Raw genomic sequence first — 57,671 nt, 5'->3', positions numbered from 1 at the left:
AAAAAAGTGATTCTCAGAACGGTTTCGTTAACGGCTATAACAACCGTGGCGGCCGTTTCCATTCTTGCCGGATGCAGCAATACAACAACAGGAGGAAGCACTTCAACGGCAGGTAGCACGGGAGCGGGAGGCGCGGCGGCAAAGCAAGCGGATTGGGCCGAGCAGAACGGCCTGAACAAGACGGAGACGGTGGAGGAGCTGTACGCCAAGGCCAAGCAGGAAGGCAAGGTAGTCGTCTATTCGCAGTCCAGCCGGATTAAGGACGTCAAGGCAACCTTCGAAGCCAAATATCCCGGCGTCGTTGTGGAAGCGTACAACATGACGACCAACGATATCGTCGAGAAATTGATCCGTGAGCAGGGCGCAGGCGTATACAATGCCGATGTCGTGTTTGTGAAAGATGCGGGCGGCACGGTTTCGTCGGAGCTTGTGAAGAAAAACATCGTGTATAAGTATTTGCCGTCGGATTTGGCCGCCAAGATGATTGAGCCGTACAAAAGCCAAAGCCCCGGACTTGTCCCTTATTTCTCGCTGCGTTCGATTTTTTACAACACGGACGCCAACAAGACGACGCCGATTACGAACTGGTGGGACCTTACGACACCGGAATGGAAAGGCAAAGTCATGTTCGACGAGCCGCTGCAGTCGGCCGATACGATGGACTTATTCCTGGCTATGGTTCAGAACGCCGAAGAAATGAAGCAGGCGTATAAAGAAAAGTTCGGCAAAGACATCGTGCTGAACGGCACGGAAAACGCAGGTTACGAATTCATCAAGCAGCTCGTGAAAAACGATGCCGTGTTGATGAAATCCAGCGACGACGTGGTCGAAGGCATCGGCAAATCGACCCAGGCCAAACCGCCGATCGGTTTCTCGGCGTCAAGCAAAATGAGAGACGTCGTGGAGAAGAAGTTGAAAGTAAACACCACGTATGATGTCAAGCCGAGAATTTCCGTCGTAGGCCCATCCTATCTGTACATCGCCAATAAGGCGAAAAATGTAAGCGCAGCCAAGCTGCTGATCCGTTGGATGGCGGGTGAAGCGGACGGCCAGGGAGAAGGTTTTAAGCCGTTTAACGTGCAGGGCTCCTGGTCGACGAGAACGGACAATGGCCGAACCGATCAGCCGGCTATCGATAAGCTCAACGTTTGGAAATACGACCCTGAATTTTTTTACAACAACGCTGCCAAACTTCGTGAGTTTTGGTTGAAGCTTCAATAAGCTTGTAAGTGCGGGTTCAAAGATCACGTTTTGAACAACCTCTTGTCGTGTGAAAAATAATATGGGAGCGTGTTTGGGCTATGAAAAAATTAGCGATGGCGGCTACTCTGGTAACGGCTTCACTTGTTGTATTGGCAGCTTGCAGCAACTACGAGAACATCGAGAAGGGGGGATCCGCAGCCCCCAAGACGGAAGCGAAAAGCGGTGCGGCCGCCCAGGCGCCTGCAGCCGAACCGAAAAAGGATCCATGGGCGGAAAGCGCCGGTTTGTATAAGACGGAGAAAGCCGATGAACTGTACGCAAAAGCGAAAGGGGAGGGCAAAGTATCGGTTTATTCCACCTCCGGCCGGATCAACGACGTCAAGAAATCGTTCGAGAAGCAATATCCGGGCGTCACGCTGGAAATCTTCGATTTAAAGTCAAATGTAATTATGGATAAGCTGATTCGCGAACAAGGCGCTAACATTTTTAATGCCGACGTAGTGCTGACCAAGGAAGTTGGCGGCGGCTTTAAAGAGGAACTGGTCGACAAAGGCATGTTGTTTAAATATTTGCCTCAAGATATCGCCGACCATGTTTTCGAGCCGTGGAAATCCAAGGGGCTGGCATACGTTCCGTATCTTGAGTTCAGAACGCTCTTCTACAATACGGAGCAGAATAAAACGTCGCCGGTCACCAATTGGTGGGATTTGACCACGCCGGAATGGAAAGGCCGCGTCTTGATTGCCGATCCGATGCAATCGTCCGACCAGATGGATTTCTTCGCCGCGTTTGTGGTACATGCGGACGAAATGGCGCAGGCGTACAAAGAGAAGTTCGGTAAAGATATCGTATTAAATGGAACGAAAAATGCAGGGTATGAATTTATCCAGCAGTTTGTCAAAAATATCGTGCTTGTCAAATCGGCGGGCGACGGTGAAGATGCCGTCGGCAAAGCGGCGCCGGGCAAACCGGCTCCGGTCGCGCTGGGCGTCTCCGGGGACATCCGCAAGATGGAAGACAAAAAGCTGAAAGCGGATATCGCTTGGGATATTAAACCAAAGACGTCCGTCGTTAACGAAGCGTTTGCGTTTGTCGCCAAAAAAGCTCCGCATCCGAACGCGGCGAAGCTGCTGATCCGCTGGATGGCCGGAGAAACGGACGGTAAAGGCGAAGGTACGCTGCCATTCGTCGAGGAAGGTTCCTTTATGACCCGGTCCGACGCGCCGAACAAAAATAAAACGACGATCGACAAAATCAACGTGTGGCAATACGACAGCGCGGAATTTTACAACGTTGGCAAAGATGTTATTAATTTCTGGCTGAAAAACCAATAGAAAATTTTCATATTCGGATAGGAGTGAACGGCATGAAGCTGGGATTTTCCATACAAAGCCCTGTGTTTCTTGGTAAAACGAGCAGGGAGACCACCAATGATTTGATTGCACATTACGACAAGGTAGAACAACTGCTGGACGCGCTCAAAACTGCCGGGGTCAGTTCGATTGAAGTTCGCATTCTTCCGCGAGGGGCTGACCCCGCCTCTTATCAAGATGTTATTCAGGCGATTTGGGATGCCGGTTTATCATTATCCGTCCATGGTCATGTGGCCGGCGAACATCCGGGAAGCGGATTTGTCGAGGTCTATCCTTCAATGGCATACATTCTCAAGCATTTCCACAAGTACCAAAACGATATCAATATGACGCTCCATGCATTCGAAGCGAAAACCGGCTCCGAAGACGAGCTTCACCGCGAGACGGTCCGATTGCTTCGCAGTTGGGCGGCCATCGTCGATGCCGAGCAGCTGCCGCTTCAATTCGCACTGGAGAACAACCGGAAAAAGTCGAGCAAAGTCGACCCGGGCGACTCCATCGGCGGCGTCGTTCGGATGGTGGAGGAAACGGATCATCCGAGGGTAGGCATCTGTTTTGATATGGGCCACTACTATTCCAATTTGTTAAACGAGCACGGTATGAAACTTCCGCCCGAGCAGATCATGGAAGACCTTCCCATGGAGCGGTTTTTAAACAGAGCGTTCCATACTCATATTCACGGGCTCGGGGCGACAGGGACGCATAACCCGTTAACCTTGCCGAAGAGCTTGCCGCTTGAGCATTACGTAAATGCCTTGAAACAAGCGGGATACCGTGGCATCTACAATTTGGAACTGACGTTGGATAAATTCGACAAGGAATTGTCGTTAAGCGAGCATGTTTTGGCTTCTGTCCGGAGACTGAAGGAAGCCGTAGAGTGATGGTATGAACATACTTATCATCACAGTCGATCAGCTCAGATGGGATGCGCTCTCTTGTGCCGGAAACAAAGAGATCCGGACGCCAAACATGGATCGGCTGTGCCGGAACGGTACCCGGTTTGTGAATGCGTTTACGAATGCGCCGGCCTGTATGCCGGCCAGATCGTCCATGTTGACGGGGAGATTTCCACACGCTCACGGAGTCAGGGGGGGCGGAGTCAAGTTGTCCGAAGCCGAGATCACGTTCCCCCAAATCGTAAGCCAAAACGGCTACCATACAGCACATATCGGCAAGCTGCATGTGCAGAATCATACGTACCGCGACCATACCGTGCCACACCCGTCCTACGGTTACCGGACCTTGCAGGTGACCGATGAACGAGGAACGTACCGCGATCCCTACTTGCAGTGGGTGGAGCGGAATTATCCGGAATATGCGGAAGCGGTGCGGGTAGAACCCGGGGCGGTGCGGGTCAGCAAAGCGACTGATCAGTTGTCCGCGGTCGGCCAGTTTCCGGCCAAAGCTTCGCACAGCCGGTGGGTCAGCGAAACGTCAATCGACTTCCTACGGAAGCACGGCCAATCGCCGTTTATGCTCTGGACCAGCTTCTTTGACCCGCATTCGCCGTATACGATCCCTAACGATTTGCAGGAGCGGTACGATCCTTACGCCTTGTCCTTGCCGTTTCAATCCGGCGCAACGCCGGAGAACGAAAACGAGATCCGGCGCAAGAAGGCCAATTATTACACGTTGGTGTCGCATGTGGATGATTGTATCGGCGATGTGCTTGACTATCTGGAAGCATCCGGGTTATCCGAGACCACGGCGGTGATTTTATCCAGCGACCATGGCGATTTTGTCGGCGATTACGGCAGGTGGGGCAAGGGCAAACCCGAAGACCCGAGCGTGCGCATTCCGATGATCGTCAAGGTGCCGGGGATCGGCGGCGGGCCGGAGGAAGTCGACGATATCGTCCAACTGTTCGATATCGCGCCGACCGTATGTGACCTAACAGGCTGCATGAAGCCGGCTTCGATGCAGGCGAGGAGTTTGCTTCCCCTCATCAGGCACGGCAAAGATCCGCAGCGCGCGCCGTTTGCTTTAATCGAGTTTAATTTCGAGGTTTCACGGATCAACGCCGCCGAAGTGTTTGAGAAAACGCTGCGCAGCAGCGAGTATCGCCTGACCGTCTGGAGTGACGGCAGGGAAGGGGCGCTTTTCGATTTGCGCAAAGACCCTTATCAGCTCAACAACATATGGAATGATCCCGATTACAAGGCCACTCGCGACGAATTGATTTTACAACTGCTGTACCGACTTATTGAAACTGAAAATACGCTGCCCGCCAGAACCAATCCGTTCTAAAAAACAATCCGTTCTATAACTAATCCGTTCTAGGAACGAGTTCATTCTAAATCCGGCCGCGTACGAAGGGGTGTATTGCTTGTGAATTCGGTTGAATATTCCAAGCCGAACAGTAAATCCGTCAAATCCAAATTCAGCATGATCCGTCTGTTGAACATTTTGAAGAACATTTTAACGAATCCGCTGCATCTGATCAGTATCATTGCCTTCATATTTCTATGCTACACCATTGTTATTCCACTGTGGGAAATCATCTCCCACACGTTGACCTGGCAGCCGGAAGATGCGCGGGTAGCGCGTGGCGTAGTGCCCGGCGAGTTTACGCTGTACCATTGGTGGCACGTGCTGGTCAGCGACATCAGCCAGTCGATTTTTTACAAGCCGCTGCTGAACTCGTTTAATATCGCCGTGGCCGTTTCCTTTATGTCGATGATCCTGGGCGGAGCGTTGGCTTGGCTTGTGACCCGGACCGACATTCCGTTCAAAAAGTCGATTGCCTTCATGGCGATCATTCCTTACATGTTGCCCTCGTGGATCAAATCGTTCGCATGGCTGGTCGTGTTTAAGAACGACCGGATCGGCGGTTCGCAAGGGATGCTGCAGTATTTGTTCCATATCAATCCGCCCGACTGGATTTCATACGGCTTTTTCCCGATTACGATGAACCTGACAGCGCATTACTATACGTTTTTTTACCTGCTGATTGCAGTAGCATTAAGCTCGATCAACAGCAGTCTGGAAGAGATGGCGGACATTCTCGGCGCAAGCCGGTTGACGATTCTCCGCAAAATCACGTTCCCGCTGGTGCTGCCGGCGATTTTGTCGGCGTTTATCCTGACCTTCTCCAAGACGATGGGCACCTTCGGCGTGGCGGCGTTTCTCGGACTTCCGGTCAAATATTACACGATCGCTACAATGCTGTACGGCAGCATGAAAAACCGGCTGATCTCCGATGCCTACGTGCTCAGCTTGATTCTGATTATCATCTCTTCCGTGACGATCTATATCAACCAACGCGCCATCGGCAGACGTAAAAGTTATGCTACGATCGGGGGCAAAGATTCCCGCAAGACCTTGACCCCGCTTGGCAAATGGAAGGTTCCGGCGATCGCCGGCGTGATGCTCTTTATGATTTCGGCAGGCGTGTTCCCGCTGCTGCTGCTGCTCTGGCAATCGTTTATGCTGCATGACGGCGATTACAGCTTGGGCAATTTGACCACCCATTTCTGGGTCGGCGACTCCGACTTCAATATCAATTCGGGCGAGGTCGGCGTGCTGAAGAACGACGGTATTTTCATGGGCTTCAAAAACTCGCTGCGCATCGCGCTGATTGCCGCCGTATCCGCTTCGGTTATCGGTCTGATTCTCGGTTATGTTATCAGTAAAGCGAGAAAAACGCTGTCCGGCAAAGTGGTTGAGCAGTTGTCCTTCTTACCGTATCTGATTCCGGGCATTTCCTTCTCGGCCATCTATTTGTCGATGTTCGCCAAACCGCAGCTACTCATTCCGGCCTTATACGGAACCTTGACGATCGTCATCTTGATTACGATTGTCAAAGAGCTGCCGTTCGCCACCCGCTCGGGAACAAGCACGATGTTCCAGATCAGCGGGGAGCTGGAGGAAGCGGCCAAAATTCAAGGCGCCTCCTGGTTCCACCGGTTCCGCAAAATCATGCTTCCGCTCAGCCGCAAAGGTTTGTTCAGCAGCTTCCTGCTGCTCTTTATAAGCGCGATGAAGGAACTCGATTTGATCGTGCTGCTCGTAACGCCCAATACGGGCACATTGACGACGCTGACCTTCCGGTATGCGGAAAAAGGCTATCAGCAGTATGCCGACGCGATTATTATCTTAATTATCGCCATCATCATGATCACATACTTCTTGGCAACAAAGATAGGCAAAGCCGATCTCTCTAAAGGCATAGGAGGATAATAGGATATGAGTACAATTGAGCTGAAGAAGGTTAACAAATATTTCGACAACAACCATATACTGAAGGATCTCGATCTCTTGATCGAGGAAGGCGACTTTATGACGCTGCTGGGCCCTTCGGGCTGCGGCAAAACAACGACGCTGCGGGTCATTACCGGCCTGGAAAATCCCGAGCAAGGCATCATTACGATCGGCGGCAAAGAAATCGTCAACGGGCAGGTCAGCCATTTCACCCCGCCTTCCAAGCGCGGTCTCAATTTGGTGTTCCAGAGTTATGCGCTGTGGCCGCATATGACCGTTTTCGACAACGTTGCCTTTGGCCTGAATTTGCAGAAAACGAGTAAAGCGGAAACCAAAGAACGGGTGGAGAACGCATTGGAAAAAATGCGCATCTTTAACCTGAAGGACCGTTATCCGTCCGAATTGTCCGGCGGTCAGCAGCAGCGTGTCGCGATCGCCCGGGCGATTGTCACCGAACCGAAAATACTGCTGCTCGACGAGCCGCTTTCCAACCTGGACGCCAAGCTGCGGCTGGAGATGCGGGCCGAGCTGAAGCGGCTGCACAAGGAACTGGGGACAACGATTATTTACGTCACCCACGACCAGGTAGAGGCGCTTACGTTGTCGACGAAAATCGCCGTCTTCTTCGAAGGCAATCTGGTGCAGGTTGACACGCCGCGCAACATCTACCGTCATCCGGCGGATATCCGGGTGGCCGACTTTATCGGCAACCCGAAAATCAATTTCGTCGACGCCAAATGCCGTTATAACGCAGGCAGCATTCAGACCGAGTCGGAGCTGGGCAAGCTGGATGTTCCATGCGCTCAGCCGCCAAGTGACCAAGTGGTGCTGGCCATTTATCCGGAAGACATCGAGGTATCCAACGAACCGATTGAAGACGGGATCGTATGCAGCGTGTATTCGATTTTGCCGGCAGGCTCGGAAACGCTTGTCCAGCTGTCGGTGCAGGGAGATTTGATGATTCTGGCCAAGGTGATCGGCGAGATGGAATACACGATGGGCAAAATGGTTTGGGTGAAATTCCCCGTTTCCAAGGTGAACGTTTACGACAAAGGCACGGGCAAGCTCGTTTCCCGCGAACCGTAAGTTATGGCGCATAACATCTGGCAAATCACCCATTGGGAGCTTGTCATCCGCATGGTCGTTGCCGCCGTGCTCGGCGGCTTGATCGGCATTGAAAGGGAATGGAGCAATCATGCCGCCGGATTCCGCACGCACATTCTCGTGTGCCTTGGTTCGACGACGATCATGCTGCTGTCGATTTACGGATTCTCCGAATTCGTCAATGAAACAAACGTTCGTGTCGATCCGGCCCGTCTGGCGGCACAAGTCATCAGCGGCATCGGTTTCCTCGGAGCCGGAGCGATTCTCCGCAACGGCAACGTGATCAAAGGGCTGACGACGGCGGCGTCCGTTTGGGTTGTGGCCGCGATTGGCTTATGCGTAGGGGCCGGTTTTTTCACCGGGGCGCTCGTATGCACCCTGATGGTGCTGATTAGCTTATACCTTCTGAATAAATGGGAGAAGGTGCTGCTGAAGGACCGCAGAAACCGCGAGGTTGAAATTAAAATATTCGACCAGCCCGGCGCGCTTGGCACGATTGCCTCGATATTCGGCGAGCAGGACGTGCAAATCGCCAATCTGAAAATGATTCAGGGAGAACCGCTGAGCCAAGACGGCTGCGACACGGCGACCATGCTGATCGTTTTTGCGCTGAAGGTGACGAAACCGGAGAAGTTTACTGCGGCGCTGGAGCGGATTTCTGCGTTGGACGTGGTCATCGGCATGGAAGTGTCCGGGCTGCCCGGGTTTAAACAAAGCGGAGCCAAAGAGCGAACAGTTTTTTTATAAAAGATGAATAAATACGACGGCTTGCTTTCGCCGGATAGACCTAAAGAGATATGGAACAGGCAGGTGGAACCAGTGAACAACATACTGATTATAAGCGACCTTGACGGGACGCTGCTGAACAAATCGCACCAAATTAGTCCGGAGAACGAAGACGCCATTCGCCGGTTTACGGATATGGGCGGGCTTTTTACACTCGCCACGGGGCGCATCGAGCAATCGGTGGAGCCGTTTGTGCGCCAGCTTGGCATCGATTTGCCGCTGATTTTGTATAATGGAGCGAAAATCGTTCATCCTGCAAGCGGTAAGGTGCTTTTCGAGAAATACGTCCATATTCCGCGCAAGCTGTGGGATGACATGCTGGCATTAGTTTCCGACAATATCGCCTTGCTGTTCTATAAGGACGGCAAAGTATTCACAACCCGGCGGTGCGAGATATTGGAGCGTCATGAACGCAAGGACGGGGTGAACTGCATCCTTATAGACAAAGATGAAGTACCGTCCGAGGTCACGAAAATATTGCTCATCGGTTCTCCTCCATCGCTGCTGAAGGCATATGAAGAGTTGCTCGTGAAGCATGCGCTTCCTTGCGAAACGGTGTATTCCGAATCGAATTATTTGGAAATATTGCCGGAAGGAGTATCCAAAGGCACAACCTTGGAGGAATTGACCCGAATGCTGCAGCGGGAAACGCTGTATACGATCGCCGTCGGGGACAATTTGAACGATTTGACGATGATTCAAAGCGCCGATCGCGGTTACGCGGTGGAAAATGCCCATCCACAGCTCAAGGAAGCTGCCGACGCAATTACAGTCCATCATGAGGATCATGCCATTGCTTCCATAATCGAGCATATTTTGGAACAACGGAAGGAATTGGCCTAACTTATGCTGAAATTTAGAGATGATGGAAGTTTCACTATCGTTCAATTTACAGACATTCATTGGAAGCTGGGCGAGGAATCCGACCGGAGAACGGTGGAGTTCATGCGGTGGACGATCGCGGCCGAGCAGCCGGATCTGATTGTCGTAACCGGAGACGTCATCGATAAAAAAGGGTGTCCAGAACCGCTTTCGGCTTTTGCCGAAGCGGTTTCGGCGCTTTGCGACAGCGGCTTGCCGTGGGCTTTTGTTTTTGGCAATCACGAGCATGAATGTCCGGAGCCGATCGAACGTTTCGCCGAGATGCTGCAAAATATGCCGGGCAGCTTGTTCCGCTGCGGACCGGAGCACATCAAAGGCGTATCCAATTATATGCTGCGTATTGAAGCCAGCCGTTCCGACCAGACTGCGGCTGCGCTGTACATGCTGGATTCGGGAGCGAAGACGAGCCGGGAATTTGGCGGCACCGAGTGGCTGGATCGCAGCCAGATCGGCTGGTATGACGAGCAATCGGCTGCGCTTGCCGCGGAGAACGGGAATGAGCCGCTTCCGTCGCTCGCTTTTTTTCATATTCCGCTGCCCGAATACAACGAGGTGTGGGATTTTCACACGTGTTACGGCGAAAAAAACAAGCACATCGACAGTCCGCGCATCAACTCCGGCATGTTTGCCGTGATGGCGGAGCGAGGCGATGTGATGGGCACTTTTGTCGGCCATTGCCATCTCAATGACTTCTACGGCGATTTGCACGGCATTCGTCTTAGCTATTGCCGCTTGACCGGATTTGGCGCCAAAGGGCCGGAAGAATACGCAAGGGGGGCGAGAGTGATTCGCCTTCACGAAGGGAGGAAGGGATTCGACACTTGGCAGCGGCTCGCCGACGGCAGTACGGTAACGGATCCCCTGGCTCATCCTCCGATGTATATCGACCCATTTGGTAAACGCAATTCAAATACGCATATCGCGGAATAAAGGAGACTTATCATGAGTTTGAGTTATTTGGACGTTGCAGTGGATATTGCGCGCGAAGCGGGCAAGATGATTAAGAGCAAGCTGGACACCGATTTTGTGACGGAAGAAAAGAGCTCCAGCTTCGACGTGGTGACGGAGATCGATAAGGCTTCGGAGAAGCTGATCCGCGACCGCCTGCGTGAGGCGTTCCCCGATCATAAGTTTCTTGGCGAGGAAGAATCGTTCCAGCACGAAACGAGTTTAGCGGACCGATTGGCGGCGGCAGCCGAAGACGATTTTGTATGGATCGTCGATCCGATTGACGGGACGAGCAATTTTGTGCAGCGCATTCCGGGATTTACCGTATCGATCGCTTTAGCCTGCAAGGGCGAATTGACTGTGGGCGTCATTTATGATCCTTGCCGGGACGATATGTATTATGCGGAAAAAGGCAAAGGCGCGTTCCTGAACGGCAAGCCGATTCGTGTAGCTGAGACCGAAGGGCTTTCCCGCAGCGTGGTGTCGACCGGATTTCCGTCCGATCCGCAAATGCGCGAAGCCGTGTTTGACAGCCTGCGCGAAATCGGCTCGCAAAGCCGGACCGTCCGCGCTTTAGGTTCGGCTGCCTGCCATCTGGCATACGTTGCCGCCGGCAAACTTCACGCTTTCTGGGAGTACGGACTGAACGCCTGGGATATCGCCGCCGGCGTGCTGCTTATCCAGGAAGCGGGAGGGACGGTATCGGACGCGCAGGGCAATCCGTACAGTTTGGCGACAAGGCATATCGTCGGGAGCAATAAGGGGATTCACGAATCGCTCATTGCGGTTCTGAAGCCGCTTGGTTATTAACTGTGCAACCGCAGTGACTGGGCCCGCTTCTGCGAATCTCTAATGCACAGCACTTGCCTCTTATTTATGCTGCGCTGGCGTCGGAGGCATTTTTCCGTATAAAGGTCTTTCGCCCGCGGCTGACATCGCATATAATGGGTAAAAGCATTTACGCTGAACACAAGGAAAGGAGGCATATCGTGAACGATATATGGCATATCAGCTTATCGGGAGTCGTATTGAGGTTGCTGCTCGCCGCCGCTCTGGCCGGAGCCATCGGCTTCGAACGCGGCTGGAAGCAGCATGCCGCCGGCTTTCGGACACATATCCTCGTGGCGATAGGGACTGCCTCGCTTATGCTGCTTTCGATCTACGGATTCTCCGATCTATACCTTGATTCTTCAAATCACCCAGCGGATCCGAACGCGGAGCCTAATTTGCTGGCCGACCCGGCCCGCTTGGCTGCGCAGGTCATCAGCGGGATTGGTTTTCTTGGGGCCGGAGCGATCCTGCAGAAGAAAGAAACGGTCATCGGCTTAACGACGGCGGCATCCGTATGGATTGTGGCCGTAGTTGGGCTTTGCGTTGGCGCGGGTTTTTACTTTTGCGCGATTGTATTTACTGCGCTTGTTTTGGCCATACAGATCGGTCTCAGCAGGTTTGAAAGCTTCCTGATGGCAAGAAGAAAGCCACATAAGGAAAGTGAAGCGCATAAAGCTTAATGCCGCGGAGTGGTATAAAAGACGCGGTATATAAAGAGCTGCAGTATATAAAAAGACGAGGTTTTAGACCGGGGAACCGGCCAAAGCCTCGTCTTTTTATTATAATCATGCTAGTGGATTGATCCTGAATGAACGTTGCTTGCAGGTAGCTGACGGGCGGATACGCCTAATTTACTTTAACGGATCTCGGAGACTGTCGATTCATTGTGCATATCCCAACATGGATCATCCACCCCCCGCTAACGGATGTGAGCGCTGCAATTTAAACAATATCAGAGGTTTACAAAGTGCAGCGGACACCAGCGTCGTTATTTTGCCTATCACCGTGGTTTCCCTGGCTTTTTGAGCAAATAAGTGCGTCCCTGTCCGTAAAAAAACAAACCTCGACTTTTTTGCCCAAATAAGTGCGCTGCTGACCATTAGCGTTGGAGCCTGCCATTCGCATGCATAGTGCTGATCGTTAGCGTTGGGCCGAGACGATTCGCAGGTCAAGTGATGCTTACGGGCGAAAGCTATCCATCCCTCCACACAGGCAAAGAGCGGCTCACCGCACGAAAAAGGACCTAGCGGCGATTTTTTCCGCTAGGTTATTATTATCCGACTAGCGCTCAGCCCTTTCCGGCAGTTCTTTGGCGCATCAAGCAATGTCTAGCATAATAAGCCCCTTACGCGTTCCGAACCGTCCACAGCTCCAACTGCGGCCGTCCCAGCACGGGATGCTGTTTGCGGCTTACAGCAAACCGGCAATACGGCTCTTGCGCTCCGGAACGCGGCAGCGAGCGGGCAATCGCGGTGGCGGTGCCTCCCCCGTTCTCGGACAGCAGGTATGAAGCGTACTGCGTTAAATCAATATAATAGACCTTGCCGTTCAGCAGCGCGACGGCAGAATTGTCGTCAAGCAGCACCAAATCGGCGTCTAGAGTGCTTTCGTTAAGCGCCGAAATCTCAGATTCCGGGAGAGGAACGATGACAGCTTCGGTTTGCCCGCTCCGGTGTACATGCACGCTCCATGTCCCTTGCTCGCAGGTTATTCCCGCCCAGCTGCCGTCTTGCGCATCAAAGGCGGCAAGCCGTTCGGCTGTCTGCATAGCTTCGTCGCTCGTCCCATCCCAGCGCCACAAACGGCCGTCCCGGCCCAAAATCCACACGTCCTCTTGGCTTGCGACGAGCTTCGACGGCTCGGCGCTTAAGTTGAGGACAGCGGAATTCGAATCGCCCTGCACGTTAGCGATCCGCCGGACGGCACCGGAGGATGCGGCCCATACCCCGCCGGACGGATGAGCTGTCAGGCGTTCGACAGGAGCTTCCGCTAGCCATTTCCGGGCAGGCCATTCCTGCTCGGGTTTGCGTACGAATCGCCACAAACTGTCCAGAGCGGTATTTCCGATATGCCCGTCCCATGCCATCCATAACGATTCGTCCGCTACGGCAATCGTTTTTAACGCCGCGCCGATGTGCAAAGTCCCGATCACCGCTTCGGATTCGGGCTCCACCTCCCAGCTGTAGCCTTCTTCCGTGGTAACGATGTACCGTTCGGAGCTAAGCGGGTGGATGCCTTGGGCAATCGCCGGCTGTTCCCCAACCGAACAGACCGCGCTACGCTCAAGCAGCTTGTCTCCGCAAGACAGCTGCGCCGGTGCCGCAAGGTTCGCGGGTTCCTCTGTACCTTCCATGAGGGAATAAAGCGGCTTCCGATGACAATAGCCGCCTTCCTGTGTAACGGTTCGTTGGATATGGTCCAGCGTTAACACTTCGACGCCTTCGTCCGTGATGTCAATGATACGTGATTGCCTGTTGCCGTCGCGGGTAAATTTACTGTGGACGCCGGTCATGAAGAAATGGGTTCCGCTTCGTACGGTGTGAGAATCCGGGTGGCCATGCCCCAGGTGATAATGTGCCGAGAACCACATGACAATTTCCGGGAAGTCTGAATACAGCTGCCGCCAGCGGTAAGGATCGTGATTTTGGTCGAGGTAGGCATTGGTCGATTTGACATGAACGTAAGGCACCGTCCGTAAGCCGCAGCCGATCGGCGGAGCATGGGTGAAGAAAATGACCGGCACTCCGGGCCGTTTCTTGAGCTCATTAACGAGCCACGAAAACTGCTGCTCCGTTGCATAACATTCTTGCACTTGATAGCAAGAATCGGCGGGTTGCGGTTCCGTTGAGGCAAAAAACAGCCGAAAATGCTCGTATTCCAGGACGCCGTAAGGGTGCTCCAGCTGAAATAACTTGACAAGCTCGCGTTCCATCGTGCCTTTGGGCTGCGGACCTGTGCCGGATTCGCGCTGTAAATCGTGATTGCCGAGGATCGGGCGCATCGATGCAGGAATAGAATCGAGAAAACGCTTAACCTCGTGCATGCCCTCAATACCCCCGGTCAGCGGTTTACTGCCGAAGTCACCCAGCGGTACGACAAGATCCGGCTTACAGTGGGCGATATCTTCCATCGCGTTAGCCGTCATTGCATCATCGTCCTGGTCTAGGTGAAAATCGCCGATCACAACAATTCTCATGGGGTTTCTCTCCCTTGCGTATTCAGTTTTATAATGCAGATTAGCAATAAATCGAGAGGCCGTCAAGTACAAAAAGCGGCGAAAATCGTCCCTCTGACGAACTGCTTTTACATAGCAATCGGAATCCCGCGCGAGAGGATGTTAACGAAGGAATTTCAATGTTTGACAAATGAAACCGCTTCATTTAGAATATTGGTAACGTTACCGGAGAATTTTTTCGAATTTACCAATCAATTAAGGGTAAGCGGTTACCTTTTTGTGTTATGATGAACAGGAATGGGCTGTCAAAGGGATGGCCGTCCATATACATAACGTCTCCGTCGGTTTGAGAAACGGGGGCAGAGACTTAGGGGAGGAAGAAAACATATGGCACTTGTATCGATGAAAGAGATGCTGCTGCAAGCATTGGAAGGACGGTACGCGGTTGGTCAGTTTAATTTGAATAACCTGGAGTTTACGCAGGCTATTCTGCAAGCGGCCAAGGAGGAGCGTTCTCCGGTGATTTTGGGAGTCAGCGAGGCTTATATTCCGTACATGGGCGGTTTGCCGACCATCGCGGGCATGGTGAAATCGCTAATCGATTATTATGAGGTTCAAGTGCCTGTGGCGCTGCATCTGGATCATGGATCGTCTTTTGACGTGTGCGTGAAAGCCATTCATGCCGGCTTTACATCGGTGATGATGGATGCTTCGCATCACCCGCTGGAGGAGAATATCGAGCTGACGCGGCGCATCACGGAGATTGCGCATGTACTCGGCGTTACGGTGGAAGCCGAGCTGGGCCGTATCACTGGACGCGAAGACGATCTGGTTGTCGATGAGGCTGAAGCGATGTATGCAGTGCCGGAAGATTGCGCGCGGCTTGTGCAAGAAACGGGAATCGACTGTCTGGCGCCGGCGCTAGGTTCCGTGCATGGACCTTACCGCGGTCAGCCGAAGCTTGGTTTTGCCCAGATGGAGAAAATCCAGCAGCTGACGGGACTGCCGCTTGTGCTTCATGGAGGCAGCGGATTGCCGGACGATGAGATTAGCCGGGCCATTTCGCTGGGCACATGCAAAATCAACGTAAATACAGACAATCAGATGATTTGCACAGCAACCGTCCGCAAGCTGCTGACCGAGAACGAAGCGATGTACGATGTGCGTCATTATTTGGGACCGGGCCGAGACGCCGTTAAATCCGCCGTTGCCGCCAAAATGCGCCAATTCGGCTGCGCAGGGAAAGCTTAAGCGAACCCGCTTGCCGTATCTTTCTTTCCGATCACCATACCTTGCATGCCGCAGGGGTTAAGAGGTACAGGGATGAAAATAACCATTTACGATGTAGCCAAAGAAGCCGGCGTGTCGATCGCCACAGTCTCCAAAGTGATTAACGGCAAAGGAAAAATCAGCCAAGCGAGACGAGCGGAGATCATGAGGGTCATAGAACGGCTGAAATATCAGCCTAGTGTGATCGCCGCCGCCTTAACGAACAAAAAAACGTTTACGCTGGGACTGCTTATACCGGATATTTCAAATCCGTTTTTTGGCGAAATCGCCAGAGCGGTGGAGGATCAAGGACAACGGCACGGATACAGCGTAGTGATATGCAGCACGGATAATCAAGACGAACGTGCCCAGCGTTATATTTCATTATTGTATCAAAAAAGTGTGGACGGGCTTATTATCGGCACCGGCATTGAAGATAAGGATATTTTGCGGAGACTTGCGGAAAAATCGTTTCCCGTCGCATTAATTGCCCGGGAAATGCCCGCGCTTTCCGTTCCGACTGTTCTGGTCGACGATTTTATCGGAGGTTTCCTGGCGGCCACCCATCTGCTTAAACTAGGACATTCCCGCTTTGGCGTCTTGGCGGAAAATATGAAGGTTCCGAGCAGCAGAGAACGGGTGAGAGGGTTTAAAAGGGCGGTTGAAGATGCCGGCCTGGTCATCTTCGAAGATTGCATTCAAGCTTGCGAATACCGGATGGATGACGGGCGGGGGAAAGCGCTTGGGCTGCTCAGCTTGAAGCATCCGCCGACTGCGTTGTTCTGCTGCAGCGACCTGCTTGCAGTGGGGGCTTTACAAGCGGCGGCGCAGCTCAAGATCCATGTGCCGGATCAAGTATCTGTCATCAGTTTTGACAATACGGTGCTTGCATCGGTCATGTCTCCGGCGCTGACCGCCGTCTCCCAGCCCATCGAGCATATGGGCAAGCTTGCTGTGGATTTACTTGTCAAGGAGCTGAACAAGGAACTGCCTGTGAAACAGCGCATTGTCCTGAGTCCCGAAATTGTGATCCGCGAATCGACGGGACATCCGCCTGTTATGCGCAGGACCATATAACGGCCGATAACCTAGAAATGATGCCAGACCGCGCCAATGGAGGTGCGGTTTTTTTGCGTTTGCAAAAAAGCTTGGTTGCGGTAGGGAGGTCGCTGAAAAAGCAGCTTAAGTGAGCGAAATCATGCTGGAGAAGCGTCAGCGTTCGCTTGTGTCTCCGAATTTCACCTGCCGCAAGCAGGTACATTCAAGAAATTCAGGGACAATGGGCGATCGTAAGCATGATTCGCTTATGCAGCGTTCACTTTTTCAGTGGTCGCGGTAGGCGGGAGGCCGATGCAGCGGATCAAGAGGATGGAGCGGAACATTTTAGGGGATGATAGATGTAAATAAGTGGACCAAAGGGGGCTGGCTAAGGTGAAGTTAACGGAGACGCACCGTGATTCGGCGGCAATACAACATTATGCAGTTGCTTTTGCTCATCGTTTGCGGAACCGGATTGTCGGTATGCAGCGCCGGGTTCGTCCGTTCCAAGCTTGGTCTGCCGAGATGGCGGAGGCCAGCTTGTGCAGTGCGAATGTTGTCATGCGGATAAAACGGCAAACCGAAGAGCTCGCCGCGTGCTGCGCGCCGAGCCGTAATCAATCCAGATGAAACCGCTGAAGCTGATCCCATAAGTGTTCTTTTTGCAAAATTTCTTTTTGTTTCGGGCCGATGAGGTCGAAATGCGGGAATGGCGGGCGATGATGAATGTATTTGGGATTGAGACCGTTCTCTGTGCACCAGCGCGTCAAACGTTCGAGATCGGAGCAGCCGACCTTTGTCACCGTACGAACTCCGGGAAACCGGGGATCGAGCCAATAATGCGTCAGGTAAGCGATCTCACCGCGCAGTACCGCTTCTTTCCAGCTTGTAAGTTCTTCTCTTTTAATTCCGAATGCCATGTCTCTTTCACCAGCTTGTATAAAAGATTGTACGATAAGGTATAAAGAGGCATAGTTCGACCATCCTAAAAGAAAGGAGGTGATAAGGATGGCCAAAGACGTGCTTTGTGAAGTGAATTCTTGCAAGTATTGGGCGGCAGGAAATCAATGCAACGCTTCCTCTATTTACGTTGTGAATAACCGCGGGAAATCGGCTCATAACGCAGAGGAAACCGACTGCAAAACATTCGAATCGAAAATTTAATTTCATGTCGGGAATCGGAGGGGCAGCCGCGAGCTGTCCCTTCCTTTTTAAATTATAACCAAGAATGATAATTATTATCAATATTATTCCGAATCGGAAGACGTTTTTGCAAAATATTGTTTTCCCAGCGTTGTCACCAAGCCGTCTATACTAAGGCTGTTTTTGTCTTTTCGGTACTGGTGAAGCGTTTCTTCGCCTTTTTTGCGAGCTGATTGCAGCAGTGTATCGCGTTCGCGCTCGAAAGAAAAGAGAGGCACTCCAAAGCCGCACGAAGTGCTAACCGCGTGAATATCCGCTTTAATGATTTGCCTCGCCCCTGGCAGAAGCTCAAAATGGCTAATCCATTCATTCCATTCCGGCATGGTTGGCACAATCACTCGTCCGGTCCCGTACAACCGCAAGATCAACGGGCTGCCCTCAAAAGCGGCGAACATAAATGTAATTCTGCCGTTCTCTTCCAGATGGGCGCTTGTTTCGTTGCCGCTGCCCGTCAAGTCAAGATAAGCCACCTCTGTCGGAGAAAAGATGCGGAGCGCATCGTATCCTTTCGGCGAGATGTTGACATGTCCTTCAGAAGGGGCCGATGCGACAAAAAATAATTTTTGTTTTTTGATAAATTGTTCGTGTTCAGGCAGCATGGCATTAAATCGTTTTCCCACAGCAATGCACCTTCCTTATCAAAACAGATTTCTTCACAAATTATACCACGATTTGGAAAATCACGTCATAAAAATAAACTAGGAGAATATCCCTATATTATGGGATAGGGGAACTTACTTTTTGCTTAAAACCTGATATAATTTGAATGATTCAGGAATTTTGTGGGACTTTCGAATTATTCAAGTCGACCCTTTTTTAGGAGGTCTGCATTATGGCGGTAGATCGGCAGCAGCTGATCGATGAGTTTTTTGAGATGATTCGTAAATTGAACAAAACGGGAACGGATATTATGCTGGTTAGAGATTTTTTTTGGAAGGTGTCCGAAATTCGCCATTTTGTACCGCCGACCGTAGAATTTCTCACCGTGCTGCGAACATACAAACCTCTGCTGTTTCACGAGTTTAAATCTTCGCTTGTACCCAATTCAAGCATCAGCCTGCTGGCCAGCGTCCATATGGAGGCAGGTCAATCGCTCATCAATCTGGGCATCACCGATTTGGAAAAGCTGCAGCAAGCCGTAAAAGGGCCCAAAAAATAAGCGGGGAACTTTAGACGCTAATTATTCTCCCCGGGAGGATTCCATCGAAAGACAGAGAATAGATAATAGGCGGGGAAAATTTCCCTGCGCACCTCGAGAATTATGGGACGGTAAGGATGATGGGTTTGAATATTATTCAGAAGTGGAAATACAGGAAAATTATCGATGGCTGCGATTTTCAATTGGCATCGGAAGTTCTTTATGATAAATTCGTTAAAAGCGGGGATAAGAGCGGAACGATCAGCAGCCATCTGCTGGATCAATATTTCTCCAATCCCGATAAGGATAACGCAGTGCTGTTGATCGACCATAACGAGATGATGGCGTTTTATTTCAACGAATGCAAACCCGGCGGTCTTTATACCCGGCAGCAGCGGGGAAAATCGAAGCCGTCTTCCGAGAAGGATTCCGAACCCGATCTTCCGCGGCAGGCGTCATTAGAGCCTGAACAAACGCCTGACTTCAGCCTCAAGCCAAAAGCGGCGCCAAATCCGCAGCAGGCTCCTGGGGAATTTGTGCCGTCAAGAACTAGCGGCGCTAGAAAACCGGCAGGTTCGTCTTCGATGCCGCGTCCGGAATCTCCTGCGTCCGTGCCGCAGCGGATTAGCGGCGGTAAAGGAACGGATGCGGATGCTCATGCGGATGCTCACATCTCGAGGATGGAAGTCGCTGCGGCATTGTCAAAATCGGCTCCTGAAGAAGCGCCAAAGCAGCAGGCATCTCAGGCTTCCAGCGTTAGCGCAGTTAAGGAAGTGCCGGTTGTGCAAGCGGCTCCTCCGGTTGCGCCGGCTCCAGCCCCTGCCCCCGTGCCGAAGCCGAAACCTTCTCCTTACCGGAATGTGGACTTTAGCAATGTGATCGCTACACTGCAAATCGATAGCGAAGAGCTGGCTCAGCACATCCGGAAGCTGCGGAAGTTAATTAGCGAGAGAGTGGACGTAGAAAGAAACAGGGCGGCTCTTGCCCAATATGAAGAAGCTTATTATGAATTTAATACCGCGGTCAAACTGCTGCGCGAGCAGATGGCGGGCGATCTGGAATAAGGATAATAACGAGGAATAACGCCGCTCCAGGCTAAGAAGCGCTTCTGTTGCCGGGTATTATCCGGGCAGCGAGGCGATCTTCGAGGCCATGGTGCGGTTTTTTGCTAAAAAAAAGATTGATAATTCCGATAGGGTTGTGTATATTTGAATTCGCGTCAACTTTTTGCATCTTTTGACGAAAAACAGCTACCTAGGATGGAACATGAACATAAAGTTATTAAGTGCCTCTCTTTTTCTAATGGCAACCTATTGGATCTCTCTTAAAGTACCGGCGATGCATATGGTTTTTTACCCGACGCTCGGAGCATTCTGCGTTTTGTTTACGACACGATCTTTCGAAAGAATCGAGATTGTCAAAGTCATTATCGGCGCGGCAGTTTCTTCGGTTGTCGGCTGTCTATTTTATTTTATATATCCAGGCGCCCTGTCGATCCTGCTAGTTTCATTGCTAGTCATGTGGGCGAATAAAAAGTATAAGCTCAACGCGCCGCCTATCATGGCGATTGCGTTAATTCCATTTTTCAGCCATCCGCAGCACTTGTGGCTGACCCCGCTGTTTGTGTTCTTGTCGTTAACGAGCTTGTTTGTGCTGATCGGCCTTGCCGATGCGGCAGCGCGTCACGCGGTCAAGTTGCCTTTTGCGCAAGAGCTACGCAAAAAATATTTATTTATCAAGTCGGTTAAAACTAGATGATAGGGATATACTGCTAACATAGAAGCTTGTTCAATTTAGATAGAGCGGAGTGATTCTATGTTTCAGTTGTGCATCAAAAATCCCGTCGCTTTCAAACATGCTATATCCATAGCGCTTGAAGTCACCTGGCCTGATATTTTACCTCAAGAAGCAGAGCGAATCCGGACGTTTCTGGAAGTGATTCCGCCCGATCCGAATCCGTTAATCTTCCATATGTCAACGGACACTTTGCTAGATATCGCCAAATGCGCGAAGTATTTTAAGACGACAAACACATGGCAGTGGCTCAGAGACGATTTTAAGGAAGAGATTTATTCGATCTACTCGTATGTACGACATATAGCTTAAAACAAAACACATAGGGACTCTTTATCCAATTGGATAAGGAGTCTATTTTTTTGTCGAATACCAAGATATGATTTCCAAAACCATCGTGAATATACAGTGCCGTAGAAGGGGAGAACATGCTGATGAGTTATGTTAAATGTTAAAGCTGAAAATATTTTTCAGATAATAAATAATTATATTGAAGAAAATTACCACCGGTGATATAATCGGTTTACAGAAAATTAACACCATTAAAAATGAGGGGGGAAGTTACGTGGAAGAAACGGCTGCCGGTTCGAATACTTTTGTCCGCTTAAGAGAAATCATGGATGATCTTACGTCCGCAGAAAAAAAGGCGGCCGAATACATTTCGCAAAACATTGATGATGTCATCCGCTTGTCGATTACCGAGCTGGCTCAAAAAAGCGACAGCAGCGAATCGACGATCGTAAGGCTCTGCAAGAAACTGAAGCTTAAGGGGTACCAGGAGCTGAGGGTGCTGCTCGCGCAGGAAGCGGTTTCGCCGGTCAAAAAAATTCACGAGAAGGTGATATTGACCGACACGGAAGAAGAAACGATGCGCAAAGTGTTTCAGGCTGCGGTCCAGGCGCTGAACGACACCGAATCGGTGTTGTCCTCCGAACAGCTGATTAAGGCGGTAACTTACATCAGCCAGGCGGAAAGCATTTCGTTTTTTGGCATCGGCGCTTCCGGGGTGATCGCGCAAGACGCTTATTACCGGTTTTCCAAGCTGGGCACAAGCTGCTGCGCCGCTACCGACGGACACAGCCAGCTGAATAAAGCGATATTGCTTGGGGAACAAGATGTGGTGGTAGGCATCTCCCACTCAGGCCGTACGCGGGATGTCATTATGGCGCTTGACGTCGCCAAGAAGCAGGGGGCCAGGACGATCGCGATCACGCAATTCGGGCAATCGCCGATTATGGATGTCGCCGACGTCGTGTTGTTCACCTCCTCGCGGGAAACGGCGTTCCGCACCGAAGCGATGGCCTCACGGATCGCGCAAACCGCCATCCTCGATTCGATTTTTGTAAGCGTCTCATTAACACGTTACGAGAAGGTCATTCAGAACTACGACCGGGCCAGAGAAATGTCGGGAGTTATGAGAATCAATCATATCCGGGATTTGCATAAATGAGATTGGCCGATAGCCGCTTGCGCCCGTGCGGTGTTTCACATTCACGGAATAACCGCACATGACAAGCGAATGTTTGGGGATCGAAATTTGGGGGAGGAAGCTTATTATGAGAAAAACAGTAAGTTTATTGCTGCTTTTGTGCTTATCGCTTGGTTTGCTTGCCGCATGTACGAAAACGCCGGACGCTGCGGCCCCGCAGCCGGCAAAACCGGCTGACAACACGCCCGCGCTGCCGAAAAAAGACGCCATCGTGTACGCGCAAAGCGTGCCTATCACTTCGCTGGATACGGGCGGCATGCAGCCGCAAGGTTATCCGGCCGGATACGAGGCGGCTTTTGCGATCTTCAACGGTCTTGTGAAGTTCGACGAAACGCTTAATTTCAAGCCGGACCTTGCCGATAAGTGGACCTCCGAGCCGGACGGCTTGACATGGACGTTCACGCTGAAGCAAGGCGTCAAGTTCCAGGACGGCACGCCGTTTAATGCGGATGCGGTTGTCGGTTATTATACGAAAATGCTTGATAAAAACTACAACACCGGCGCTTATACGTTGTGGGCGCCCATCGACAAAATCGTCAAGGTTGATGACAACACGGTAAAAATCGTGACCAAAGAGCCGTACGGCGGTTTGCTCAATACGCTGGCGCACGGTTCGGCCCTCATTCCAAGCCCTGCGGCGCTTGAGAAATACGGCAAAGACATCGGCCTGCATCCGGTAGGCACGGGTCCGTACGTGCTGGATAAAATCGAGCCGGGCACGCAGGTTGTCGTCAAAGCAAATGACAGCTATTTTGGCGGCAAACCGGCCTATAAGCAAATTACATTTAAATATGTAGGCGACGCGGCGGCGCGTATCGCTGCACTCAAAAGCGGCCAGGCTGACGTGATCGACGCCGTGCCGGTGGAAAATGCCGGGGATTTGCAAGCAAGCCCGAATCTGGAGCTGATTAACAAGCCGGGGCTGCAGGTGTTTGGCATCGGCCTCAACCAGACGAATCCGATTTTGCAGGATAAGGCGGTCCGCCAAGCGTTTAACTTTGCGATCCAGAAGGACGCGATTATTAAAGCGCTGTTTAAAGGATTTGGCACTGTGTTGACCAGCCCGCTTGCTCCAAATACAACCGGTTATGTGAAGTCGGGAGAATACGCTTACGACGCCGCCAAAGCGAAAAAGATGCTGGAGGACGCAGGCTGGAAAGCGGGCGCCGACGGAGTGCTGGCCAAGGACGGCAAACGGATGTCCTTTAAGCTCAGAACGCCGGAAGGCATGTACCCTAACGATGTGCTTGTCGCCGAAACGATCCAAAACCAGCTGAAAGCGATCGGGGTCGAAGTAAAAATCGATAAAGTCGAAAAATCGACGTTCTGGGACGGCATCAAGGTGCCTAAAGCAAAAGTGGACTTTGATATGGTTATGTTCGGCTACAACCCGTCGCATGGCAACGGCGGCATTCAGCTTGACGCCATGTTCCTGACCAATCCGGACGAAGGCAAAAACCCGCCGCAATGGAACTTTAACTGGTACAGCAACAAAAATGCCGACCAGCTCATTCAAAACGCCAATAAGCAGGTCGATCAAGCGAAACGGACCGAACTGCTCGGCCAAGCGGAAAAAATGATCTGGGACGACGCTCCGTACATTTGGCTTTACGCCAAAAACAACATCGTCGCCAAAGCGAAAAACGTCGATGGAGTCACCGTGCTTCCGGTTATTTTCACCTTGGTGCATCAAACCAAATAAGACATGATAGCTGGCTTTCTACAATTGTAAAGATCGGAGGAGAGTACTTAGCGATAAGTACTTTCCTCGTTCATGGGCGCTTTTTGGAAAGGAGGAGCTGCGCTTGGGAGCTTATATAACGCGCAGATCGCTGTATCTCATATTGCAGGTATTCGTCTTGCTGACCTTGATGTTCATCTTGTTCCGGCTTGTTCCCGGCGATCCCGCTGCGCTTATACTGGGCGGCAACGCATCCCAGGAAGAAATCGACAGGCTGAGGCATGCGATGGGACTGGATCAATCGATCGGCGTACAATACGCCGAATACTTGGGGCATTTGATTAAAGGCGATCTCGGCCAATCGATCAGCTACAACATGCCTGTGCTGCAGGTCATTGCCGATCGGATTTGGCCAACCTTAAAGCTGATGCTGCTCAGCATTGTCATTGCCGTAACGGTCGGCATTCCGGCCGGCGTCGTATCCGGGCTGAAGCCCAGGGCGGCCGGCAGCCGGGCGCTGATGCTCGTATGGATCGGTTTTCTGGCGGTGCCGAATTTCTGGCTGGGGTTGCTGCTCGTCCAGCTGTTTGCGGTCAAGCTGAACTGGCTGCCGGCCATCGGCTACGGCGGGCTGCTGGCGATGATTATGCCGGCCGCGGCGATATCCGCGCGGCTGATCGCGCTTATCGCCAGAATGACACGTACGGCGATGATGGAAGTGCTGAGCGAAGATTTCATTCGCACCGCTGAAGCCAAAGGGCTGTCGACCGTGTCGATTATTTTCAAACACGCGCTGCGTCCGGCGCTGCCGCCGGTGATGACGATGATTGGCCTGCAGGCCGGATATTTGCTCGGCGGTTCGGTTGTCATCGAAAACTTGTTTTCGTATCCGGGCATGGGCCAGCTGCTGCTGTCGGCTCAGAGCATGAGGGACTATTCGCTCATGCAGGGGATTACGATATTTTTTGTCGGCAGTTTTTTGATCATCAACTTTGCGGTTGATTTGCTGTACGGCCGCATCGATCCGCGGATCCGTTACCAGTAGAAGCATGAACAACTTACAGCGATACAAGAACACGCGGATATTCCGCGAATATGCAGGTCAGGAGGTGAACTTCGATGGCAACGGGTGTGATTGCCGGCAAAAAAAGCAACTTCGCCGTTCGGCTGCTGAAGCCGCTGATGAAAGATTCCACGTTAGCCGTAGGCGCGGCCATTCTGCTGATTTTTATATTGCTTAGCGTGCTAGCCCCCTGGATCGCCGTGATTCCCCCGGACCAGCAGGATTTGATGGCCTCACTGGAGCCCAGCTCCGGGACGCATTGGTTTGGCACGGATGAGCTGGGCAGAGATATTTTTTCCAGGGTCATCTATGCGAGCCGCACTGACTTAACGATAGCGATCGGCGGCGTTTTGCTGGCTTATGTGGTGGCGCTGCCTCTTGGGTTATCCGCCGGATACTACGGCGGCCGGATTGACAGGGCGATCTCGACGGTATCCGAATCGATTTTGACGTTTCCGTCGCTGGTGCTTTCCATCATCATCGTTTCCATGATCGGCTCCGGGCAGCTTGGACTGATCATTACGATTACAGTTACCCAGGCGCCGCAGCTCGTCCGGTATTTGCGCGGATTTGTGCTGCAAATTCGCGAGATGGAGTACATCTCCGCGGCCAAGGCGGCCGGCAGCAAAACGTTTTATATTATGACAAAACATATTTTGCGCAATATTATGGGACCTAGCCTGGTTGTGCTCAGCTTATTGGCCAGCGAGGCGGTGCTGGTTGCCGCCGCTCTTGGGTTTCTCGGACTTGGCGTACAGCCTCCGGCCCCGGAATGGGGCACGATGCTGAGCCGCAGTCGCTCTTATTTTATGGAGGCTCCGCATTTGATGATTTATCCGGGCCTTGCGATCGCCCTGCTGATCCTTGGGTTTAACCTGCTCGGAGACGGTATGCGGGACCTGCTTGACGCCAAAAAAAGATGAGCCGCTAGCGGCGAACAAGGAGTAGAGACTAATGCAAACCAAACTTCAGCTAGAACAGAAATATATTCGTTTGGGAGAAGTGATCGACTCCCTCGTTTCCAAAGATTTTACGGCCAGAGGTATATCCCATGAGTTGTACGAGGAAGCCAGGGAGCAAACGGGCATGCCGCTGACAATGGCGGCGGCGGAGCATCTTCGCGGCAGTGTGAAAAAAGGGGACCGGGTGCTGATTTTTACAGGCTGGCCGTCCCGCTCATGGCTGATTAAAGGGTTGACCGAAACCGACGGCCCCGTCGGCGCGTCGGCACTGGCCCGGGCGATCGAACAAGGGCTTGGCGCGGTGCCGATTCTGGTGATGGAGAAATCGCTTATTCCGTTCGGAGAAGTGGCACTTCGTGCCGCCGGCCTGATTGTCAGCGATTTGGAGACGGCGCTCAAATCGAAGCCCGGACCGCCTTCCGCATCGGTAGGCGCCGTCATCGATTTCCCGACCGACCTGGAAGCGGGCCGCAGCGAAGTCGAGGCGTGGATGAACCGTATCCGGCCTTCGGCGCTGATTTCCGTCGAGCTGCCTGGCGCTAACGCAAGCTGGAAATACCATAACGTGACGGCACGGGAAGTGCCTACCGAGCTGGTCATCAAAGCCGATCTGCTGTTTGCCGAAGCGCGCCGCCGCGGCATTGCGACCATCGGCATCGGCGACGGGGGCAACGAGCTGGGCATGGGCAACGTCAAAGCGGCGATTGCGGCTCACTTACACAACGGCAAGACGATCGCACCGATGACCGAAGTGGATGTGCTGGTCGCCTCCAACATCTCCAACTGGGGCGCCATCGGATTGTCGGCAGCGCTGCTCGCCTTGATCGGCAAACCCGAGCTGATTAAAGAACTCGACGTCGTGCGCATTACGGACCGCTTGGTTGACGCAGGCGCGATCGACGGGCTTACCTCTTATGTGGATCCGAAAAATGACGGGACAACTCATGATATTAACCGCGCACTTATGCAATTTTTATATATGTCGGTCACGATGCATTTGAACGGATGGAACAAAGGGTAAGGCCGGACGGAGATAACATTCACAAGTCAACCGCCGGGCAACACCCGGATGATCAAAGACAGAGGAGGCGAATTTATGAATCCGTATGAATCGATCCAATTGCCCAATGTCATTAACGCCGCGGGAAAAATGACTTATTTGGGCAGCTCTGCGGTGCTGCCCGAGGTGGCCCGCACGATGTCGGAATCGGCGCGCAGCTTTGTCGATATGGCGCAGCTCAAAGCGACGGTTCAGCGTAAAATCGCCGCCATGGTCGAAGCCGAAGCGGCCTGCGTGACGTCTTGCGCCGCTGCGGGCATCGTTGTTTCCGTGGCCGCAGCGTTAACCGGAACCGACCTCGATAAAGTGGAAGCTTTGCCTCTCATTAAAGGCGGCAAACGCGAAGTGATTTTGCAAAAAGGCCATGCCGTCAGCTTTGGGGCCAACCTGACGCAGATGATTCGCATGACGGGTGCGGAGGTCAAGGAAATCGGCACCGTTAACGGCGTCAAGCCTTATCATTTGAAGGGTGCGATCAACGAAGCGACAGCGGCGATCGTGTATGTCGTTTCCCACCACGCCGTTTCCAGTGAAATGCTCAGCTTGCGCGAAGTGACGGACATCGCCGCGCTGCACGGCATTCCGGTCATCGTTGACGCGGCGGCCGAGGTCGATTTGCAGCTGTATTTGGCGCAAGGAGCGACTGCTGTCATATACAGCGGCCATAAGGCGATCGGCGGGCCGACGTCGGGGCTGATTATCGGCAGCAAGCCGTTTATGGAAGCTTGCTGGCTGCAGGAAAAAGGCTACGCCCGGGCGATGAAAATCGGCAAAGAAAACATCATGGGGTTATATGCTTCGCTGGAAGCTTATATGCGGCTAGACCAGCAATCGTTAACCGAATCGTACGCCAACATCGTTGACGTTCTGCAGCGGGAGGTAACCGGCATTCCCGGTTTGAGCACAAGGACGGCGTGGGATGCGACCCGGCCGATTCCCCGCTTGCAGCTGATCGTTGGCGATGAGGCGGGACTTACCGCAAAACAGCTGATCGGCTTGCTGGAGCAAGGCACTCCTTCGATTCGGACGAGAAATCATTTGGCCGATGAAGGCATTATTCAATTTGATCCGCGTGAGTTAAGATTAGAAGAAATCGGACAAATTGGCACGATGCTGAGAAGCATTTTGGATAAACGGAAACAAGAAGCGTAAGGAGAATAGCGATACTATGAAAAAGGGGCCGATCTGTAAATGGCTGCAAATCTTTTTGAGCAAGCGATAGGCGGCAAGGTGCTGCTTAATATTCAGGCAAATTCGCTGGAGTCGGCCAAAGCGGCGGCGGAGCTTCTCGGACCGGCCGTAATCGTTGGCGTCATGGCCAAAGATTTTCCTGTGATTGAAGAGGGAGTTGCCTACATCCAGCGTCTTCATGGCGAAGGCGTTCAGGTGTCGGCAGGACTCGGCGACGGCAGCGCGGAAGAATGGGAGCGGGCGCTTAAGCTGGCTTTGGCTGCCAAACCGCTTCATTTGAATCAAGTTTTCCCCGCGGCGGCATTGTCCCAATATGTATTGCGCCTGCAGGGCGCTCCTACGATCGTTAACGCGATGGTGAGGCCAACGGGCACGCCGGGCATGGTCCATATCGGCACCGGACCGCTAAGCCAAGCGAGCCCGGCCGCGGTTGTCAGCGTAGACGCGGCGTTGTCGATGATGCAGGAGATGGGCATCGAATCGGTCAAATATTTTCCGATTCAGGGCACAGGGCGGCTTGATGAAGTGCGCGCCGTCGCCAAAGCGGTTGCCGGCCGCGGGATGATGCTGGAGCCGACCGGCGGGATAACGCCGGACAATGCGGCTGAGCTTGTCAAGGCCTGTCTCGAAGAAGGCGTAACAAAGCTGATGCCGCATCTGTACGGATCGCTGAAAAACGCTTCAACCAACGATTTGGATATCGAGAAGCTGAAGCTTGCCGCGCAGCAAATCAGGGCTGTCTGTGGAGCGTGATTGCACATGGAACCGGAACAAAAGCCGATGCTCGCAGTCGATATCGGCTCGACCAATATCAAAGCAGCGCTTATCGATAAGCAAGGAAAACTGCTGGCTTCCGGCAGAGCGCCTTTCCCGGCAATCTCATCGGAAGGACGCTGTGAAGCGGACGCAGATGAGCTGTGGCGCTCGTTTATAGCAGCAGTGAGTCAGCTACATGCCAAAGCAGGGAGTTTGGCGGACATTGGTTCCGTCGCGATCACTTCGCAGATGGCCGGCCTGGTATTGCTCGATGAAATGTGGCATGCTGTCGGGCCTGTAATCCCCGGTGTCGATCAGCGCGGCAGCGTCTATGTGCCCGAGCTGATGCGGCGGATGGCCGGCCACCCGGTCCATGCGGTTACGGGATGCCCGCCCCTGGGTATCTACCCTGCGCCTAAGCTGCTGTGTCTGGCTGCCGAGCAGCCCGCTTTACTGCAAAAGGCGCGGTATATCGGAGGCATTAAAGAATGGATGCTGTTGAAGCTGACGGGCGGCTGGATTACCGACCCGGCGTCCGCTTCCTGTACCCAACTGTTTGATCAGCGGCAGCGCGGCTGGTGGCCGGAGATGATTGCCGCCGCGGGTATCGGGCATCTGATATTGCCGGAAGTCCGCAATCCCGATGAGCGGGCCGGAATTTTACTGCCGCAGGCGGCGGACGTATTGCAGCTTCCGGCGGAACTGCCCGTCTATGTAGGCACCGGCGACGGTCCCGCCGCCAATCTGGCGACAGGGGCGGTTGAGCCAGGAAGCTTGTGCATTTCGCTAGGCACAACCGCGGTTGTGCGTTACATGACGGAGCATATTGACATGACGATGGAAAATAAGCGCCATTTCCGGCAATGGTTCGGATGGCATTGGTATATGCAAGGATTCCGTCTGGAGGGGGCGGGACGCGATATTGAGGCGTTCCTGCCGCAGGCGGAAGCGTCTTCTCACGCTGACGCTTTCCCGATTTGCTACAACCCGCATGCGGCTGACCATCACCGCAGATTTATCGGCGATTGGGCGGGGGCGGATGCAAATTCCCGGCTTCAGGCGGTACTGGACGGTATTTTGTTTGCTTTATATGAGGAAATGAAACCCGCTTTGAGCAAAGGGACATTCCGGGAAATCCGCCCGGTTGGCGGCGGCGCGGGCAACCTCCATTGGATGAAGGAGCTGGCTGGACTGTTTGGTCTTCCCGTCATCCTTACGGAAAGCGGCGACAGTGCGCTGGGCGCCGCCATGATCGCCATGAAGCAAGCCGGAGGCGCAGCAGCCTGGAGTGAAGCGGCACAGGCGATGGTCCATGTGAAAACGGTCATTCAGGCTTTGCCCGAATTCAGCCGGACGATGCAAGCAAAATATGAAACGTACAGGCTTATTTTGAAACGAGGTGAATCGGAATGACGGAAAAATTGCTTCAAGTGCGCAATCTGGTCACCGAATTTACCACCGGCCGGGGGACGCAACGTGTGGTTGACGGCATTTCGTTTGATATCGAGCACGGCCAAACGGTCGGTTTGGTGGGAGAATCGGGCAGCGGCAAAAGCATCACCTCGCTGTCGGTCATGGGGCTTATCAAAGCTCCAGGCCGGATTGCCGGAGGTTCCATCCGTTTTGCCGGAGAAGAACTGACGGACAAATCGGTCAAGCAATTGAGAAAAATCCGCGGCAAAGACATCTCGATGATTTTTCAGGAGCCGATGACTTCGCTGAACCCGGTGCTTACCGTCGGCGAGCAGATCGCCGAAACCGTGCGTCTGCATGAAGGTTTGTCGGCCAAAGCGGCGGAAGCCCGTGCGCTGGATATGCTGACAAAAGTCGGCATCCCGATGGCCGAAACCAGGATCAAACAATATCCCCACCAGTTGTCCGGCGGGATGAGGCAGCGGGTCATGATTGCCATCGCGTTGTCGTGCAGCCCGAAGCTGCTGATTGCCGACGAACCGACTACCGCGCTTGATGTGACGATCCAGGCGCAAATCTTGGAGCTGATGAAATCGCTGAAGCAGGAAGCGGGCATGGGCGTGCTGATGGTTACCCACGACCTTGGCGTAGTGGCTGAGATATGCGAGAAGGTCATCGTGATGTACGCCGGACAAATCGTGGAAGAAGGGCCGGTCGATCGGGTATTTGTCCATCCTCAGCATCCTTATACGGAAGCGCTGTTGAAATCGATCCCGTCGATTGCCGGCGGAAGGGGCAAACTGTATTCGATCCCCGGTAATGTGCCCGCCTTGCACGCGATGCCGCAGCACTGCCGGTTCCATACCCGGTGTCCGTATGTGTTTGAGCGCTGTATGACAGAAACGCCGCAACTGACGGAGACGGAGGACGGCCGCAAAGTAAGCTGCTGGAAACCTTCATCGGGCGTTGAATTGAAAAACAGCTGAATAGGAACAATTGGACGTCAACGAAACGGGAACCCGATTAAAGAAGGGGGAGGAAAACGGTGAACGGCACGGAAAACAAACCGCTGGTAAGCATTCAGCATCTGTCGAAATTTTTCCCGGTCAAAAAAGGCTTGTTCCGCAAACAAGGCAATCCGGTCAAAGCGGTCAACGACCTCAGCCTTGATATATACGACGGAGAGACGCTGGCGATCGTCGGCGAATCGGGCTGCGGCAAAAGCACGGTCGGCCGGACGATGCTGCGGCTGCTGGAGCCGACCGCAGGTAAGGTGCTTTACGAAGACAAAGATCTTTTTGCATTAAACGGCGAGCAGATGCGCCAAATGCGGCAGCATATGCAAATCATTTTCCAGGATCCGTTTGGTTCGCTGAATCCGCGTTTAAGGGTGAAGGACATCATTGCCGAACCGCTTGTCGCCCACAAGGTCGGCAGCCGTTCGGAGCGCATGAAACGGGTCAAAGAGCTGATGGAGGTCGTCGGTTTGAATGCGGAGCAAGCAGACCGCTATCCGCACGAATTCTCCGGCGGCCAGCGCCAGCGGATCAGCATAGCCCGCGCGCTTTCGCTGAACCCGAAGCTGATCGTTTGCGATGAAGCGGTATCCGCATTGGATGTCTCGATTCAATCTCAGGTGCTTAATCTGCTGGAGGATTTGCAGCAGCAGTTCGGACTGACGTATTTATTCATCTCGCATAACTTAAGCGTAGTGCACCATCTTGCTGACAGGGTCGGCGTCATGTATTTGGGCAAATTGGTGGAGCTGAGCGGGGTGGAGGAGCTGTACCGCCGTCCGGCCCATCCCTATACCGAAGCGCTGCTGTCGGCGATCCCGGAACCCCGCCCCGAGCATAGGCGCGACCGCATTGTGCTGCAAGGGGATGTGCCGAGTCCGGCCAATCCGCCGTCCGGCTGCCCGTTCCATGTCCGCTGCCCGCATGCCCAGCCGGACTGCGGCCAGAACGTACCCGAGTTCCGCGAAATCGCACCCGGCCGCTGGGTGGCGTGTCATTATCCGCTTACGACCGGTTCGGTAGAGGCCGTGCACATACAATGAGTTTGGCTAAGGCTAGAAGTTGAGCTCCATGATATGCAAAATCCGGCTTCGCAGCACGTCGCTGTGCAGCAAAAAAAGGCGTCCCCGCAGCAGTTGCCGCGAAACGCCTTTTTTTTGTATTGGTAATGATACGGTCGATCCGTTAGTTACGACAATTTGACGTTGCGGCCTGTCGCTTGCGACTCGAACGCCGCCAAGATGACGTTAAGCGATCTGCGGCCTTCTTCGCCCGAGATGCTTGGAGGCGTGTTGGTAACCAGGCTGTCGACAAAAGCGTCGATGACGCCGCTGGATGATTGCTTCTCATTGGTGGAGATGGCGCCAACGGCGTATTTCTCCACGTTGCCGTCGCGCAGCTCGACGATCACCTGGTCTTCCGGGTGCGTGCCGATCTTGATAACGCCGTGCTCGCACCACAGTACCGTGCTGTTGTCTTCGCCTTTGTAATAAGTCCAGCTGGCGACCAGCGTGCCGATCGCGCCGCTGTTCATGCGCAGCAGGCTGGTGGAGTTGTCGTCCACATCGGTGCCGTCTTTATGCAGCGTGCCGATAAAAGAAGAAACTTCCGCGACTTCGTCGTCCAGCAAATAGCGGATCAGGTCGGATTTGTGCACGCCCAAATCGCCCATGGCGCCCATAATCGCTTCGTTTTTGCGGAAAAACCAGCTTCCTCTGCCGTCCACGCTCCAGCGTTCCGGTCCGGGATGGCCAAAGGAGGTGCGGAAAGTCAGCACTTTGCCAAGCTTGCCGGTCTGCAAAATTTCTTTGGCTTTCACGTGCGGCGGCATCAGCCGTTGATTGTGGCCGACCATTAAATAAACGCCGCTTGCCGCAGCAGCTTCAATCATCGCTTGCGCTTCGGCATCGGTTGTGGCCATCGGTTTCTCGACAAGCACATGAGCGCCCGCTTGAGCCGCCGCAATCGCTACCGGCGCATGAAGGAAATTCGGCGTACATACGCTGACGGCATCCGGTTTGATTTTGGCCAACATTTCGTTGTAATCGGTAAAAGCTTCAGCTCCGTGTTTAGCTGCATATACCTCGGCTCTTTCCAGCACGGGATCGACAAAAGCGACAAGCTGCACGTGAGAGTTTGTTTCGTATTCCGGAATATGGCGGCGCTGCGCAATAGCGCCACAGCCGACGACGGCTACTCTAATTTTACTCATTTTATATAAACCCTCCCGAACAAAATAGGTTTGATCTTACACTAATGTTAAGTAGTTTGATTTCAGCCAGTCCATGCTGATTGCAACGCTTTCCAGCGACGGTTTGGCGCAGCGGTCCTGCTCCACGATCAGCCATTCGGTTCCGCCGTCAGCTGCGGCTTTGATAACGTCGTTTAGCGGAATGAGGCCTACGCCAAGCTCGACCGTATCGATTTTTTGGTCTTCGCCGATGCGGAAATCTTTGATGTGCAGGAGCGGAAGCCGGCCGGCATATTTGTTGATATAAGAAACCGGCTCAATTCCGTAAAATTGCACCCAGCCGATATCCATCTCGACCTTCAGGATATCCTCGGAAATCGAAGCGTACATCGCGTCAAGCGCGTATTCGCCGCCTACTTTGCCGGCAAATTCAAAATCATGATTGTGGTATCCGAAAATCAAGCCGTTTCTGGTAGCTTCTGCGGCGATTTCTGCCAAAACTGCGAATAGCTGCTTCCAGCCATCTTCGTTGTCGGGCCGGTCTTCCGGCATCAAATATGGGCAGACCATGTATTTCGCGCCAATCGTTTTCAGGTAAGCGATTTCATCGGCAAGTTGTGTTTGCATGTTTTTTAAGGGCACGTGGCTGCCAATGGCTTGAAGACCAAGCTCCTGCAGCAGATCGCGCATTTCTTCGGCAGGAATACCGCCGTAACCGGCAAATTCAACGCCTTCGTAACCAAGCTCAGCCACTTTGCGAAGCGTGCCTGGAAAATCTTTGGCTGTTTCGTCGCGAAGCGTATACATCTGCAGACCGATACCTAATTTTCTCACGATGGGACACTCCTTTTAATTGGGAAAGTATACGTATTTAACTTGACGTATTTAGTTCACATTATAATGCGATACCTTTATAATGAATATGAATTATATAGTTAGTATATGAACTATTCTGCTATTAATGGAGCGAGCCATGAATTCCGATATTTTGATGTGCAGCTATTCCTATCATACGCAACGTTTTGTCTCGGCTTATCCGGGCGGGGTGCATACTTATTTGTTCCGATTGCAAGCGGAAGGCGGGGCTATGGCGCTGGTGGACGGCAAAATGGTGCCTGTCGGTCCCGGCGATCTGCTGCTGTTCAAACCGGGCATGCCTTATCGGTTAGTCGTCGATGAATATGAAAGCGCGCCGTTCGGACCGGTTGTGGGCAGCGGCGATTATTATTTGTTTTGCAAAGGCCCGTGGCTGGATGAGTGGTGGAACCGGTCGCCCAAGCCGGTCTTGACGCGTATCGATCTGGATGACAAGCTGCTGGCTTTATGGAAAATGATTATTTTGGAGAAACGCAGATTCGAAGAAAGCAGCTCCGAAATGGCGGATTACCTGCTGCGTTCCTTGTGTCTGATGTTGGATCGGGCGATTGTTCCGGCCGAGCCGGTGAAAGGCAAACCATTTGTCGCCACACGGATGAAAAGTTTTATCGAAGAACATGCCGCCGTCTCGTTTAAAATCGAAGATGTGGCGCGTCACGTCAACTTGAGCGTTTCCCGTGCGGCTCACTTGTTTAAAGAATGCTACGGCAAATCGATGATGGAATTTACGCTGGAAGTGCGGACGGCCATTGCGCTGGAGCGGATGAAATACAGCACAATGACGCTGCAGCAAATTGCTGAAACATGCGGTTTCGGCAGCTATTCGTATTTTCATAGAGTGTTTAAAACGCAGCAAGGCATGTCGCCGACCGAATATAGGGAACTCCATACGGATATGGGGACTCCAAGAATTAAATAAAAAAACCTCTCTCCAGGAATTCGGGAGGGAGGTTGATGAATCGGTCTATTGTGCCGCAGGGGCGCAGATTATAAGAGAGACAGCCGTTACACAAGGACGAGTTTGTCGTCTTGTTTTTCGGCTTTCTCCTTTTCACTCTCTTTTTCTTTTTCTTTTTCATTAGCTTGTTTCTGCGAGTTGTCCGGATCGCCGGAAGCCGCCGGTTCTTCCTGAAGAAGCGGTTGTTCCGCTGTGGATCCCGCCGGTTTCATTTCTTCGGATTGAATATCCTCTTCCAATGCTCTTTCCGGCATGTTCACTTCAGTCATGCCGCCGGCTGAAAATTCCTCTGCCGCAAACGGTATATTCCATTCCATTGTTTCGCTTTCTTTGTGATCGTCATCTCTCAACGTCAATTCCATGTCTGCAGGCTGATCCTTAACATCGATTTGGAACTGGTTGATTTCCTGGAACAATTTCTGCGACAACATATGGATATCGTCCGCTTCGGAGGCGATTTTGTGCAGCGATGCGTCCTGTATCAGCGAAGTGGAGGTGATTTCTTCCACACCGGCTGCGGTCTGTTGGGCGATTGCGGCAACGTATTGGACGGAATCGACCAGCGTCTCGTTTTTATGCTTGGCTTCCTCAACCTTATGATGGACTTGATCGATCTGACCGGAAAGTTCCTCCATGCTGCTTCGGATGGAGGCAAACGCGGTTGTTGTTTCATGAACCTTGGCATTTTGCTCGGACATCGAGACTTGCGCTGAATTGATGCTCGCTTGCAGCTCGTTCATTCTAGTACGGAGAGTATGAATAATACCCGCGATCGACTGGGCCGACTTGGATGTTTGCGTAGATAAATTACGGACTTCGTCTGCAATAACGGTGAATCCTCTGCCGTGCACGCCTGCTCTGGCCGCTTCAATGGAAGCGTTAAGCGACAAGATGTTCGTTTGTGCGGAAATTTCCGTAATGGAAGCGGTAATCGTACCGATTTGCCGCGAACTGGCGTTAAGTGTCTCCATGGCTTCCGACACGCTTGCCAAGATTTGCTCCGATTGTTCGGCTTTTAAGCGGAGCGTATCTATCGCCGAAGTTCCCAATTCCGTATTGTGAGCCGCGTGTTCGCCCGCTAGTCTGATCGTCTGCATGGAGTTTGAAATGAGCCGCAGCTCCTGATCCAGATCGCTGATAATCAAGCTGCTTTTTTCCGATTGCTCCGCTTGCTGCTGCGCTCCTGTTGACATCTCCTGAATGGATTTGACAATCTCGGAGTTTGCAGATGCCGTGGAGCTGGCGAAACTCTGAAAGGAATGCGAATGATCGGCTAACGAATAGGCGATGGCTTGCGTGCGGGCCAGCATATTGTTGACGTGATCGACCATCAGGTCGAAGCTTTGGCTTAATACGCCGAGCTCATCGCGGGAACGGTTGTTGATTTTATGCCGCAGATCGCCCGCGGCGATCAGTCCGACCGCCGTCTGCAAACGCAGTATCGGCCGTACGAACGAACGGATCAAGGCGTATGCTAGTGCGATGGATGCCGCGGCTACGACAATGGATAACAGCACCATAATGTTTAAGGTGTCGTCAAGCATCGTATGAGATGCGGCGATAGCGGTGCTTGCGTCTTCGGAATACACTACATAAAACTTGTCCACGTTTGAAAAAATCTCATCTTTCAGTTTTTGCGATTCGTTATATAAGTATTCCATGTTTTTGTCCATGTCGACCGGCGGCAGCTTATTCTCCTGCACCAGCTTGGCCGCCACATCAAATGTATTGGCGTAATCGACCGTCAAGGAGATCAGCTTGCTGCGCCAAGCGATCTGGTCCGGCGTTGTTGCGGTATCGCCGATCTGTTTAATCATTTGATCGAACTGTTTCCTTTTTTCATTATATATGGGTATGTATTCGGGCTTTTTCGATATTTCGAGTCCTGATGCAATGATGTTTAATTCCTGAACCGTTTCTTTTAATTCCAAGGCCATCTGTTTCAGCTCGACTTTTCCGTTCTGGAATACCAGCTGGTCTTTAATCAGCTTCACCTGGTGGATATTAAACATCGCCATGCATAGAAACACCGCCAGCATACCGCCAAAACCCGCAATCAGCTTTATTTTTAAAGACATCCCCATGCTCCCCTCTCACGTCATTCGACGATTGTTTATGTCTCCGATTATAAATAACCTGTATTAAAAGAGCCTTCGCACTATGTTAGTCCGATGTTAAATTTATGCAGTTGCTGCTTGTCTTCTTATATAAAAAGGCTGCAATCCGGCATGTTGCAAAAGGATCCGCCTTGAATGATTTTTTTTACATAAAATTTACGAATCGCGGGTTTGAAGTTAACAAAACGCTGTTAGTATTGGTCAAGTAGAGAACAAAACAAAGGGAGGACATGAGAAATGTTTTTGCAAATGTCGAAGAAAAGTTTGAGCTTAGCAATGGTTGCCGTATTATCAGTGGGGTTCCTCGCAGCGTGTGGCAGCAAAACGGCTGAACAGCCGAAAACAAATACAAATGCCGCCGCTCCAGCAGCGCAACAATCCGGCGGAGGGGACAAAAAACCTGAGCCTGCTAAAGAAATCAGCGGAACGGTAACGGCTTCCGGTTCCAGCGCCTTGCTTCCTCTTGTAAAACAAGCTTCCGAAGACTTCATGAAAGCCAACCCAAAAGTAACGGTTAACGTAACGGCTGGCGGATCCGGCGTGGGCGTTAAAAACGTAGCTGACGGCACATCCGACATCGGTAACTCCGACGTTGAAGCAGGTCCTGAATACAAAGACAAAAACCTGGTGCCTCACGTAGCGGCTATCGCTCCTTTCGCACTGATCGTTAACAAAGAAGTTTCCATTGACAACTTGACCAAACAACAAGCGGCTGACATCTACCTCGGTAAAATTACGAACTGGAAAGATGTAGGCGGCAAAGATCAAAAGATCGTTCTGATCCACCGTCCTGACAGCTCCGGTTCCCGTGCGCTTGTGAAAAAGATCGTGCTTGACGGCCAAGAGTTCTCCAAAGACGGCGTAACTCAAGAGTCCAGCGGCGCGGTTGCGACAGCTGTAGGCCAAACAGCCGGTTCTATCGGTTATGTGGATACTCCGTACTTGAACGATACGATCAAAGCTTTGAAATTCGAAGGCGTAGCATTCAGCAAAGACGCAATTAAAGACGGCAAATACCCGCTGTACGGCGTAGAGTTGATGTATACCAAAGGTGAAGCTACCGGCGCAACCAAAGCATTCATCGATTACATCACAGGCACTGAGTTCCAAACCAAAAAGGTAGAAGAGCTGAAGTTCCTGCCAGCCAACCTGCTTAAGAAATAATCCATTTTATCCATAATTGGATTTTCCGAGAACGCCGCTAAGGCGTTCTTTTTGTCTTATTCCAAGTAGCATCGCATGCGTTCAGGAGTAAAGCGCAGTGCGCCAATGCTAAGCGAAGCGAAAGCAAGGCGCAACGAATGCGCGGGTCCCAAAGCTTCCCGTCGCGCCCAGCACGCGGGTTCGCGATTTGTCTTGTCCCAAGTATCATCGTGCTCCAAAGTAAAGCGCAGTGCGCCAATGCTAAGCGAAGCGAAAGCAAGGCGCAACGAATGCGCGGGTCCCAAAGCTTCCCGTCGCGCCCAGCACGCGGGTTCGCGATTTGTCCTGTCCCAAGTATCATCGTGCTCCAAAGTAAAGCGCAGTGCGCCAATGCTAAGCGGAGCGAAAGCAAGGCGCACGAATGCGCGGCTTCCGAGTCACACCGCCGCGCCACGCATCAATGCGCCGCAGTAAGCGCAGTTGCGTTAAAGGCCAAGCGCCAGCGATGGCCAGGCGCAACGCATGCGCGACGCTCGAGGCACACAGCTGCGCCCTGCATGCGGGGTCCCGGGGTGCCTGAACGCCCGGGGGTCCCCCTTGGGGGATTGGAGGCCACTGAAAAACTTGTAGTTTTTTGAGCAGCTATGGGAAATAAATGAAAAGACGACCTTCATTCCCATTTTTTTCGGGATAATGGTCGTCTTTCTTATATTTAAGCAGCCCTGTATGGTCGGTTTCTTACTTCATCAGCCTCAATATTCGCTTTAGATTCACGGTAAATATCGCTATGGCTCCTTGTAATTCCATCCCTAATAGACCCGAGGAAGACGCTACGTCGTACCCGTGTCTGTGTTTTAGTTCGCTGTTCTTCGCCTCAATCTTATAGCGTTCCCTCGCTTTTTCTTTGAAATACTCGCTTTCCTGAAATGCCATTTGTCCGGTGTGTTCGGCTGATTTAATGCTGACCGAGTAGGTTTTGCTTTTTGCTCCTTCGGTATAGCACCCTTCCTTGAACGGACATCTCTTGCATTTTTCTATATCAAAATAGTAGGCGTCCTTTCGGTTTTTACCGATACCCTTTTTTCCTTTCCGTGCTTTCCGTATCGCCATATGGCCGGCCTTACACACATACATGCCTGCATCCTTATTGAATTGGAATTCGTCTTCTTTCTTTCGCCCACCTTGTGTAATGAGTGGATTGAGTTTGGCAATGAGTTCAATTTCACTGCTCTTGGTGTATGCGATATTGTCTTTTTCAGAGTAGGCTGCATCTCCAATGACTGTTTTAACTTCCATTCCTGCTTCCTTGCTTTTCTCGATCAGCTTCTGTAACTGCTTGCCATCATTCTTTTCACCCGTTGTTATAACGGCGGCGGTAATAATCCGTTCTTCACTCATGGCAAGATGCGTTTTGTAGCCAAAAAATGAGGACTCTGCGCTCTTGTGGCCGATTTTTGCATCCTGGTCCTCCGAGATTTGCAACTGTTCCAGGTCCTCCGCGACTGTTTCTTTCAATAGATTCAACGGTTCTTTTATCTTAGGTAGCTCACAGATGCCTCCCTCTGCTTCAAGCACTGCGATGAGCTTTTGACAGTAGCTGATTTCGTTCTCAAGCACATCGCTGGTGTTCTTGGCTGGAAACTTCGCTTTCAGCGATTCATCCGCCTTGTAGAAGGCTTTTCTCAGCTTTAGAGCACGATCCATTAAGATTTCCCGAGGGGATTTCTGATTGTAGCGGGCTTTCGTATGGGTCGCATCGACAATGATGGCTTTGCTTTTGATTATGCCCTTCTCCAGTGCAATTTCAACCGTCTTGCCCACGAGCATGTCCAGCAGATTCAGGTCGGTAAGCCGCAATTTTCGAAACTTGGTTAATGAACTGGCGTCAATCACCGGGTCCTCCGGTGCCATATGAAGAAAGTACTTGAATGACATGTCATATTTGGATCGCTCAACGATGTCAACGTCGGACAACTCAAAGATTGTCTTCAAGAGCAAGTATTTGAACATACGAACAGGGTCGATTGCATTTCGACCGTTCTCCAGACAATAGCGTTCTTTCAGTTCTTCATATACAAATGAGAAGTCGACGAGCTCATTGATTTGACGCAACATATTATCCTTGGGTATTACCACGTTATATAGCTCTATGTAGGGACTTAGCGTCATGGATTGTTGTTGTTGAATCATCACATTCACCCACTTGGTTTTGATACTTAAATTGTACAGAAAAAGGTACAACCTTCCCAAAGTTTTTTGAGGGGCTGTACCTTTTCTCTAGAGAGGACTTTTTCAGTGGCCTCGGGGGATTGAGGGGGAGTCCTAGATTTTACATTCCCTTAACAATCAGCCCGTTTTCTGATTACAAACATTCAATATAATGTCCATAACAAGAATAAAGCAAGTTTTGTATAGGGGGCAGCCGTATAGTGGAAACAACAGCCGGAAACGTCACAAAAGAGCGAACGGAAGATCGGAATGCAAGGAACAAATGGACTCGCGGCCAGAATCGGGTCGACGGAGTTATGAAGCTGATCTTCGTCGGCAGCGCCATTCTGGTATCAGCGATTATTTTTTCCGTTATTGTGTTTGTTGGTATGCAAGGGGTCAAAGCATTTCAGGGCGTCACGCCATGGGAATTTTTCTTCTCGGACGACTGGACGCCAACGCAGAATAAATTCGGGGCATTCTCATTTTTATACAGCACATTGCTGCTGACATTGCTTTCCGTTGTGCTTTCACTGCCGCTAGCTTTGGCTGGCGCTGTGTTTTTGGCAAAAATCGCACCAAACTGGGTAAGAGAGATTATGCGGCCGGCAACCGATCTGTTTGTCGGCATTCCATCGGTCGTCTACGGTTTGATCGGATTGACCGTTGTTGTTCCTTTCTTGGCGAAATTTAACGAAGGTTTGGGTTACGGGATTTTGCCGGCAGCGATCATCTTGGCGATCATGATATTGCCGACGATCTTGTCCATCTCCGAAGATGCGGTTCGCTCGCTGCCGCCGCGTTTTGAAGAAGCGTCATTGGCGCTGGGGGCTACCCGGTGGCAAACCATTTGGCGGGTGATTCTTCCGGCGTCGCGTCCGGGAATTCTTACAGCGATCATTTTGGGCATGGGCCGCGCGATTGGCGAAACGATGGCAGTTTTCATGGTTATCGGCAACTCCCCGCAAATGCCGAAGTCGCTGCTTGATTCTACGACAGTGCTGACGACGGCAATCGTCAAAGACATGGGCAACACGAATTACGGCTCTACATGGAACAATACGTTGTATTTAATGGCACTTATGCTGCTGCTCATTTCCTTATTCCTTATCCTCGTCATTCGAATCGTCGCTAAAAGGAGTGAAGTGAAATGACAAGCAAACATAAGGACCGGATGGCAACCGGTTTTCTATGGTTCTCCGGCGTACTGATTATGCTGCTGCTTGCTTGGTTTCTTGTGAAAATATTAGGTGAAGGTTTGCCGATGCTTTCCTGGAATTTCATTACCGGCAAACCGCAGGAAATTATGGCCGGCGGCGGCGTGGGCCCGCAGTTGTTCAACTCATTCTATATTCTCTTCCTATCGCTGCTCATTTCCGTGCCAATCGGCATGAGCGCAGGCATCTACTTATCGATTTACGCGAAGAAAAATAAATTTACCGATCTGATCCGCATTTCGGTCGAAGCTTTGTCTTCCGTTCCGTCGATCGTATTCGGATTGTTCGGATACCTGGTGTTCGCCAGTTTGCTGGGCTTGAAGTTTTCCATTATCGGCGGCGCCGCTACGCTTTCTCTGCTGAACTTGCCCGTGCTTGTCCGGGTTACGGAGGAAGCGATCCGCTCGGTTCCAGAATCGTATTGGGAAGCATCGCTGGCTCTTGGCTCCACCCGCTGGCAGGCGATCCGCAGCGTGCTGCTGCCTGCCGCTTTGCCCAATCTGATTACGGGAATTACGCTGGTTGCCGGCCGCGCGCTTGGGGAATCGGCGATTCTGATCTATACAGCCGGTCTTTCCGTGTCCCGCTTTTTCCCGGACTTCAATCCGCTGACGATGGGCGAAACGTTGTCGGTGCATCTATGGTACGTTCAATCCGAAGCGATCGTGCCGGACGCCAAGCAGATTGCCCAAGGCAGCGCCGCGCTGCTGCTGCTGGTTGTGCTCGCCTTCAACCTGCTGATTGCTTTGCCCAGCCGATTTTTGCAAAAACGACTTTCCGGGGGGAAATAACACGTGGCTACTAAACATAAAATCAAAGTGGATAAATGCAACTTGTTTTACGGAGAAAATCATGCTCTTCACGATATCGATCTGACCATTGAAAGCAACAATATCGTAGCTTTGATCGGCCCATCCGGGTGCGGCAAGTCGACGTTCTTGAGGACACTGAACCGGATGAACGATTTGATCGATAGCGTGCGCATCAACGGAAGTATTTATGTGGACGGAACCGACATTTACGATCCTTCGACAGACGTTGTTTCCTTGCGGAAACGGGTAGGTATGGTATTCCAGCGGCCGAATCCTTTTCCAATGAGCATTTACGAAAATGTCGCTTACGGTCCGCGTATTCACGGTACGAAGAAAAAAGCCCAGCTTGACGAAATCGTCGAGCGCAGCCTCGTTCAGGCGGCGCTGTGGGATGAAGTAAAAGACCGCCTTAATAAATCCGCGCTTGGACTTTCCGGCGGTCAACAGCAGCGTTTGTGCATCGCCCGCCTGCTGGCCGTCGAACCGGACGTGCTGCTGATGGATGAGCCTACCTCGGCGCTGGATCCGATTTCCACGCTGAAGGTGGAGGAACTTACCCAGACGTTGAAGGACAAATATACGATCATTATCGTAACCCACAATATGCAGCAGGCGGCGCGGATTTCGGACTATACTTCATTTTTCCTAAACGGGTTTTTGGTCGAATCCGATAAAACGGATAAAATTTTCACCACACCTTCCGATCAACGGACGGAAGACTATATTACGGGACGTTTCGGATAAGGGGCTGAGCTACTACCAATGGATAATCGGACAAATTTTCATCATTCTTTAAAGCAGCTTCAAAGCGAGCTGCTGAAAATGGGTTCACTCGTCGAAAATGCGATTTTTGAAGCGGTAGAATCGTTGGCAAAGCTGGATGAGAAGCGGGCGCGGCAGGTCATCGGTTCCGACGATTTAATTGACGATATGATGCAGGACATCGAAGAAAGGTGTTTGCGGCTCATTGCTTTGCAGCAGCCGATGGCCAGCGATTTGCGATTGATCGGCATGGCTTCCAAAATCGCGACAGACTTGGAGAGAATCGCCGATCATGCGGTTGATATCGCCAAAATCACGATCCGTCTGCAAGGCGAAGAACTCGTTAAACCGCTTGAGGATATCCCGCAAATGGCTGGCATGGTTAAGGTCATGCTGAAAGAAAGTCTGCTCTCTTACACCGAACGCGACGTCAACCAGGCGGCGGCTCTAGCGGAAAAAGATGATGAGGTCGATAAGCTTTACAGCTCCGTGCTGAATGATATTGTGAGCTTAATGTCTACGGATATCACGAAAAACCGTCAGTTATCCAGCCTGCTGCTGGTAGCCCACTTCCTGGAGCGGGTGGCGGACCACACGACAAACATCGGCGAAGGCGTCATTTATATGGTGACCGGTAAACGCAAGGATTTGAATATATAAGAAAAACTTCTATCGCAGCCCTTCAAGGATGAGCGACCGCGGTTTAGCGGAAGTTTATTCTTGAAATATCAGAATCCTTGAGCTTCGCTCAAAACTTATAAATTCTGATATTATAAGAAAAGCTTCTGATCGAAGCCCTTTCGATGAAGTACATTCGTGCTAAGAGCATACCCAAACTCCCGTTAAGCTGAGAAGCTTGCGGGAGTTTTTAATTAGAAGTATTCGGATAAGATAAATAAACTATATTCCATTTCGGATAAAACAAGGTTGTGTACTGGGGATAAGACAACGGTAAAATAGCCTTTTTCTTTAAAAGTATTAGAAATAGTAAAATAGTTTATTCCAAAACGGAATTAAGTGGTGTATAATAAAGACAATCAATGAGGAGAGCGGTGGGGACATGGGGAGCATAAAATGGGGGCAGCTTGCCCCAATCTTCTGGACTTTTTTCAAAATCAGCCCGGTTACGTTCGGCGGGGGTTACGCGATGATTCCCGTGATCGAAGAAGAAGTGGTGGCCAAACGCAAATGGATTAGCAGTGAAGAAATGCTGGATGTGCTGTCGATTGCAGGTTCCGCGCCGGGAGGGATCGGCGTCAACGCGGCGGCGTTTATCGGCTACAGGCTTGCCGGCATCGCGGGCGCATCAGCCGCAGTGCTGGGCATCGGCTTACCGACATTCCTGATCATTTTCATATTTAGTCTCGTGCTTGGCTTGTTCCGCAGCAATCCGATGGTTGAGGCGGCGTTTAAAGGCATTCACGCGGCTGTTATCGCATTAATCGTCATTGCCGCTTACCGGATGGGCAAATCGGCCGTGAAGGACAAGACAACGCTGGTGACGGCCATTGTAGCGCTGCTTCTGCTGATCGATTTTAATGTGCATCCGATCCTGATGATTGTGCTTGGACTTTTCGTCGGCGTTGTGTTGGTGCAGTTCAAGGTATGGTTCGGCATGGAAGTCAAGCAGAAGAAAGTTCGCGTTACCAAAACAACTTCCGGCTACACAGTGGACGATTATTTCATCGGTGACGGAATATAGGGGATGGTCGGCATGCTTTGGTCATTATTTATTACTTTTCTTAAAATAGGTTTCGTTTCGTTTGGCGGCGGATATGCGATGATTCCGGTTATCGAACGTGAGGTGTCGAGCCGGGGCTGGATGGACTCAGCGCAATTTATCGATGCCGTTGCGATCGCGGGCATGTCGCCCGGCCCGATTGCCACCAACTGCGCCACCTTGATCGGTTACCGCATTGCAGGTTTGCCCGGAGCGATTGCCTCTACACTAGGCATGATTGTTCCTTCATTAATTGTTATTGTGCTGCTGGCCGCCTTCTTCTACAAAGTCCATCAGCATCGTACGGTGCAGGCGGTGTTCTACGGGCTGCGTCCGGTCGTTACGGGATTGATCGCATTTGCGGCCATTCGTTACGCGATGAACAGCAGCAGCGGCCACACCGAGGTATGGGAAATTGTTGTTACGCTTGCGCTTGTTGTCGTTTTTGTAATCGGAATTCTTCGTTATAAGATGCATCCGCTTGTTATTATATGCATTTCCGGGCTGCTCGGCATTGCTATTTTCCAATAAACTTTACAAAAAGTTAACACTTGGCTCTGCCAATTTTATACTGCGATAAATTTCCTATGTTAGTCTAATCTCAGACATAATCTGGGACTTAAGGGTGATATGGGTGAACGAACAAATGGCACAGACGGAGAGCGGCAGCTTGGATCCCTCCTTACAGCAAAGCGAGCAATTCTGGGACATTCTGCATAATAAAAAAATTCATACGGTGTATCAGCCCATTGTTTCCTTAAATGATGCCGGCGTACTTGGGTACGAGGCATTAACGCGAGGACCAAAACAGGGCTTTTTTGCATCGCCGCTATCATTGTTTCAATATGCGGAAACCGCAGGCGTGTTATATCAGCTTGAGAGGATTGCCAGGGAAAAAGCGATTCAAGGAGCGGGTTTTGACGATCGCCGGCAGATGCTGTTTCTGAACATCTCCGCTTCGATTTTGCAGGATCCCCGGTTTGTTCCCGGACAGACGCTGGAGCTGCTGCAGGCGCGGGGATTATCGCCGAGCAACGTCGTGCTGGAGCTGACGGAACGCAGTTCCATTGAAGATTTTTCGCTGGCGCAGCGGGTGTTGGAGCATTATCGCAACCAAGGCTACAAAATTGCGATAGACGATGCAGGGGCCGGTTACTCGTCGCTTCAGGCGATCGCCGAATTAAACCCCGATTATATCAAAGTGGACCGTTCGCTGATTCATTCGATTCATACGAATAAAACAAAGGAATATATCGTAGAAACGCTGGTTACCTTTGCCGGGAAGCTGAATATACAAATTATTGCCGAAGGCATCGAAGATGCCGAGGAGCTGGTGAAGCTGACCCGCATGGGGGTACACTTCGGACAAGGATATTATTTGGGCAGACCTAACGATATGTTTGTCCGCCTGCATGACGATCACAGCCATATGATTTTACAGCACCGCAAGGTAGACGATGGGATGGGTTCATGGTCCATAGGAGAGCTCAGAACACCGGCACGCTGTTTTTCCGTCAAAGCGCCGATTTCGGAAGTGGCCGGTTATTTCAAGATGAATGTGAGCGCGACCGGCGCTGTCGTATTGGATGGAGAACAGCCGGTGGGGCTGATTATGCGGGAACGGTTGTTTCAGCAGCTTGCCGGTCAATACGGCTTTTCCCTCTTTTGGAACCGGCCGATCGATCAAGTAATGGACAAGCAGCCGCTGATCGTGGATTGCGGCATGCCGGTTGAGCAGGTATCGCTGCAAGCGACGTCGCGGGACATTAACAATTTGTACGATCTGGTGATCATTGCGGACAAAGGCAAGATGGCCGGTGTGGCGTCGATTCGCTCGATTCTCGAATGCATTACGAACGCCCGCATGGAAAGCGCCAAGATGGCAAGCCCGCTCACGGGCCTGCCGGGCAACATTCCCATTCATCGCGAGCTGAATAAGCGGCTGGGGACCGGTGAAAGTTTTACCGTCATTTATGCCGATTTGGATTATTTTAAATGGTTCAATGACCGGTATGGGTTCAAAAAAGGAGATCAGCTGATTCAATTTACCGCGGATGTGCTGCAACAGGCGATTACGGTATGCGGTAATCCGTACGACTTTGTCGGACATGTCGGGGGCGACGACTTCATAGTCATGTCCGGAACGGCAGGGCCGGAAGCGCTGTGCAAGGAAATGATCCGCAGGTTCGACGCCGGTGTCAGCATGTTCTATGATCCGGAGGATTGGACGTATGTGGAGGATCGCAGCGGCAAAAAGCTGGATAGCGAAGGGGTCACAATTTCACTGTCCGTTGTCATCTGCGAATGCCGCACACCTGTGACGATGGACCAGATTTCGCAGGCGGCGGCCCGTTTGAAGAAACAATCGAAATCGAAGCAAGGCAGCGTTTATTTTATGGGAAATCTCGGCAGCAATGGCGATGGACGGGCTGCCGGCGGCGTGGCGGCCCTTACTTAAACAGATCGAGAAGCTGCTCGAATTGCTTGATGACGGTCAGCTTCTTCTGGTTTCGCCTTGGCGGGATGCTCTTCTTGGGGACGTTCCGCTGCAGCCAGACGGCGTCGATACCCGCTTTCCATGCGCCGCAAATGTCGTTGCGGTAGGAATTGCCGATCATCACGCATTGGGATGGAGAAACGCCGAGCGATTTCATCGCAAATTTAAACAACGAGGCGTTCGGTTTTTTCTCCGCCAGCTTTACGGCTGTGAAGCAGCGTTCCCCCGGGAAGAAACGCTGCAGATCGAACCTGCGGATCAGCGCTTCGATATCTTCCTTGCGGCTGTTCGATATGATTGCCAGCGTGTAGTGGGGGGATAACGTTTGCAGTGTTTCCAGCACGTGAGGGACAAGCGTTTTGGACCGGTGCTGCTTTGTTCTGATATGCTGAAAAAAATCGCGGGCGAACGATTTGTGAACGATCAGCCCGGCATCGCGTACGGCTTCACGCAGCGCCATTTCTTGCAGCTCCTGTTTATCCGAACCCGGCTGCTTCATCTTGTCGCGGGCCTGCCACGCCGTCCTGTATTTTACATACACCGCGTTTTCATTCCATTCTTCCGCATCCTCGGTATCCATGCGGGCCGTATATTCTCGCCATGTTTCCTTAAAACCGTCCTCGAAACTGAGCGATCTGGCGACAATCGTCTGATTAACGTCAAAAAACAACACTTTTTTGTGTGATGGTGTAAATAAAGGTTTCACCTTCTCCACCTCCGCCCTTATGCTGGCCTCTAATTCAGTTTATGCGCGGGCCCTGGAGATCACCCCTCAATAAAGCATTCTCCATAAATAAAATGTGGCGTAAGCTTCCCAGCCGGTCCAAGCTTGGGCCAGCTGACGAATCTCGTCCAGCGTCGGCTTGCGTTCCATGGAGAGCATCAGCTTGATCGCATTGTGCAAACCGACATCTTCAATAGGAAAAGCGGAAGGCACCCGGAGGCATCTCATGCATACATAATGAGCCGTCCACGGGCCGATGCCGCGGATTGCTGTGAGCCGTTTAACCGCCGCCGCAAAATCGGGCTCCTGCTGCAGCATCGGCTTACTCAGCTTCCCTTCGGCGATCAGCGCGGCAACGCCGATCAAATATTCGGCTTTGCGGTTTGTGATCTGCAAGCGGGTCAACTGTTCGGCCTCTAGACCGGCTATGATCTCCGGTGCCGGAAATTGCCACAGCTCATGGCCGCCGCCGCTCACGCTGTGACCGAACTGCTCTACAAATCTTCTTTTTAACGTATAAGCAAAAGGCAGATTGATCTGTTGTCCAAGTATTCCCCAGCATAAAGCTTCGAACAAATCGGGAATGCCGATGAGCCTGAGGCCGCGGAACCGTTTTACAGTTTCTTTTAGCAGAGGGTCGCGGTTGGCCATCCGGTAGAACGGGTTAAGGTCCGTATCGAAATCGAACCAAATCTGCACGTAACGGACCGCAGCCAACCGGCAAGCCTCGGAAGGCGGAACGTCGCCGAGGAACCGGATGTTCAGCGAATGACCTTGTCCGGCGCTGATTTCAATCAACGCGTGCTCCATTTGTTTTTCACCGTACGGTACCAGCTTGTATAACTTATCGTTTTGAACATGAAACATGCACTCGTTGTCGGAGCGGGATAAATAGTCCAAGTTCATCTGAAAATGGAACGGCTCGGGGACAGGGATAATGACGTTTTGTTGAACTGTGCCGGGAAACGCTTGCTGCGGCCGCGCATGTCCTTCGCGAATCGATTCGGCCGGGTCGCTCATGGATGAAACCATCCTTTCATTTGCAAATGCTGATGTATTGGTAATGACAGTTCTATTTTAGCGCAGGGAAGAGGCGGCGCGCTTTCGTAATCTTGCTTGTTTTATTGTCAGTCGCCCATATGCTATGATGGAAGTAGTATGTTTATAAATGAGGTGCAATATATGCCGAAATTAATTATTATCGACGGTAACAGTGTGGCGAACCGGGCGTTTTATGCTTTGCCGCTGCTGAGCAATACACAAGGACTTCACACGAATGCGGCGTACGGATTTACGACGATGCTGCTTAAGCTGATCGAAGAACAACAGCCTACCCACTTTCTTGTCGCTTTTGACGCGGGGAAGATCACGTTTAGACATAAAGAATATACGGAATACAAAGGCGGACGGGCCAAAACGCCGCCGGAGCTGTCCGAGCAGTTTCCGCTGATTAAAGAATTGCTGACCGCTTTTCAAATATCGCAATACGAACTTGCCGGTTACGAAGCGGACGATATTATCGGCACATTAACCCGCTTGGCCGATGAAACCAAGATGGAAGTTGTTGTAGTGACCGGAGATAAGGACATGTTACAGCTTGCTTCGGATCAGGTGACGATCGCCTTGACGCGAAAAGGGATCAGCGAGGTGGAGCTGTACGATCCGGCGCAAATTCAGGAGAAGTATGGGCTGACACCACTTCAAATCATTGATTTGAAAGGCTTGATGGGAGATTCCTCGGACAATATTCCGGGCATTCCCGGCGTTGGCGAGAAGACGGCGCTTAAGCTGCTGCACGAATACAGTTCGGTAGAACAGGTTATCGAGCATGCCGGCGAGCTGAAGGGCAAGATGAAAGAGAAAGTCGAGCAGCACGCTCAGGACGCCATCATGAGCAAGCAGCTGGCGACGATATACCGCGAGGTGCCGATGGAAGGCGAATGGGACAAGCTGGCCTATTCCGGTTATGATCCAAGCGCTTTGCAAGGCATGTTTCGTAAGCTGGAGTTTAAATCGCTGCTCGAGAAAATGGATTTCTCGGGAGCAGGCGATAACGGCGCGGACTCATCCGAAGCGGAAGCGCCGCAAGAGGCGCTGCAGGTTGTCGTATGTGCCGATGAAGCGGGTATTGGAGCGTTAGTCGAACGGCTGGACAGCATTCAAGCGGTCCATATAGAAGTTGTCGGCGAAAATCCGCATGTCTCCGAGGTGTTGGGCGCCGCATTTTATAGCGATGGCACATCGTATTATGTTCCGTTTGACGTTTTGACCGGAGAGCTGGCCGGACGTGTGTGCGATTGGCTGGCCGATGCGGACAAAGCGGTTCCGGTTTACGATATGCATAAGATCAAAGTGGCGTTGGAGTGGAACGGTGTTGCACTTGAGGGCGTTTCGCTGGACGTGCTGCTGGCGGGTTATTTGCTTGATCCTACCGAGTCGGCGTTGACGCTGGACGGTCTGGCTTCCAAATACGGTCTGCCCGGCTTGCCATCCGATGAAGCGGTATTCGGCAAAGGGGCGAAGTTTCAAGTCCCGCCGCTGGATGCGTTAAGCGAGTATATCGGCCGTAAAGCGGCGGCGATACACCGGTTGACGCCGGTGCTGCATGAAGCGCTGGAGAAAAACGGCATGCACAAGCTGATCTTTGATCTGGAAATGCCGCTGGCCATCGTGCTGGCGCGGATGGAACGGCAGGGCATCAGCGTAAATGTGGAAGATCTGAAGCAGTACGGCCAAGAGCTTTCCGCTCAACTGGAGCAGATTGTAAGCCACATCTATGAGTTGGCGGGTTCGGAATTTAATATCAATTCGCCTAAGCAGCTTGGCGACATTTTGTTTGATAAGTTAGGTCTGCCGGTAATTAAGAAGACCAAGACGGGTTATTCCACCGATGCCGAGGTATTGGAGAAGCTTGAACCGTACCATCCGGTCGTCGGTGAAATTCTGCATTACCGCACGCTGGCTAAGCTGCAGTCGACCTATGTCGAAGGTTTGCTTAAGGAGGTTCGCCCGGAAACCGGCAAGGTACACACGTATTTCAGACAAACGATTGCCGCAACGGGACGTTTGTCCAGCCAATTTCCGAATTTGCAGAACATCCCGATCCGGCTGGAGGAAGGCCGCAAAATCCGCAAGGTGTTTGTGCCCTCCGAACCGGGCTGGTCGATTCTGACCGCGGATTATTCGCAAATCGAGCTGCGCGTGCTGGCGCATATTTCGCAGGATGAGCGGCTCAAGGAAGCGTTTGTGAACGACATGGACATTCATACCAAAACGGCCATGGATGTGTTTGGCGTGACCGCCGATCAAGTGGATGCCAATATGCGCCGCCAAGCCAAAGCCGTCAATTTCGGCATCGTATACGGCATCAGCGATTACGGCTTATCGCAAAACCTGAACATTACCCGCAAGGAAGCGGCTCATTTTATCGAGCAGTATTTCGCCGTATTCCAAGGGGTTAGACAATATATGGACGATATCGTCAAAGAAGCCAGACAAAACGGTTACGTTACTACACTGCTGCAGCGGCGGAGATATTTGCCGGAAATTACGGCATCCAATTTCAATCTTCGCTCGTTTGCCGAACGGACGGCGATGAATACGCCGATCCAAGGCACGGCGGCGGATATTATCAAACTTGCGATGGTCAAGCTGGCGGCGAGGATGAGCGAAGAAAAGCTCGAAAGCCGTATGCTGCTGCAGGTGCATGACGAATTGGTGTTCGAAGTGCCGCCGCACGAGATGGAAACGATGCGCCGCATTGTTTCCGAAGTGATGGAAAGCGCGCTGGCGCTTGATGTGCCGCTGAAAGTGGATGTAGATGACGGACTCAACTGGTACGAAGCAAAGTAACAATAACACAATAACATTTAGCGAAATGAGCTGTGAGGTGAACCAACATGCCTGAATTGCCGGAGGTAGAGACGGTCAGACGGACATTAAACGAACTTGTGGCAGGCAAAACGATCGAACGTGTTCGTGTGTTTTTGCCCCGGATCATACAAAAACCGGACGATACGGAGCAGTTCAGCTTGCTGCTGCAGGACCAGACAATCCAGACTGTTGAGCGCAGAGGCAAGTTCCTGCTCTTCAAGCTGGACGATCTGGCGCTGGTGTCTCATCTGCGTATGGAAGGACGTTATGGTTTATACGGTCAGGACGATCCGGTCGAGAAACATACGCACGTTATTTTTTATTTTACCGACAGTACCGAGCTGCGCTATAAAGATGTCAGGCAGTTCGGCACGATGCACATTTTCTCAAAAGGGCAGGAGCTGCTGGAGCCGCCTCTGAAGAAGCTTGGCTTGGAGCCGCTTGACGACTCCTTCACCTTCAAGTTGTTCCGGGATGCCATAGGAGACCGCAAAACCAAAATTAAGCCGCTGCTGCTCAATCAGGAATACGTTGTTGGCATCGGGAATATTTATGTGGATGAGTCTTTGTTTGCTGCCGGCATCCATCCCGAAAGAGAAGCGGATTCGCTTTCACGCAGCGAACTTGAGAAGCTGCATGAGGCCATCGTCCGCACGCTGTCGGAGGCCGTGGAAGCCGGCGGCTCATCGATTAAATCATATGTTAACGGCCAAGGCGAAATGGGAATGTTTCAGCAGCAATTGAAAGCTTACGGCCGTCAGAACGAGCCATGCGCCGTCTGCGGCAGGCCGATTATTAAGACGGTGGTAGCGGGCAGAGGTACTCATTATTGCGGCCATTGCCAGCCTTTGAAACGCAAACGCAGCCTGAAACAATGAATTTGCGGGGTGTCGATGCACCCGCCCAGGTCCCTTCCCATATATTAGGGGTATGAATCCGTAATGTTGAAGGAGGGAACATCAAGTGCCGGTCATTTCTTTATTGATTTTGGCGTTTGCCGTCAGTCTTGACGGTTTTGGCGTTGGCGTCATGTACGGGCTTCGCAAAATTCGTATTCCGCTTGTTTCGGTTGCCATTATTTCCTGTTGGTCCGGGATTGTTATTTTTACTTCCATGCAAATCGGCGTATATCTTAGCCGGTTTTTGCCGCCTGTTTATGCCAAAATCGCCGGTGGCGTCATATTGATTGGTATCGGGATATGGGCTCTGTATCAACTGTCTCAGCAGAAGGATGAAGAATCGCCGGAAACTAACGCTATTATTCAAAAGCAAGCGGTTGAAGGGGAGAATCAAGGCGGGGCTGGCAAACAGCTCTTGAACATTGAACTCAAACGTCTGGGACTGGTCATTCAAATATTGCGGACGCCGTCGGTAGCCGATATTGACCGTTCCGGCAATATTTCGGCATCAGAAGCAACGCTGCTTGGCCTTGCGCTTTCGCTGGATTCGTTTGGAGCGGGAATCGGGGCCGCGCTGCTTGGATTTGCGCCGGTGCTGACCTCCATCGTGATTGCGCTGGCGAGCGGTACTTTTTTATCTGCAGGGCTCAGAATCGGCTTTATGTATTCCGGTTTATCCTGGATTCGCAAGCTTTCCATTTTGCCGGGTTGCGTATTGATTATTATGGGTATTATGAAAATGTTATAATATGCAAAATCTCAAGCGGGGTTATATACCATGAATATAGGTTTAACCGGTGGAATCGCCTGCGGCAAAAGCACCGTGGCAGCAATGCTCGTGCGCCGCGGTGCGGTTTTAATCGATGCGGATCAAATTGCGCGCGAAGTGGTGGAGCCCGGCAGTCCCGTGCTGGAACGGGTTGCTGCGCGGTTCGGACAAGCTGTGCTGCTGCCGGATGGCGGCTTGCACCGGAAGAAGCTGGGCGAAATTATTTTTAACGATGCTTCGGCTAGAGACGATTTGCAAAACTTGCTGCACCCCCCCATTCGCGCGATTATGAAGGAACGGATGCAGCGGTATGAATCCGAGCGGCCGGACCGGCTTGTTGTGGTGGACGTGCCGTTATTATTCGAATCGAAGCTGGAGTGGATGTTCACCGAAGTGATGCTTGTATACATTCCCCGGGAGCTTCAGCTTAGGCGGCTGATGCGGCGGGATGGAATTACCTTAGAGCAGGCTGAAAGCCGCTTAAGGGCGCAGATGCCGATTGACGATAAGAAGGCGCTGGCGCAAATTGTTATTGACAATAGCGGAGAGCTCGCCGAAACGGAGCGGCAGCTTGAACTTTTTTGGCGTGAGAGGGGGATTACATGAGCTTTTGGCGGAAAAAGCGTGTTTTCGCTATATTGCTGCTTACTTTTATAACTATATTGTTTTATTCGAACCCCTACATTGCCAAATGGCTGTATCCGATACAATATAAGCAGGAGATTACGCGGAACGCGAAGAATTATGATATTGATCCGCTTTTGATCGCGGCTATGATCAGGGTGGAGTCGAATTTTCAGCCCGAAATGAAGTCCCATAAGGGCGCTTACGGGCTTATGCAGCTCATGCCGGACACGGCGGAGTGGATCATCGATACCGCGCGTTTTTCGCCTGAATGGTCGTCGCAGCTAAACAAGCCGGAAGTGAACATCCAGGTAGGCTCGTGGTATGTCAGCTGGCTGCATAAGCAGTTTAAAGGCAATGCTTACGCCGCGATTGCCGGATACAATGCGGGACAAGGCAAAGTATCCAAGTGGCTCCAATCGGGAGAGTGGGACGGCACGCTGGAAGGGGCGAGCAGCATTCCTTATGGGGAAACCCGTCATTACGTTCAGCGTGTGCTTTATTATTATGAAAAATATCGTAAAATATATGTAGATGACATGTCCCTCGAAAACAACGTATCCATGAAAAAAGAAGCATTGGAACTGTCTCTTTAAAGGAGTCAGTGCCAACGCCTCTTCTTTTCATGCGATCTTCATAAATAAGTCATTAGCGGAATTGGCTGCTGCCTGCAAGTTGCTGTTCAGCAATTTGCACCAGGCGGCGAGTGATGTGGCCTCCGATTGCGCCTGCGTCACGAGTAGCCATGTTGCCCATGTATCCATCTTGTGGGATGGCGATACCGAGCTCTTGAGCTACTTCATACTTCAGTTGGTCCAAAGCGTTGGTCGCTTGAGGAACAACTAGCTGATTGCTGCTGCGGGATTGTCCTGCTGCCATGTCGTGTTTCACCTCCTCGTTGTTGGTACTCCTATTATGTGCTTTTCGCAGAAGTTCATTACAGGAAACAGTTGGGAAATAAAGGGTGCGGATTTCAGTAAAAACAGCCTATTGTTAGCGGAGGATTTAACTCATGAAATGTCCTTATTGCGATCATCCGGGTACGAAGGTGCTCGATTCGCGTTCAGCCAATGAAAATAAGTCGATACGCCGGCGCCGCGAGTGCGAAAAATGCACCAAGCGGTTTACGACCTTTGAAATGGTGGAAGAGACGCCGCTGATCGTCATCAAAAAAGACGGCAGCCGCGAAGAATTCAACCGCGAGAAAATATTGCGCGGCCTGATCCGCGCTTGTGAAAAAAGGCCGGTTTCGGTGGAGATGCTCGAATCCATCGTATCCGAAGTCGAAAAGCAAATCCGCAACACGGCGCAAGCCGAGGTGGACAGCCGGGAAATCGGCGAATTTGTGATGGAACAGCTGTATCCGATGGATGAGGTGGCGTATATCCGTTTTGCGTCGGTGTACCGGCAGTTCAAAGATATCGGCATGTTCATGAAGGAATTGAACGATTTGCTTGGCAAACACCAAGGCGACGATCGCAGAAAATAACTTTTCGAGAATATATGTTGACAAGCGCTCTCTTGCCGTGATATTATTCTTTTTGTCGCCACACGGGGCCTTAGCTCAGCTGGGAGAGCGCATCGCTGGCAGCGATGAGGTCAGGGGTTCGATCCCCCTAGGCTCCATAATGAATAAAGCCGCTAAACACAAGGGTTTCCGAGTGTTTGGCGGTTTTTTCTTTTGCCGGAAAAGTAATGATTTTGGGCTGTGGTCACACGATTGGTCACAGTAAGAATTTTTTTGATGATATTTAAGCTTTTTAGGAAGCTGATGTGCTTCGTTCAGAACATTATTTTTGCAAAGAAATCCAATCGACCTGTCCTCTATTGAAGACAGGTCGATTCATTTTGTTCTGCTCCGAATGCTCTACTGAAACGCGGTCAGTAGCTTGGGATCGAATTATTGAATCGTCGTTGACGATTCGGAACTGGAATTGAACAGGCCAGTAGGCATGACGGCGAGAGAGGCTTCACGTTCCATGCTCCCTTGCTCGACTCCAAAAAGCATGTTGCCATACTGCTGCGCCGTTTCCTTATGGACGGAAGGAAGCACATGGCTGTACGTATCCAAGGTGACACGTATATCGGAATGGCCCAATATTTCCTTTACTACTTTGGGATTAATGTTGCGGCTCAGCATCAGGGTAGCCACGGTATGTCTAAGGTCATGGAATCTGATCTTAGGCACGTCAGCCTTCTTCATCAGGGCATAGAAAGTGCGGAGCAAATTGCGTGGATTGACAGGGGTTCCAACCGTGGTGCAAATGATTAAATCATTATCTTGAAAGATCGCGCTCCGGCCGAGCGCCGTTTCTTTTCGTATTTTCTTTTCTGCGCTTCCAATTCTCCAAGGGTGCGATCAATTAGCGTAATGGTTCGCATACTGGATTTCGTTTTGGTATCCTGATATATCTGCTTTCCGTCATGACTGAGGGTTTGACGAACATAAAGCACACTTTGTTCAAGGTCTACGTCTTTCCATCTCAGCGCCAATATTTCGGATTGCCGCATTCCGGTTGTCAGTGCCAACAGAAATGCAAGATGCAGTTCATGTTTTTCGCAAAGCTTTAGGAAACGTATGTGAATGTCAATGAAAAAGTTGACCACTGCGCTAATCAAAAAGTTGACCACCCGGGCAAAATGAAAACCACAGCTATGTGGTTAATTTTTTCATGAGCGCAAGGCTTGCATGCTCTGCTTGAAGCG

Annotated in this window: 56 protein-coding genes and 1 tRNA gene (1 of these 57 running past the window's edge); 45 read left to right on the top strand and 12 right to left on the bottom strand. The window is 51.7% G+C overall.

Annotation, left to right across the window (positions count from 1 at the left end):
- From EYB31_RS21900 to EYB31_RS21850, 11 genes are all read left to right on the top strand, one after another.
- A protein-coding gene (locus tag EYB31_RS21900) for an ABC transporter substrate-binding protein (protein ID WP_165452543.1) crosses the window boundary here: on the top strand, positions 1 to 1,221 show its 3' portion. The gene continues 3 nt to the left of window position 1, outside the view; 1,221 of the gene's 1,224 nt are visible here — the last part of the coding sequence; its start codon lies beyond the left edge, outside the window; it ends in the stop codon at positions 1,219 to 1,221.
- 80 nt (positions 1,222 to 1,301) lie between these two features.
- Positions 1,302 to 2,537 (top strand): ABC transporter substrate-binding protein, encoded by a 1,236-nt coding sequence (locus tag EYB31_RS21895; RefSeq protein WP_131015556.1) that lies wholly within the window; start codon positions 1,302 to 1,304, stop codon positions 2,535 to 2,537.
- A 32-nt stretch (positions 2,538 to 2,569) separates the two neighbouring features.
- Entirely contained in the window at positions 2,570 to 3,457 is an 888-nt protein-coding gene (locus EYB31_RS21890; RefSeq protein WP_131015555.1) for a sugar phosphate isomerase/epimerase family protein, read from the top strand.
- A gap of 4 nt (positions 3,458 to 3,461) precedes the next feature.
- On the top strand, positions 3,462 to 4,823 hold the full coding sequence (locus tag EYB31_RS21885) for a sulfatase family protein (RefSeq protein WP_131015554.1): 1,362 nt from the start codon (positions 3,462 to 3,464) through the stop codon (positions 4,821 to 4,823).
- An 81-nt stretch (positions 4,824 to 4,904) separates the two neighbouring features.
- Complete coding sequence (locus EYB31_RS21880; protein WP_240762709.1) at positions 4,905 to 6,755, top strand: ABC transporter permease; 1,851 nt, start codon at positions 4,905 to 4,907, stop codon at positions 6,753 to 6,755.
- A gap of 6 nt (positions 6,756 to 6,761) precedes the next feature.
- Entirely contained in the window at positions 6,762 to 7,862 is a 1,101-nt protein-coding gene (locus tag EYB31_RS21875) for an ABC transporter ATP-binding protein (protein WP_131015553.1), read from the top strand.
- Between the two features lie 3 nt (positions 7,863 to 7,865).
- Positions 7,866 to 8,627, top strand: coding sequence for an MgtC/SapB family protein (locus EYB31_RS21870; RefSeq protein WP_131015552.1), 762 nt, complete (start codon positions 7,866 to 7,868; stop codon positions 8,625 to 8,627).
- A gap of 3 nt (positions 8,628 to 8,630) precedes the next feature.
- On the top strand, positions 8,631 to 9,509 hold the full coding sequence (locus EYB31_RS21865; RefSeq protein ID WP_131015551.1) for a Cof-type HAD-IIB family hydrolase: 879 nt from the start codon (positions 8,631 to 8,633) through the stop codon (positions 9,507 to 9,509).
- A gap of 3 nt (positions 9,510 to 9,512) precedes the next feature.
- A complete protein-coding gene (locus EYB31_RS21860; protein WP_131015550.1) occupies positions 9,513 to 10,478 on the top strand; it encodes a metallophosphoesterase family protein in 966 nt (321 codons plus the stop codon).
- 12 nt (positions 10,479 to 10,490) lie between these two features.
- Positions 10,491 to 11,306, top strand: coding sequence for an inositol monophosphatase family protein (locus EYB31_RS21855; RefSeq protein WP_240762707.1), 816 nt, complete (start codon positions 10,491 to 10,493; stop codon positions 11,304 to 11,306).
- 179 nt (positions 11,307 to 11,485) lie between these two features.
- On the top strand, positions 11,486 to 12,007 hold the full coding sequence (locus EYB31_RS21850; RefSeq protein WP_240762706.1) for an MgtC/SapB family protein: 522 nt from the start codon (positions 11,486 to 11,488) through the stop codon (positions 12,005 to 12,007).
- A gap of 665 nt (positions 12,008 to 12,672) precedes the next feature.
- Here EYB31_RS21850 and EYB31_RS21845 read toward each other — a convergent pair.
- On the bottom strand, positions 12,673 to 14,523 hold the full coding sequence (locus EYB31_RS21845) for a metallophosphoesterase family protein (protein ID WP_131015548.1): 1,851 nt from the start codon (positions 14,521 to 14,523) through the stop codon (positions 12,673 to 12,675).
- Between the two features lie 366 nt (positions 14,524 to 14,889).
- Here EYB31_RS21845 and fba point away from each other — a divergent pair, with 366 nt between their 5' ends.
- The 3 genes from fba to EYB31_RS21830 all read left to right on the top strand — a co-directional run bounded on the left by fba (position 14,890) and on the right by EYB31_RS21830 (position 17,439).
- A complete protein-coding gene (gene fba, locus EYB31_RS21840; RefSeq protein ID WP_131015547.1) occupies positions 14,890 to 15,753 on the top strand; it encodes a class II fructose-1,6-bisphosphate aldolase in 864 nt (287 codons plus the stop codon).
- A 72-nt stretch (positions 15,754 to 15,825) separates the two neighbouring features.
- Positions 15,826 to 16,848, top strand: coding sequence for a LacI family DNA-binding transcriptional regulator (locus tag EYB31_RS21835; protein ID WP_131015546.1), 1,023 nt, complete (start codon positions 15,826 to 15,828; stop codon positions 16,846 to 16,848).
- Positions 16,849 to 17,202: 354 nt separating this feature from the next.
- The gene (locus EYB31_RS21830; protein ID WP_131015545.1) at positions 17,203 to 17,439 is read left to right on the top strand and encodes a hypothetical protein; all 237 of its coding nucleotides are present in this window, start codon (positions 17,203 to 17,205) and stop codon (positions 17,437 to 17,439) included.
- Here the strand turns inward: EYB31_RS21830 and EYB31_RS21825 are convergent.
- Positions 17,427 to 17,729, bottom strand: coding sequence for a hypothetical protein (locus EYB31_RS21825; protein ID WP_131015544.1), 303 nt, complete (start codon positions 17,727 to 17,729; stop codon positions 17,427 to 17,429). The genes EYB31_RS21830 and EYB31_RS21825 overlap by 13 nt on opposite strands.
- A gap of 88 nt (positions 17,730 to 17,817) precedes the next feature.
- Here EYB31_RS21825 and EYB31_RS21820 point away from each other — a divergent pair, with 88 nt between their 5' ends.
- The gene (locus EYB31_RS21820) at positions 17,818 to 17,973 is read left to right on the top strand and encodes a DUF1540 domain-containing protein (RefSeq protein WP_131015543.1); all 156 of its coding nucleotides are present in this window, start codon (positions 17,818 to 17,820) and stop codon (positions 17,971 to 17,973) included.
- 83 nt (positions 17,974 to 18,056) lie between these two features.
- On the opposite strand, the gene EYB31_RS21815 is transcribed toward EYB31_RS21820, so the two are convergent.
- Positions 18,057 to 18,632, bottom strand: coding sequence for a pyridoxamine 5'-phosphate oxidase family protein (locus EYB31_RS21815; RefSeq protein ID WP_131015542.1), 576 nt, complete (start codon positions 18,630 to 18,632; stop codon positions 18,057 to 18,059).
- A gap of 212 nt (positions 18,633 to 18,844) precedes the next feature.
- On the opposite strand from EYB31_RS21815, the gene EYB31_RS21810 reads away from it, so the two are divergent.
- From EYB31_RS21810 to EYB31_RS21745, 14 genes are all read left to right on the top strand, one after another.
- On the top strand, positions 18,845 to 19,171 hold the full coding sequence (locus tag EYB31_RS21810; protein WP_131015541.1) for a hypothetical protein: 327 nt from the start codon (positions 18,845 to 18,847) through the stop codon (positions 19,169 to 19,171).
- 125 nt (positions 19,172 to 19,296) lie between these two features.
- Positions 19,297 to 20,214 (top strand): hypothetical protein, encoded by a 918-nt coding sequence (locus EYB31_RS21805; protein ID WP_131015540.1) that lies wholly within the window; start codon positions 19,297 to 19,299, stop codon positions 20,212 to 20,214.
- A gap of 202 nt (positions 20,215 to 20,416) precedes the next feature.
- Complete coding sequence (locus EYB31_RS21800) at positions 20,417 to 20,908, top strand: HPP family protein (RefSeq protein ID WP_131015539.1); 492 nt, start codon at positions 20,417 to 20,419, stop codon at positions 20,906 to 20,908.
- 57 nt (positions 20,909 to 20,965) lie between these two features.
- Positions 20,966 to 21,256, top strand: a complete 291-nt coding sequence (locus tag EYB31_RS21795; RefSeq protein ID WP_131015538.1) for a hypothetical protein — start codon at positions 20,966 to 20,968, stop codon at positions 21,254 to 21,256.
- A 253-nt stretch (positions 21,257 to 21,509) separates the two neighbouring features.
- Positions 21,510 to 22,394: a MurR/RpiR family transcriptional regulator gene (locus EYB31_RS21790; protein ID WP_131015537.1), complete on the top strand. Its 885-nt coding sequence runs from the start codon at positions 21,510 to 21,512 to the stop codon at positions 22,392 to 22,394.
- Positions 22,395 to 22,500: 106 nt separating this feature from the next.
- Entirely contained in the window at positions 22,501 to 24,135 is a 1,635-nt protein-coding gene (locus tag EYB31_RS21785; protein ID WP_165452542.1) for an ABC transporter substrate-binding protein, read from the top strand.
- 103 nt (positions 24,136 to 24,238) lie between these two features.
- Positions 24,239 to 25,159 (top strand): ABC transporter permease, encoded by a 921-nt coding sequence (locus tag EYB31_RS21780; protein ID WP_131015535.1) that lies wholly within the window; start codon positions 24,239 to 24,241, stop codon positions 25,157 to 25,159.
- A gap of 74 nt (positions 25,160 to 25,233) precedes the next feature.
- On the top strand, positions 25,234 to 26,100 hold the full coding sequence (locus EYB31_RS21775) for an ABC transporter permease (RefSeq protein ID WP_131015534.1): 867 nt from the start codon (positions 25,234 to 25,236) through the stop codon (positions 26,098 to 26,100).
- A gap of 31 nt (positions 26,101 to 26,131) precedes the next feature.
- Positions 26,132 to 27,160 (top strand): glutamate cyclase domain-containing protein, encoded by a 1,029-nt coding sequence (locus EYB31_RS21770; RefSeq protein ID WP_131015533.1) that lies wholly within the window; start codon positions 26,132 to 26,134, stop codon positions 27,158 to 27,160.
- A gap of 75 nt (positions 27,161 to 27,235) precedes the next feature.
- The gene (locus EYB31_RS21765; RefSeq protein WP_165452541.1) at positions 27,236 to 28,351 is read left to right on the top strand and encodes a PLP-dependent aminotransferase family protein; all 1,116 of its coding nucleotides are present in this window, start codon (positions 27,236 to 27,238) and stop codon (positions 28,349 to 28,351) included.
- Positions 28,352 to 28,390: 39 nt separating this feature from the next.
- The gene (locus EYB31_RS21760) at positions 28,391 to 29,143 is read left to right on the top strand and encodes a KDGP aldolase (RefSeq protein ID WP_131015531.1); all 753 of its coding nucleotides are present in this window, start codon (positions 28,391 to 28,393) and stop codon (positions 29,141 to 29,143) included.
- Between the two features lie 6 nt (positions 29,144 to 29,149).
- Entirely contained in the window at positions 29,150 to 30,559 is a 1,410-nt protein-coding gene (locus tag EYB31_RS21755; RefSeq protein ID WP_131015530.1) for a xylulokinase, read from the top strand.
- Complete coding sequence (locus EYB31_RS21750; RefSeq protein ID WP_131015529.1) at positions 30,556 to 31,545, top strand: ABC transporter ATP-binding protein; 990 nt, start codon at positions 30,556 to 30,558, stop codon at positions 31,543 to 31,545. Before EYB31_RS21755 ends, EYB31_RS21750 begins: the two co-directional genes overlap by 4 nt.
- Before the next feature lie 59 nt (positions 31,546 to 31,604).
- Positions 31,605 to 32,618, top strand: coding sequence for an ABC transporter ATP-binding protein (locus EYB31_RS21745; RefSeq protein ID WP_131015528.1), 1,014 nt, complete (start codon positions 31,605 to 31,607; stop codon positions 32,616 to 32,618).
- 146 nt (positions 32,619 to 32,764) lie between these two features.
- Here the strand turns inward: EYB31_RS21745 and EYB31_RS21740 are convergent, their stop codons facing one another.
- Both EYB31_RS21740 and EYB31_RS21735 read right to left on the bottom strand, forming a co-directional pair.
- Complete coding sequence (locus EYB31_RS21740) at positions 32,765 to 33,787, bottom strand: Gfo/Idh/MocA family protein (protein ID WP_131015527.1); 1,023 nt, start codon at positions 33,785 to 33,787, stop codon at positions 32,765 to 32,767.
- Positions 33,788 to 33,823: 36 nt separating this feature from the next.
- The gene (locus EYB31_RS21735) at positions 33,824 to 34,600 is read right to left on the bottom strand and encodes a sugar phosphate isomerase/epimerase family protein (RefSeq protein WP_131015526.1); all 777 of its coding nucleotides are present in this window, start codon (positions 34,598 to 34,600) and stop codon (positions 33,824 to 33,826) included.
- Between the two features lie 139 nt (positions 34,601 to 34,739).
- Between EYB31_RS21735 and EYB31_RS21730 the strand changes: the two genes are divergently transcribed.
- On the top strand, positions 34,740 to 35,561 hold the full coding sequence (locus tag EYB31_RS21730; protein WP_131015525.1) for an AraC family transcriptional regulator: 822 nt from the start codon (positions 34,740 to 34,742) through the stop codon (positions 35,559 to 35,561).
- 86 nt (positions 35,562 to 35,647) lie between these two features.
- Here EYB31_RS21730 and EYB31_RS21725 read toward each other — a convergent pair whose 3' ends face one another.
- On the bottom strand, positions 35,648 to 37,678 hold the full coding sequence (locus EYB31_RS21725; protein ID WP_165452540.1) for a methyl-accepting chemotaxis protein: 2,031 nt from the start codon (positions 37,676 to 37,678) through the stop codon (positions 35,648 to 35,650).
- A gap of 276 nt (positions 37,679 to 37,954) precedes the next feature.
- Here EYB31_RS21725 and EYB31_RS21720 point away from each other — a divergent pair, with 276 nt between their 5' ends.
- On the top strand, positions 37,955 to 38,881 hold the full coding sequence (locus EYB31_RS21720; protein ID WP_131015523.1) for a phosphate ABC transporter substrate-binding protein: 927 nt from the start codon (positions 37,955 to 37,957) through the stop codon (positions 38,879 to 38,881).
- Between the two features lie 717 nt (positions 38,882 to 39,598).
- Here the strand turns inward: EYB31_RS21720 and EYB31_RS21715 are convergent.
- On the bottom strand, positions 39,599 to 41,050 hold the full coding sequence (locus tag EYB31_RS21715) for an IS1182 family transposase (RefSeq protein WP_131015522.1): 1,452 nt from the start codon (positions 41,048 to 41,050) through the stop codon (positions 39,599 to 39,601).
- A 335-nt stretch (positions 41,051 to 41,385) separates the two neighbouring features.
- Between EYB31_RS21715 and pstC the strand changes: the two genes are divergently transcribed.
- The 7 genes from pstC to EYB31_RS21680 all read left to right on the top strand — a co-directional run bounded on the left by pstC (position 41,386) and on the right by EYB31_RS21680 (position 48,037).
- The gene (gene pstC / locus EYB31_RS21710; RefSeq protein WP_170318259.1) at positions 41,386 to 42,222 is read left to right on the top strand and encodes a phosphate ABC transporter permease subunit PstC; all 837 of its coding nucleotides are present in this window, start codon (positions 41,386 to 41,388) and stop codon (positions 42,220 to 42,222) included.
- A complete protein-coding gene (pstA, locus tag EYB31_RS21705; protein ID WP_131015520.1) occupies positions 42,219 to 43,076 on the top strand; it encodes a phosphate ABC transporter permease PstA in 858 nt (285 codons plus the stop codon). The genes pstC and pstA overlap by 4 nt, the downstream gene beginning before the upstream one ends.
- Positions 43,077 to 43,079: 3 nt before the next feature.
- Entirely contained in the window at positions 43,080 to 43,841 is a 762-nt protein-coding gene (pstB, locus tag EYB31_RS21700) for a phosphate ABC transporter ATP-binding protein PstB (protein ID WP_131015519.1), read from the top strand.
- Positions 43,842 to 43,859: 18 nt separating this feature from the next.
- Positions 43,860 to 44,519, top strand: coding sequence for a phosphate signaling complex protein PhoU (phoU, locus tag EYB31_RS21695; protein ID WP_131015518.1), 660 nt, complete (start codon positions 43,860 to 43,862; stop codon positions 44,517 to 44,519).
- Between the two features lie 400 nt (positions 44,520 to 44,919).
- Complete coding sequence (locus EYB31_RS21690) at positions 44,920 to 45,561, top strand: chromate transporter (RefSeq protein WP_131015517.1); 642 nt, start codon at positions 44,920 to 44,922, stop codon at positions 45,559 to 45,561.
- A 12-nt stretch (positions 45,562 to 45,573) separates the two neighbouring features.
- Positions 45,574 to 46,110, top strand: coding sequence for a chromate transporter (locus EYB31_RS21685; RefSeq protein WP_131015516.1), 537 nt, complete (start codon positions 45,574 to 45,576; stop codon positions 46,108 to 46,110).
- A gap of 103 nt (positions 46,111 to 46,213) precedes the next feature.
- Positions 46,214 to 48,037, top strand: a complete 1,824-nt coding sequence (locus EYB31_RS21680; protein ID WP_131015515.1) for a bifunctional diguanylate cyclase/phosphodiesterase — start codon at positions 46,214 to 46,216, stop codon at positions 48,035 to 48,037.
- On the opposite strand, the gene EYB31_RS21675 is transcribed toward EYB31_RS21680, so the two are convergent.
- Positions 48,030 to 48,782, bottom strand: a complete 753-nt coding sequence (locus EYB31_RS21675; RefSeq protein WP_165452539.1) for an HAD family hydrolase — start codon at positions 48,780 to 48,782, stop codon at positions 48,030 to 48,032. The genes EYB31_RS21680 and EYB31_RS21675 overlap by 8 nt on opposite strands.
- Positions 48,783 to 48,848: 66 nt before the next feature.
- On the bottom strand, positions 48,849 to 49,706 hold the full coding sequence (locus EYB31_RS21670; RefSeq protein WP_240762738.1) for a DNA-3-methyladenine glycosylase family protein: 858 nt from the start codon (positions 49,704 to 49,706) through the stop codon (positions 48,849 to 48,851).
- A gap of 276 nt (positions 49,707 to 49,982) precedes the next feature.
- Here EYB31_RS21670 and polA point away from each other — a divergent pair, with 276 nt between their 5' ends.
- The 5 genes from polA to EYB31_RS21645 all read left to right on the top strand — a co-directional run bounded on the left by polA (position 49,983) and on the right by EYB31_RS21645 (position 55,561).
- On the top strand, positions 49,983 to 52,652 hold the full coding sequence (polA, locus tag EYB31_RS21665) for a DNA polymerase I (RefSeq protein WP_131015512.1): 2,670 nt from the start codon (positions 49,983 to 49,985) through the stop codon (positions 52,650 to 52,652).
- Between the two features lie 47 nt (positions 52,653 to 52,699).
- A complete protein-coding gene (gene mutM / locus EYB31_RS21660) occupies positions 52,700 to 53,551 on the top strand; it encodes a DNA-formamidopyrimidine glycosylase (RefSeq protein ID WP_131015511.1) in 852 nt (283 codons plus the stop codon).
- An 85-nt stretch (positions 53,552 to 53,636) separates the two neighbouring features.
- Positions 53,637 to 54,320: a sporulation membrane protein YtaF gene (gene ytaF / locus EYB31_RS21655; protein ID WP_131015510.1), complete on the top strand. Its 684-nt coding sequence runs from the start codon at positions 53,637 to 53,639 to the stop codon at positions 54,318 to 54,320.
- 30 nt (positions 54,321 to 54,350) lie between these two features.
- Positions 54,351 to 54,947, top strand: a complete 597-nt coding sequence (gene coaE, locus EYB31_RS21650) for a dephospho-CoA kinase (RefSeq protein ID WP_131015509.1) — start codon at positions 54,351 to 54,353, stop codon at positions 54,945 to 54,947.
- On the top strand, positions 54,944 to 55,561 hold the full coding sequence (locus tag EYB31_RS21645; protein ID WP_131015508.1) for a lytic transglycosylase domain-containing protein: 618 nt from the start codon (positions 54,944 to 54,946) through the stop codon (positions 55,559 to 55,561). The genes coaE and EYB31_RS21645 overlap by 4 nt, the downstream gene beginning before the upstream one ends.
- A gap of 52 nt (positions 55,562 to 55,613) precedes the next feature.
- Here the strand turns inward: EYB31_RS21645 and EYB31_RS21640 are convergent, their stop codons facing one another.
- On the bottom strand, positions 55,614 to 55,844 hold the full coding sequence (locus tag EYB31_RS21640) for an alpha/beta-type small acid-soluble spore protein (protein WP_131015507.1): 231 nt from the start codon (positions 55,842 to 55,844) through the stop codon (positions 55,614 to 55,616).
- 133 nt (positions 55,845 to 55,977) lie between these two features.
- Here EYB31_RS21640 and nrdR point away from each other — a divergent pair, with 133 nt between their 5' ends.
- Positions 55,978 to 56,454, top strand: a complete 477-nt coding sequence (gene nrdR, locus EYB31_RS21635) for a transcriptional regulator NrdR (RefSeq protein WP_131015506.1) — start codon at positions 55,978 to 55,980, stop codon at positions 56,452 to 56,454.
- A gap of 64 nt (positions 56,455 to 56,518) precedes the next feature.
- Positions 56,519 to 56,591, top strand: a tRNA-Ala gene (locus tag EYB31_RS21630).
- A 274-nt stretch (positions 56,592 to 56,865) separates the two neighbouring features.
- Here EYB31_RS21630 and EYB31_RS41275 read toward each other — a convergent pair.
- Both EYB31_RS41275 and EYB31_RS41270 read right to left on the bottom strand, forming a co-directional pair.
- The gene (locus EYB31_RS41275) at positions 56,866 to 57,231 is read right to left on the bottom strand and encodes a site-specific integrase (protein WP_276322079.1); all 366 of its coding nucleotides are present in this window, start codon (positions 57,229 to 57,231) and stop codon (positions 56,866 to 56,868) included.
- 2 nt (positions 57,232 to 57,233) lie between these two features.
- The gene (locus EYB31_RS41270) at positions 57,234 to 57,584 is read right to left on the bottom strand and encodes a tyrosine-type recombinase/integrase (protein ID WP_165452538.1); all 351 of its coding nucleotides are present in this window, start codon (positions 57,582 to 57,584) and stop codon (positions 57,234 to 57,236) included.
- Between the last annotated feature and the right edge of the window lie 87 nt (positions 57,585 to 57,671).

Source organism: Paenibacillus thalictri, assembly GCF_004307995.1.
Taxonomy (GTDB): Bacteria; Bacillota; Bacilli; order Paenibacillales; family NBRC-103111; genus Paenibacillus_AF; species Paenibacillus_AF thalictri.
This window is presented reverse-complemented; position numbering and strand designations above follow the sequence as displayed.

What these genes read in the sequence shown, in the direction of transcription:
- EYB31_RS21865 (WP_131015551.1), top strand. Translation starts at nt 8,631, where the DNA reads ATGAATAAATACGACGGCTTGCTTTCGCCGGATAGACCTAAAGAGATA.
- EYB31_RS21750 (WP_131015529.1), top strand. Translation starts at nt 30,556, where the DNA reads ATGACGGAAAAATTGCTTCAAGTGCGCAATCTGGTCACCGAATTTACC.
- EYB31_RS21895 (WP_131015556.1), top strand. Translation starts at nt 1,302, where the DNA reads ATGAAAAAATTAGCGATGGCGGCTACTCTGGTAACGGCTTCACTTGTT.
- EYB31_RS21820 (WP_131015543.1), top strand. Translation starts at nt 17,818, where the DNA reads ATGGCCAAAGACGTGCTTTGTGAAGTGAATTCTTGCAAGTATTGGGCG.
- EYB31_RS21685 (WP_131015516.1), top strand. Translation starts at nt 45,574, where the DNA reads ATGCTTTGGTCATTATTTATTACTTTTCTTAAAATAGGTTTCGTTTCG.
- EYB31_RS21835 (WP_131015546.1), top strand. Translation starts at nt 15,826, where the DNA reads ATGAAAATAACCATTTACGATGTAGCCAAAGAAGCCGGCGTGTCGATC.
- pstA (WP_131015520.1), top strand. Translation starts at nt 42,219, where the DNA reads ATGACAAGCAAACATAAGGACCGGATGGCAACCGGTTTTCTATGGTTC.
- mutM (WP_131015511.1), top strand. Translation starts at nt 52,700, where the DNA reads ATGCCTGAATTGCCGGAGGTAGAGACGGTCAGACGGACATTAAACGAA.
- EYB31_RS21725 (WP_165452540.1), bottom strand. Translation starts at nt 37,678, where the DNA reads ATGTCTTTAAAAATAAAGCTGATTGCGGGTTTTGGCGGTATGCTGGCG.
- EYB31_RS21690 (WP_131015517.1), top strand. Translation starts at nt 44,920, where the DNA reads ATGGGGAGCATAAAATGGGGGCAGCTTGCCCCAATCTTCTGGACTTTT.
- EYB31_RS21645 (WP_131015508.1), top strand. Translation starts at nt 54,944, where the DNA reads ATGAGCTTTTGGCGGAAAAAGCGTGTTTTCGCTATATTGCTGCTTACT.
- EYB31_RS21860 (WP_131015550.1), top strand. Translation starts at nt 9,513, where the DNA reads ATGCTGAAATTTAGAGATGATGGAAGTTTCACTATCGTTCAATTTACA.
- fba (WP_131015547.1), top strand. Translation starts at nt 14,890, where the DNA reads ATGGCACTTGTATCGATGAAAGAGATGCTGCTGCAAGCATTGGAAGGA.
- EYB31_RS21730 (WP_131015525.1), top strand. Translation starts at nt 34,740, where the DNA reads ATGAATTCCGATATTTTGATGTGCAGCTATTCCTATCATACGCAACGT.
- EYB31_RS21825 (WP_131015544.1), bottom strand. Translation starts at nt 17,729, where the DNA reads ATGGCATTCGGAATTAAAAGAGAAGAACTTACAAGCTGGAAAGAAGCG.
- EYB31_RS21800 (WP_131015539.1), top strand. Translation starts at nt 20,417, where the DNA reads ATGAACATAAAGTTATTAAGTGCCTCTCTTTTTCTAATGGCAACCTAT.
- EYB31_RS21765 (WP_165452541.1), top strand. Translation starts at nt 27,236, where the DNA reads ATGAATCCGTATGAATCGATCCAATTGCCCAATGTCATTAACGCCGCG.
- pstC (WP_170318259.1), top strand. Translation starts at nt 41,386, where the DNA reads ATGAAGCTGATCTTCGTCGGCAGCGCCATTCTGGTATCAGCGATTATT.
- EYB31_RS21795 (WP_131015538.1), top strand. Translation starts at nt 20,966, where the DNA reads ATGTTTCAGTTGTGCATCAAAAATCCCGTCGCTTTCAAACATGCTATA.
- EYB31_RS21885 (WP_131015554.1), top strand. Translation starts at nt 3,462, where the DNA reads ATGAACATACTTATCATCACAGTCGATCAGCTCAGATGGGATGCGCTC.
- EYB31_RS21775 (WP_131015534.1), top strand. Translation starts at nt 25,234, where the DNA reads ATGGCAACGGGTGTGATTGCCGGCAAAAAAAGCAACTTCGCCGTTCGG.
- EYB31_RS21720 (WP_131015523.1), top strand. Translation starts at nt 37,955, where the DNA reads ATGTTTTTGCAAATGTCGAAGAAAAGTTTGAGCTTAGCAATGGTTGCC.
- nrdR (WP_131015506.1), top strand. Translation starts at nt 55,978, where the DNA reads ATGAAATGTCCTTATTGCGATCATCCGGGTACGAAGGTGCTCGATTCG.
- EYB31_RS21715 (WP_131015522.1), bottom strand. Translation starts at nt 41,050, where the DNA reads ATGATTCAACAACAACAATCCATGACGCTAAGTCCCTACATAGAGCTA.
- EYB31_RS21760 (WP_131015531.1), top strand. Translation starts at nt 28,391, where the DNA reads ATGGCTGCAAATCTTTTTGAGCAAGCGATAGGCGGCAAGGTGCTGCTT.
- EYB31_RS21770 (WP_131015533.1), top strand. Translation starts at nt 26,132, where the DNA reads ATGCAAACCAAACTTCAGCTAGAACAGAAATATATTCGTTTGGGAGAA.
- EYB31_RS21670 (WP_240762738.1), bottom strand. Translation starts at nt 49,706, where the DNA reads ATGAACTTGGACTATTTATCCCGCTCCGACAACGAGTGCATGTTTCAT.
- EYB31_RS21785 (WP_165452542.1), top strand. Translation starts at nt 22,501, where the DNA reads ATGAGAAAAACAGTAAGTTTATTGCTGCTTTTGTGCTTATCGCTTGGT.
- EYB31_RS21810 (WP_131015541.1), top strand. Translation starts at nt 18,845, where the DNA reads ATGGCGGTAGATCGGCAGCAGCTGATCGATGAGTTTTTTGAGATGATT.
- EYB31_RS21875 (WP_131015553.1), top strand. Translation starts at nt 6,762, where the DNA reads ATGAGTACAATTGAGCTGAAGAAGGTTAACAAATATTTCGACAACAAC.
- EYB31_RS21890 (WP_131015555.1), top strand. Translation starts at nt 2,570, where the DNA reads ATGAAGCTGGGATTTTCCATACAAAGCCCTGTGTTTCTTGGTAAAACG.
- EYB31_RS21870 (WP_131015552.1), top strand. Translation starts at nt 7,866, where the DNA reads ATGGCGCATAACATCTGGCAAATCACCCATTGGGAGCTTGTCATCCGC.
- EYB31_RS21845 (WP_131015548.1), bottom strand. Translation starts at nt 14,523, where the DNA reads ATGAGAATTGTTGTGATCGGCGATTTTCACCTAGACCAGGACGATGAT.
- EYB31_RS21755 (WP_131015530.1), top strand. Translation starts at nt 29,150, where the DNA reads ATGGAACCGGAACAAAAGCCGATGCTCGCAGTCGATATCGGCTCGACC.
- EYB31_RS21740 (WP_131015527.1), bottom strand. Translation starts at nt 33,787, where the DNA reads ATGAGTAAAATTAGAGTAGCCGTCGTCGGCTGTGGCGCTATTGCGCAG.
- EYB31_RS21855 (WP_240762707.1), top strand. Translation starts at nt 10,491, where the DNA reads ATGAGTTTGAGTTATTTGGACGTTGCAGTGGATATTGCGCGCGAAGCG.
- coaE (WP_131015509.1), top strand. Translation starts at nt 54,351, where the DNA reads ATGAATATAGGTTTAACCGGTGGAATCGCCTGCGGCAAAAGCACCGTG.
- EYB31_RS21640 (WP_131015507.1), bottom strand. Translation starts at nt 55,844, where the DNA reads ATGGCAGCAGGACAATCCCGCAGCAGCAATCAGCTAGTTGTTCCTCAA.
- phoU (WP_131015518.1), top strand. Translation starts at nt 43,860, where the DNA reads ATGGATAATCGGACAAATTTTCATCATTCTTTAAAGCAGCTTCAAAGC.
- polA (WP_131015512.1), top strand. Translation starts at nt 49,983, where the DNA reads ATGCCGAAATTAATTATTATCGACGGTAACAGTGTGGCGAACCGGGCG.